Genomic DNA, 54,244 nt, shown 5'->3' with positions numbered 1-54,244 from the left:
AGCGGCAGTCTGCCAGGGCGTTGCGGCCGGCAAGGTCAAGGCCTGTGACTGAAGTTGCCCCCGCACCGGCCCATCCGGTGCAGGAGCGCAAGCGCCTTGGCGACCATCTGCGCGAGATCGAGTTCGATCCGCGCATGATCGGCATGGTCGCGGCGCTCGCGGTGATCTGGCTCGGCTTCAACTGGCTGTCGGACGGCGCCTTCCTGACGCCGCGCAACCTGTGGAACCTGCTGGTCCAGACCGCCTCGATCGCGATCATGGCCTGCGGCATGGTGCTGGTCATCGTCACCCGCAATATCGACCTCTCGGTCGGCTCGATGCTCGGCTTCGTCGGCATGATGGTCGGGCTGGTGCAGGTCCGGCTGCTGCCGGAGCTCTGGGGCCTGGAGCACCCGCTGACCTGGCTCGTCAGCCTGCTGCTCGCGATGACGCTGGGCGGGCTCGTCGGCCTGCTGCAGGGCGCGCTAATCGCCTACCTCGCCATCCCCTCCTTCATCGTCACGCTGGGCGGACTTCTGGTCTGGCGCGGGGCGGCCTGGTGGGTCACCCAAGGCCAGACCATCGCGCCGATGGATTCGCGCTTCCGGCCGCTCGGCGGCGGCGTCGAGGGCGCGATCGGCACCAGCGCCTCCTGGGCGATCGGCATCGGGCTTTGTGCCGCGATCTGCCTGGGCGCGGCGCTGATCCGGCGCCGGCGCAAGCGCTTCGGCTTCGTGCTGCGCCCGCTCTGGGCCGAGATCGCCATCGTCGGGCTCGGCTGCGCCGCCGTGCTGGCGACAGTCATGGTCGCGAACGCCTATGCGCTGCCGGCCGGCGTCGCGCGGCGCCTCGTCGAGGCCAAGGGCGGCACCTGGCCCGAAGGCGGGCTCAGCATCGGCCATGGCCTCGCCGTGCCGGTACTGGTGGCGCTCGCCGTCGGCGTGATCATCACCTTCCTCGCCAATCGCCTGCGCTTCGGCCGGTATGTCTTCGCCATCGGCGGCAACCCGGAGGCGGCGCAGCTCTCGGGCGTCAAGACGCGCAAGGTGCTGATGCTGGTCTTCGGGCTGATGGGCGTGCTCGTCGGCATCTCCGCTTGCATCTCCACGGCCCGTCTCAACGCGGCGACCAACGCCGCCGGCACGCTGGACGAGCTCTATGTCATCGCCGCGGCGGTCATCGGCGGCACCTCGCTCGCCGGCGGCGTCGGCACCATCGCCGGCGCGATGCTGGGGGCGCTGGTGATGCAGTCGCTGCAATCCGGCATGGTGCTGATCGGCGTCGATGCGCCCTTGCAGAACATCGTCGTCGGCATCGTCCTCGTCCTCGCGGTCTGGCTCGACGGGCTCTATCGCAAACGGCTGAGCTGAGGAGGTTCCATGAGCATCGCGGAGCCGGCAGACATCGCTGCAACGCATCCCGGCCAGGACACGCCCCTGATCGAGATGCGCGACATCTCGATCGCCTTCGGCGGCATCAAGGCCGTCGACGGCGCGAGCGTCGACCTGATGCCGGGCGAGGTCGTCGGGCTGCTCGGCCATAACGGCGCCGGCAAGTCGACGCTGATCAAGATCCTGTCGGGCGCCTATAAGGCCGATGCCGGCACGATCCGGGTCAATGGCGAGGAGGTCACGGTCTCGAGCCCGCGCGACGCCAAGCGCCACGGCATCGAGACGATCTACCAGACGCTCGCTCTCGCGGACAATGTCGACGCCGCCGCCAATATTTTCCTCGGCCGCGAATTGCTGACTGGCTGGGGCACGCTCGACGATGCGACAATGGAGGCCGAGACCCGCAAGGTGATGAGCCGGCTCAACCCGCATTTCCGCCGCTTCAAGGAGCCGGTGAAGGCGCTCTCGGGCGGCCAGCGCCAGTCCGTTGCGATCGCCCGCGCGATCTATTTCAACGCCCGCGTGCTGATCATGGACGAGCCCACGGCGGCGCTCGGCCCGGCCGAGACCAAGCAGGTTGCCGAACTGACCCTGCAGCTCAAGAAACAGGGCATCGGCATCTTCCTAATCAGCCACGACCTGCACGACGTCTTCGACCTCGCCGACCGCGTAACCGTGATGAAGAACGGCAAGGTCGTCGGCACCGCTCGCACCGCGGACGTCACGCAGGACGAGGTGCTGGGCATGATCATCTCGGGCAAATGCCCGCCGGCGGCGGTAGCCGGTCCCGGCGCGCTACGCAGTTAGGCCGCGCCGGAGCCGAGAGGAGAGCGGTGCCCTCAGGCCGTCGCGTGCGGCTCGTGCCGATAATCCCACACTGCCCAGGCCGAAATCCCCGCGGTCAGCAGACCGACGACGAGATGGCTCCAGAAGGCGGGGAAATGGGTCGTGAAGCCGAGCATCCAGGGCGAGGCCACAAGCCAGAGCCCGAGTGCGAGGTTCAGCCATTCTTCCCATTCGGCAAAGGCCGAAATCGCCGCAATCGCGATCAACGCAAGCACCGCGCCGACGATCCAGGCGTTGCGCGCCGGCATGACATTGCCGGCATAGCCCATGAACCAGGGTGAGAAGAACAGCAGCGCGGCGAGGATCAGGTTAAGCCAGTCCTGCGTCCGTCCGGTCTTCATATTCGCGGTCATCATGATCCCCTCCATCGGTGACGATCATCCAACCACTACGCCTCACGCACGAGGCGCTTGGTCCCCATTATTTTACACCCGCCCGATAATATTACAAGAACGAACAACGAACATTAACCAGCCAGGCAGAGACGGTTGCGAGACGTCGCTCCTGCCGGCCCCTTGCGAGGCCGGCAGGAGGTGTTTCATTTCGCGTCGAGCAGATCCTTGACCTGAAGCAGGACGAGTTCGTTGTCGTCAGCCTTCTTCGGGTCGCGCGAGGAGGAGAAGGGCAGGTTGTTGTCGTTGCCGACAACGATGATGCCATTGACGCGATCGACCACGTCGACATTCTCGATGGTGAAGAAGGGGAAGGGCAGCACGCCGTCGATGGCGCCCTGCTTCGCCTTGCCGTCGGGATCGGCGATCTTCATGAGGTCGATGAAGCCGATCTTGCGCACGGGCTTGCCGATATTGGCCTCGGTCATCTCGATCTTCACGATGCGCTTGAACTTCGCGAGGTCGTGGAAGCAGTCCGGGCCCTTCTGGCCGGCGGCGCAGGCCTTGTCGGCCGTGCCCTCGCCGTTGTCGCGCTCGATGATCAGCGCCGTCGTGGCGTCGATCATGTTGAAATCGCCGATGGCGTTGCCCTTCAGCTCCAGCGGGTAGAACCAGGAGCGGCCGGTCCATTTCTCGTTGGCGACGTCGAATTCGAGGATCCGCAGCACGGCCTTGCCATCGATCTCCTCGTTGCCCTTGGTCTCGGCGTTCCAGAGCGGGCCTTCGAGCAGCGGATAGAGGAAGCGGCCGTCAGGCGACTGCGCCATGCCCTCGAAGCCCTTTGAGCGGCGCACGTTGAAGGCGACGCTCTGATCGGGCGCGCCGGGCGTCGTGATCGCATAGTGATCGGGCGAGCGGGCCGGCTTGCCGTCGACCAGCGTCTCGAACACCGCCTCGACCTTGCCGGAGGCATCGACGCGGATGAGGTAAGGGCCGAATTCCTCGCCGATCCAGTACTTGCCGCCGATTGGCTGAATCGATTCGGGATCGAAATCCGCGCCGGTCAGGTAGCGCTTATCGGTGCCCTCATGGACGATACGGAAGGGGATCTTCTTGTCGGGATCATGCAGGAAGGTGGTCGAGAGGCGCTCGACCGCGCCCTTGCCGAAATCGGCCTTGAGGCGGTGGAAGAACAGCATCGCGTCCGGCGAATTGACCTTCGAGCCGAAACCGTTGTCGGTCAGCACGAGGAACTCGCCGTTCCCCAGCGAGCGGATGCCGGAAAAGCCCTGCACGGGCTGGCCGGCAAAGGGGGTGGAGAGCCCGGTCGGGCGTCCGCCCGAGGTCCCCATGACGGTGCCGACCGCCTCGACGCGCTTGCCGGGGCTCACGAATTTGCCGGAGACCTTGAGATCGGCCGGCGCATCGGCGGGCGCCGGGATGATGGTGTTCGCCGGCAGCAGGGCATGGCCGACGAGCTTCGATGGGAATTCCGTCTGTGGTGCCTCTGCTCCAGCGAGCATGGTCGAGGACAGCAGCAGGGCGGCGATGATCGGCAGGCGCATGAGATGGCTCCGGAACGAGGCGAAGCCTTCGCTTCGCCCGCCCGGATTGCGCCGCGACGACAGCCCCGCGACCGTTCCGTGACGGTTGCAGAGTTACGCTCAATAGCCCCGTGCGGGATCGACCACGTTGAGCAGCGGCTCGCCCGCTTCCAGCCGCCGGATTTGCGTGGCGACCGCCGTTGCGATCGCTTCCGGCTCCGACATCGCCGAGTTGTGCGGGGTGACCGTCACGCCCGGATGGCTCCAGAGCCGCGATTCCACCGGCAGCGGCTCGACCTCGAAGACATCGAGCGTGGCGCCCTTCAGCGTACCGGTATCGAGCGCGGCGAGGATATCGTCCGCGACCTGCAGGCCGCCGCGCCCGGCATTGATCAGGAACGGCCCGCCCAGGCGCCCGCCCTGCGCGAGGCCCGCGAGCATCTCGGCATTGATGATGCCGCGCGTATCCGGGGTCAGCGGCAGGAGGCTGACGAGGATGTCGGTGCGAGCGAGAAAGGCTTTCATCCCGTCCTCGCCGGAGAAGGTCCGGAGCCCCTCGATAGTCTTCGGCGAGCGGCTCCAGCCGGCGACGTCGAAGCCCATGACGGCGAGCTTGCGCGCCGCATCCTGGCCGAGCTCGCCCAGCCCCATGACGCCGACGCGGACGGAGTGGGCCGCCGGCTGGTTGCGGTCGTCGTCCCAGAGCTTTTCGCGCTGCTGGCGGTCGTAGCGACGCTGCTGGCGCAGATAGCTCAGGCAATGCAGGACGATATACTCGCTCATCCGCGTCGTCAGGTCGGGATCGACGATGCGCGCGATCGGCGCGGCCGGCAGCTTGTCGTCGGCGAAGAGGAAATCGACGCCGGCCCCGAGCGAGAAGATCGCGGCGAGATTGGGCAGGCCGGTCAGGCTGCCGGGCGGGTGCTTCCAGCTCGCGACATAATGGACGGCGCGACGGTCGAAGGGCTCGCCGAGGACGACGATCGGCATATCCGGCAGCAGCGCCTGGAAGCGCGCGCGCCAATCCTCGACATGCCAGCCCGTCATGGCCAGAAGCAGACTCATCCCGATACCCTCTCCGTAACCCGTTCCGCGACCAGCGGGCCGCGCGCCGCACCCTCCCCGATCCGGTATGCCCTACGCAAGCGCTCGCTTGCCGCAGCGTAGCCGGCCTCGTCGCGGGCATGGACGATGCCGAGCGGCTGGCCGGAGCCGACGGCGTCACCGATCCCCGCCAGCGACACGAGCCCGACGGCATGATCGATCGGGTCCTGCGGACGGACGCGGCCACCGCCAAGCGCGACGACGGCGAGCCCGACGGCGCGCGTATCGATAGAAGCAACCTGACCGGCCGTTTCGGGATAGACCGGCTTCACGACCGGGGCAGCGGCGAGATGTTTCTGTGGCGCTTCCAGCAGGTCGGCCGGGCCGCCGAGCGCCACGATCATGCGGGCGAAACGCTCGGCCGCGGCGCCAGAGGCGAAAGCCTGTTCGATCTTCGCGCGGGCAGTGTCGAGATCCGGCGCGAGCTTGCCGAGCAGCAGCATCTCGGCGGCCAGAGCAACCGTGACCTCATGGAAGCGCGGTTCGCGGTGCCGCCCGGTCAGATGGTCGAGCGCATAGGCGACCTCGAGCGCATTGCCAGCGGCCGAGGCCAGCGGCTCGCTCATGTCGGTGAGCAAGGCGGTGGTCGGCATGCCCGCGCCATTGGCGACACCAACCAGCGCCTGCGCCAGGGCCTGTGCCTTGCCGTAATCCGGCAGGAAGGCGCCGGAGCCGAATTTCACGTCCATAGCGAGGCCGTGCAGGCCGGCGGCCAGCTTCTTGGACAGGATCGAGGCGGTGATCAGCGGCAACGACTCGACTGTCGCGGTGACGTCGCGAATGGCGTAGAGGCGCTTGTCGGCCGGGGCGAGATCGGCGGTCTGGCCGATGATGGCGCAACCGGCCTCACGCACAACCTTGCGGAAGAGATCGATGCCGGGTTGGGTGACATAGCCCGGCACCGCGTCGAGCTTGTCGAGCGTTCCGCCGGTATGGCCGAGGCCGCGACCGGAGATCATCGGGACATGGCCGCCGCAGGCCGCGACGGCCGCCGCCAGCGGCAGGCTGACCGTATCGCCGACGCCGCCGGTCGAATGCTTGTCGAGCGCCGGGCCGGGCAGGTCGTCCCAGCGCAGGACCGTGCCGGAATCGCGCATGGCCAGCGTCAGCGCCACGCGCTCGCGCTCGTTCATGCCGTTGAAATAGACCGCCATGGCGAAGGCGGCGGCCTGGCCTTCGCTGACCGAGCCGTCCGGCAAGCCGGCGATCAGCTGGCGGATATCGGCCTCGGACAGTTCCGCACCGTCGCGCTTGGCGGCGATGATCTCCTGGGTCAGGCGCATCAATAGCTCCCACGCGGTGCGCCGTCGGGCGCAGCGCCGTCAATGGCCGCGACGAGCGCGCCGTAGAGGCCGCTGGCGCCGAAGCGGAAAGTCGTCGGCGAGACCCAATCCTCTCCCATGATCGCATCGGCAAGGTCGAGATAGCGCGTGGCATCGGCCAATGTCCGGATGCCGCCCGACGGCTTCAACCCGACGGGACGGCCCATTTCCGCGATGACGCCGAGCATCACGCGCGCCGCCGGGATGCTCGCCGAGTTCGCGGTCTTGCCGGTCGAGGTCTTGATGAAATCGGCGCCGGCCGCGATGGCAAGCTCCGAGGTCGTCCTGACCTTGTCGAGATTGGGGTATTCGCCGGTCTCCAGGATCACCTTCAGGCGCCGCTCGTCGCAGAGCATCTTGACGTTGCGGACCATGGCCACCGCCGCCGTGGTCTGGCCGGCCAGCACCGCCCGCCAAGGCAGGACGAGATCGATCTCGTCCGCGCCGGCTGCAAGCGCCGCTTCCGTCTCGCGCATGGCCGGAGCAATCGGGGTATCCCCATCCGGGAAATTGACCACGGTCGCGATGCGGACCGGGCCGTCGCCGAGCTCCGTCCGGGCCGTCGCGACGAAACGCGGCCACAGGCACACCGCCGCGACCGGCACCGGGCCGGAGACGGCGCGACGGCAGAGATCGCGCGTGCCTTGCTCCGTCGCGTCGTCGGCGAGATCGGTGAGATCGAGGAGGGCAAGCGCGCGCCTGGCGAGATCGGCATCGGACATGGTTCACAACTCCGACAGGAAGGCGCGCAGCAGGCGCCTGAGCGCGCCGGCCGCAAGGCCAGCGACATCGCGCGTCTCGGCATGATGCGGCGTGCCGCCATGCAGGCCGGCGCCCATATTGGTGACGATCGACAGGCCGGCGACGCGCAGGCCGTGGCGCCGCGCCAGGATGACTTCCGGCACGGTCGACATCCCCACGAGATCGGCGCCCAGCAGCTTGGCCATGCGGATTTCGGCCGGCGTCTCGAAGCTCGGCCCGGTGAACCACATATAGACGCCCTCGCCGAGCGGGATCGCCGCTTTCTGGGCCGCGCGCTTGAAGCGGCCGCGCAGATGCGGGTCATAGGCATCGACCATCGGCACGAAGCGACCGTCGCCGGCATCGCCGACGAGGGGGTTGGGGCCGTTCAGGTTGATGTGGTCGGTAATCAGGGCGAGGCTGCCCGGGCGCATGTCGAGCGAGAGCGAGCCCGCCGCATTGGTCAGGATCAGCGGTGGCGAGCCGAAGGCGGTGAGCATGCCGAGGGGCACGCGCATCACCGCAGAATCGCCGCCCTCGTAATAATGGGCGCGGCCCTCGTAGATCAGCAGCTTGCGGCCATGCAACGTGCCATAGCAGAGCTGGCGGGCATGGCCGGAGACCGCGCCACGCGGGAAGCCGGGCAGGTCGGCATAGGGGATGCGGATCGCGTCCTGGATATCCTCGGCGACGGCACCGAGGCCGGTGCCGAGCACGATCGCGCAGTCGATCGTATCGACGCCCCGTTCCGCCAGGATGGACGCCACCTCGTCGAAGGCCGGATCGGCCGCCATCGCACGCTCCCTTCCGGCCGCCGAAGCGGCCCCCAAATCACCGCGGCAAATTGGCCGGTCCGAAGGAGGCTGGCAACAGCTCCTCCAGCGTGAAGCGCGCCCGGATGCCATCGGGGTCGGCGATCGCGATCGGCGTCTCCGGCGCGGCGAATTCGCGGATGCGCTGGCGGCAGGCGCCGCAGGGCGTGACCAGTTCGGCGCCCTCGCCGAAGACGAGCACGGCCCGGATCGCCTTCCCGCCGGCCGCGATCATCGCCGCGATGGCCCCGGCCTCGGCGCAGGAGCCGACGGGATAGGCGGCGTTCTCGACATTGCAGCCGGCATGGATGGCGCCGTCATCGGCCAGCAACGCGGCCCCGACCTTGAAGCGCGAATAGGGCGCGTAGGCGCGCGGCTGGATCGCGGCGGCGGCGGCGAACAGCGCCTCGAAATCGATATCGGCCGGCAAATCAGCGTTCCTTGACATAGGGCAGGCTGGAGGCCCTGGGCGGCGTCGCCTTGCCGATGAAGCCGGCGAGCAGGACGATGGTCATCAGATAGGGCAAGGCCTGGATCGCTTCCACCGGCACGAGGCCGATGCCGGGCAATGTCACGCCCTGAAGCCGGATCGCGACCGCGTCGAGCAGGCCGAAGAGCAGGCAGGCGCCGAGCGCGGGCCAGGGGCGCCAATTGGCGAATATCACAGCGGCGAGCGCGATGAAGCCGCGCCCGGCCGTCATATGCGGCAGGAAGCCGGCCGATTGCGCGACGGCGAGATAGGTGCCGCCGATGCCGCAGAGCACGCCGCAGATCGCGACGGCGCCATAGCGCAGGCCCGCGACCGAGATGCCGGCCGTGTCGACCGCAGCCGGGTTCTCGCCGACCGCGCGGATGCGCAGGCCGAAGCGCGTGCGCTTGAGCACGAGGGCGGTGATCAGCACACAGAGGAAGGCGAGATAGGCCGGGGCGGCATGGCCGGAGACGACCTCGTCGTAGAACAGGCCGAGCCCGGGAACGTTTGCGCGCGCCCAAGCGGCGAAGGGCAAGGTGAGCTCGCCGAAGCGGGCCGGGCCCTCGAGCGAGGGGGTACGCCCACCCTGCCCGTACCAGGCATTGCCGAGGATGACGGTGAGCCCCGCCGCCAGCATGTTGATCGCGACGCCGGAGACGATCTGGTTGCCGCGCCAGGTGATGGCGGCGAAGCCATGGACCAGCGCCAGGGCCAGCGATGCCAGGATGCCGGCGCCAAGCCCGATCCAGGCCGAGCCGGAGACGAAGGCCGCGACCGCCGAGGCGAAGGCCGCGATCAGCATCTTGCCTTCGAGACCGATATCGACGACGCCGGCCCGCTCCGACCACAAGCCCGCCATGGCGGCGCAGATCAGCGGTATCGAGAGCCGGATCGCCGAATCGAGAACGACGGCGATGAGCTGGAGCTGATCCATCACGCCGCCCCTCGCCCCATGCCGAGCGCGCTCGCGACGAACCGGCGGAACAGCCCGTCCAGCGCTCCGGCGAAGAGCACGAGCACGCCGCCTATGACCACGACCATGTCGCGGGTGATGGCCGGCTTGTCGAAGGAGAGTTCGGCCCCGCCTTGGTAGAGCACGCCGAAGAGCAGGGCGGCGAGGCCGACGCCGGCCGGGTGGCCGCGCCCCATCAGGGCGACTGCGATGCCGACGAAGCCGTAGCCGGCGGTGAAATCGAGCACCAGCCGATGCTGGACGCCGAGCGCCTCGTTAACCGCGAGCCCGCCGGCCAGCGCGCCCGAGATCGCCATCGCGATCATGGTGACCGCGGCCGGCGAGATGCCGGCATAGGCGGCGGCGCGCGGATTGGCACCGACGGTGCGGATCGCATAGCCCAGTCGCGTGCGCCAGATCAGCAGCCAGACGGCGACGAGCGCCATCAGAGCAAGCAGGAAGGCAGTGTTGAGCGGGGTCGAGGGCAGGATGATGCCGAAGGGCGCGAGCCATTGATGCATCGGCGTCAGCACGGCCTGCGCCGGGAAATCCGGCGTTTCCGGCTGCATGGAACCGGGCTTGCCGATGATCTCGCGCAGCAGATAGACGATCAGCGTCGCCGCGACGAAGTTCAGCATGATCGTGGTGATGACGACATGGCTGCCGCGCTTCGCCTGGAGCCAGCCGGGAATGAAGGCGTAAGCCGCGCCGCCGGCCGCCGCCGCGAGGATCGCGAAGGGCGCGGCGAGGAAACCGGGCAAGGCAGGGAATGCCAGGCAGGCGATCGCCATGGCGATACCGGCCACCGTCGCCTGCCCCTCGCCGCCGATATTGAACAGGCCGGCATGGAAGGCGACGGCGACCGCGAGCCCGGTGAAGATGAAATTCGTCGCGTAGTAGAGCGTGAATCCGATGCCCTCGGCACTGCCGAGCGCGCCGCGCAGGAGCAGCGCCGTCGCCTCCAGCGGATTCTCGCCGATGCCGACGACCACGAGCCCGGCGACGAGGAGCGCCGCCGCGACCGAGACCAGCGGCACCAGCGCGACATCGGCCCAGCGCGGGAGTTCGACGGGCGCAGCGCTCATGGACACCCCGTCATGCTCGCCCTTGTGGCGAGCATCCACGCCTTGAACACGGCCTTCGACCAGCGAAGACGTGGATGGTCGGGACAAGCCCGACCATGACGGGAAGCAGTTCTGCAACTTCCCCGCATCACGCCGCCTCGTCCGTCACGCCAGCCATCAACAGGCCGAGATCGCGCTCATCGGCGGTCTCAGCTGCCCGTTCGCCGGTGATCCGGCCGCCGCACATCGCGATGATTCGGTCGGAGAGCGCCATCACCTCCTCGAGCTCGACCGAGACGAGCAGGATCGCGACGCCGGAATCGCGTAGCGCCACCAGCCTGCGATGGATGAACTCGATCGCGCCGATATCGACACCGCGCGTCGGCTGGCCGACGAGCAGCACCTTCGGACCGCGCTCGATCTCGCGGGCGAGCACGATCTTCTGCTGGTTGCCGCCGGAGAATTTCGCCGTCTTCAGCGCCGGATCGGGCGGGCGCACGTCGTAAGCCATGAACGCCTCGCGGGCATGGGCCTCGATGCGGGCCGGCGAGAGCAGCGGGCCGGAACCGAAGGCCGGATCATGCTGATAACCGAGGATGGCGTTCTCGGCGGCGGAGAAGGCGGTGACGAGGCCGCTGCGGTGACGGTCCTCTGGGATATGCATCAGGCCGAGATCGCGCAAACGCGCCGGATGGCGATCGGCCGCCGTAAGAATCTGGCCGCCGAGGCGGATCACGCCACGGCTCGGCTGGATCAGGCCGGCCAGCACTTCCAGCAATTCGCTCTGGCCGTTACCGGCGACCCCGGCAATGCCGACGATCTCGCCGGGATGGAGCGTGAGATTGACGTCCTTCAGGGTCTCGGTGCCGCGCCCGTCGCGGCAGGACAGGCCTACCGCCTCCAGCACCGGCGCGCCGCGCTCGCGCGGCTCCTTCTCGACGCGCAGCAACACACGCCGGCCGACCATCGCCTCGGCCAGAGCGGGCGGCGAAGTTTCGACAGTCGCGACATGGGCGACCATCTCGCCACGACGCATCACCGAGACCCGGTCGGTCACGTCCATGATCTCGCGCAGCTTATGGGTGATCAGGATCACCGTCTTGCCCTGTGCCTTCAGCGCCCGGAGCAGGGCGAAGAGCTGGTCGGCCTCGGCCGGGGTCAGCACCGCCGTGGGCTCGTCCAGGATCAGGATCTCGGCGCCGCGATAGAGTGCCTTCAGGATCTCGACACGCTGCTGCAGGCCGACGGAAAGCTCGCCGACGATGGCATCGGGATCGATCGCGAGGCCGTAATCCTGCGAAAGCTTCGCGAGCACAGCGCGTGCCCTGGTGACGCCGCCCTTGAGCAGCGCCCCGCCCTCGGCGCCGAGCACGACGTTCTCAACGACGCTCAAGGTCTCCACCAGCATGAAGTGCTGATGGACCATGCCGATCCCCGCCGCGATCGCGTCGGCCGAGGAGCGGATGCGGCGCAGCTCTCCCGCGATCCTGATCTCGCCGGCATCGGCCTCGTAGAAGCCGTAGAGAATCGACATCAGCGTCGACTTGCCGGCGCCGTTCTCGCCGACGATGCCATGGATCGAGCCGGCCGCGACCGACAAGGACACGTCCCTGTTGGCGGCGACCGGGCCGAAGCGCTTGGAGATACCGACGAGTTCGATGGCCGGTGGCAACGCTATGGCCGTCATGATGTGGGAGCCGCGCCCCAGAACCCCTCTCCCGGATGGAAGAGGGGCAGGGGTGAGGGACTGCCGCTGCTTGTCAGGGCGAGCCGGATGCCGCTGCACCTTCTGCGGATAGGGCGGGCCCTCATCCCTGCCCTTCTCCGACAAGGGAGAAGGGTTCCCCGCGCCTCATCCCGCAACGGTCCAGACGATGCCCGCGCCTCACATCGTGCATTTCTGGTCCGACATGTAGTCGTGGACCTTGACCGTGCCGGCGATGATATCGGCCTTGGCCTTGTCGGCGGCAGCCTTCATCTCCGGGGTGATCAGAGCCTTGTTGGCGTCATCCAGCGCCCAGTCGATGCCATCCTCCTTCAGGCCAAGCACGGAGACGCCCGGCTTCCAGGAACCATCCTGCGCCGCCTTGAAGGAGTTGTAGGCGGCGATGTCGACACGCTTCAGCATCGAGGTCAGCACCTTGCCCGGATGCAGGGCGTTCTGGTTGGAATCGACGCCGATGCCGAGCTTGCCGGCATCGGCCACCGCGCGGAGCACGCCGATGCCGGTGCCGCCGGCGGCGTGGTAGACCACGTCCGCGCCGCGATCGATCTGCGACTTGGCGAGCTCGCCACCCTTCACCGGGTCGTTCCAGGCTGCTGGCGTCGAGCCGGTCATGTTCTGGAAGATCTCGGCACCGGGCTTGCCGGCCTTGACGCCCTGGACATAGCCGCAGGCAAATTTGCGGATCAGCGGGATATCCATGCCGCCGACGAAGCCGACCTTGCCCGATTTCGAGGCCATCGCCGCGAGCAGGCCGACGAGATAGGAGCCCTCATGCTCCTTGAAGACGACCGACTGCACGTTCGGCAGTTCGACCACCATGTCGATGATCGTGAATTTCAGGTTCGGGAACTCGGCCGCGACCTTCTGCAGGGCGGTCGCCTGCGAGAAGCCGACCGCGATGATCGGCGAATGGCCGTCGCGGGCGAAGCGGCGCAGGGCCTGCTCGATCTGGGCGTCGTTGGTCGGCTCGAAATCGCGGAAATCGACATTCGTCTCCTTCTTGAACTTCTCGGCGCCGATGAAGACGCCTTCGTTGAAGGATTTGTCGAATTTTCCGCCCTTGTCATAGACGATGGCCGGCTTGATCGGCTGCGATTGAGCGAAAGCCGCCACAGCCGAAAGCGCAACGCCGGCGAGCGCCGCCGCGAAAGAACCCAAACGCATCGAACCGATCCCCTGTTGCAGCCGGGCGCCGTTGTCCGGCCCTCGATGACGCCACGATGGCATGGCTCGGCGGCGCGGCCAAGCTGGCGATAAGACCATATTCATTACGCGGGCACGGCCCGGCCGCATGACGATTGCCGAAGGCCGGCCACCGGCCTTAGGCTATGATCCATGATGCTGAACGACGACGAGATCGAGCGCTATGCGCGCCATATCGTCCTGCCCGAGATCGGCGGGCCGGGTCAGCAGCGCCTGAAGAACGCGCGCGTGCTGGTCATCGGCGCCGGCGGGCTCGGCGCGCCCCTGATCCAGTATCTGGCGGCCGCCGGCGTCGGCAAGATCGGCATCGTCGACGACGATATCGTCTCGCTCTCGAACCTGCAGCGCCAGACGATCTTCACGACCGAGGATATCGGCGCGCACAAGGCGGTGGTCGCCGCCCGGTTCGTACGCAATCTCAACCCGAATGTCGTGGTGGAGGAGCATGTCACGCGGCTCGATCCGCACAATGCCCGCGCGCTGATCGCCTTCTACGACATCGTTGCCGAAGGCTCCGACAATTTTGCGACGCGCTATGCCGTGACCGATGCCTGCTTCCACGAGCACAAGCCGGTGGTGATGGGCGCGCTCGGCCGTTTCGACGGCTCGCTCACCACGATCCGCGCCCATGAGAGCGGGCCGGACGGGCGGCCGAATCCGACCTGGCGCTGCCTCTTCCCGGAAGCGCCGCCGCCCGGCGCGATCCCGACCTGCGCGGAAGCCGGCGTGCTCGGCGCCCTGCCGGGCGTCATCGGCTCGCTGATGGCGCTGGAGGTGGTGCGCGCCGTCACCGGCTTCGGCGAGCCGCTCGTCGGCAAGCTGCTGCTGGTCGATGCGCTGACGATGCGCTTCGAGACGCTGCGCTATGGCTGGGACGAGGCCAACCCGCTGAACGGCAGCGGCGTCGCGGCCTGATTCTTCGAAACCGCTCCGCCGTCATCCCGGGCGACCGAAGGGAGACCCGGGATCCATCGTAGAGCGGATCGCTCCGCGATGGATCCCGGATCAGCGCCGCTTACGCGGCTTGTCCGGGATGACAGCGTGGGAGTTGAGAAACCTCAGCGCTTCGCTTCGATCACGTCGAAGAGCTGCGCCGCCAAATCCGGCCCTCCGAGCTTCTTGATGGCGCGCACGCCGGTCGGCGCGGTGACGTTGATCTCGGTGAGCTTGCCGTGGATCACGTCGATGCCGACGAGGAGCAGACCGCGCTCGCGCAGGGTCGGGCCGATCGCCTCGCAGATGGCGAGTTCCTGCTTCGACAGGTCGGTGGGGCGGGCCGCGCCGCCGCGCACCATGTTGGCACGAAGATCCCCCACCGCCGGAACGCGATTGACGGCGCCGGCTGCCTTGCCGTCGATCAGGATGATGCGCTTGTCGCCCTCGGTGACCTCCTTGATGAAGCCCTGCACCACCCAGGGCTCGCGGAAGAGGTTGCTGAACAGATCGAAGAGCGAGCCGAAATTCGGGTCGGTCCGGCTGGTCTTGAACACGGTCGCGCCGCCATGGCCGTAGAGCGGCTTCATCACGATCTCGCCATGCTCGTCGCGGAAGGCCTCGATCTCCGCCTTGTCGCGGGTAATCAGCGTCGGCGGCATCAACTCGGGGAAATGAGTGACGAGGATCTTCTCCGGCGCGTTGCGCACCGACGTGGGATCGTTGACCACCAGCGTCTTCGGGTGGATGCGCTCCAGCATATGCGTGGTGGTGACATAGGCCATGTCGAAGGGCGGGTCCTGCCGCAGCAGCACGACATCCAGCGTCGACAGGTCGATCTTCTCCTCGGAGCCGAGGGAGAAGTGGTCGCCCTCGACATCGCGCACCGTGACCGGACGCATCGGCGCAGTGACCTTGCCGTCGCGCATCGAGAGCTTGTCGGGCGTGTAGGTGTAGAGCGAGTGGCCGCGCGCCTGCGCCTCCAGCATCAGCGCGAAGCCGGTATCCCCGGCAATCCGGATGCGCTCGATCGGGTCCATCTGGATGGCGACGTTGAGGCTCATGACAGGCTTCCTGTTGCAGGCAGGCGGTTCTTATCGGACCGCGGACCGGGTTCCTGCAAGTGGGTGGCGTCGACCACGTCGCCTTCTGACGAAATCGTCAGAAGGCGAAAAACGTGATCGATCTTAAAAGCTTGAAGCATTGTTTCAGCAAAAACCGGTACCCACTTTTTGCACAATGCTCTTGCATCACAGGACAAGCGCGAAGGCGGCGGGGACATGACGCGGCCGGCGCCAGGGCGCCAGGAACACCGCATCGGCGCGCAAATAGCAGCCGGCGGCCCAGGGATTGCGCGAGAGCCAATGCCGGATGCGCCGCTCGACCAGGCGCTGCTTTTCCGTGGTGATCGCGGTCATGGCGTCGTCGAGCCGGCCGCGTGCCTTGACCTCGACGAAGGCGATGGTGCGGCCGCGCTTCATCACGAGGTCGATCTCGCCGCCCTTGCCGCCGAAGCGCCGCTCCAGCAGGCGATAGCCCTTCGCCGTCAGCCAGAGGATGGCGAGCCATTCGGCGCGGCGTCCGGTCAGGCCGGAGCGCCGTGCCTTGTGGCTGCGCCCGCCCGGATCGGCGCCAGCCTTGCTCACGGATCGTCGCGGGTGAGTTCGAGCGCGCGGGCATAGACCTTGCGACGGGGCTGGCCGGTCTCGGCCGCGACCTGCGCCACCGCCTCCTTCAGCGAGACCTTGGCCATGGCCGCACGCAACCGCTCGTCGATCGCCTCGTCGCTGGTGACGAGATCGGCCGCGCCGGGCGGGCCGATGATCACGACGATCTCGCCGCGCGCCTCCTCCTCGCTTTCGTAATGAGCGGCGAGCTCGGGAAGCGTGCCGCGCCGAACCGTCTCGTAGAACTTGGTGAGTTCGCGCGCGACGGCGCCCCGCCGCGCACCGAGCACGGCGGCCGCGTCGGCCAGCATCTCGGCGAGGCGGCGCGGCGATTCGAAGAAGACGAGCGTCCCGGGAATCGCGGCGAGTTCGGTCAGGCGCGTGCGGCGTCCGCCCGATTTCGGCGGCAGAAAGCCTTCGAAGAAGAAGCGGTCGGTCGGCAGGCCGGCCAGCACCAAAGCAGCCAGCACGGCGGAGGGGCCGGGGATGCCGGTCACGGGCAGGCCCTCCGCCACCAGTTCGGCGACGAGCTTGTAGCCGGGATCGGAGACGAGCGGAGTACCAGCGTCCGAGATCAGGGCGAGCTTGCCGCCTTCGCGCAATTTCGCCAACACTTTCGGGCGCATCTGCGCGGCATTGTGCTCGTGATAGGGCAGGAGCGGCGTCGATATCCCGTAATGCGCCAGCAGCGTCTTCGAGGTGCGGGTATCCTCGGCCAGGATCGCATCGGCGGCGGCGAGCGTCGCCAGCGCCCGGAACGAGATGTCGCGGAGATTGCCGATCGGCGTCGCCACGATATGCAGGCCCGGCGCCAGAGGCTCGGCCTCGGCCTTCAGGCCGAAGGCGGTGTAGCTCGGAGGGCGGGCGGCGGCATCGGTCGACATGGCGCCACGCTGCCACAGCGGCCGCGCCCGCGCCATGGCAAGGCGCGCGCCGACCGCTGCAACCTATAGTTAACAACTTGAAAATAGGATTCCACACTGGCACGAGAGGTCCGGGGGGCAGAACAGTTCCGCAGGACCCATCGCCGGGCAGCTTTGTGCTGTCCCGGTCACGACTGGAGATCGCCCGTGTTTGTTCATCGGCACCTCGCACCGGCCCTGCGCTTCAAGGCACGGGCCTTCGCGGTCCTGCTCCCGCTTGCACTCTCGGCCTGCGGCGGCGGCACCTCGGGCCTGCCGGGCTTCGATTCGGGCACGCCGGCCGCTGGCGGCGGCGCGGCGCCGACCGGCCAGACCATCGGCACCGGCAAGGTCAAGGTCGGTCTCATCCTGCCATTGACGGCCGAGGGCCAGGGCGCTGTCGTCGGCAACTCGCTGAAGAACGCCGCCGAAATGGCTCTGGCCGAATTCCCCAACGCCGATCTGACCCTGCTGGTCAAGGACGATCGCGGCACGCCGGACGGCGCCCGCGCCGCGGCGCAGGAAGCCTTGTCGGAAGGGGCCGAATTGATCGTCGGCCCGCTCTTCGCCCCCTCCGTCCAGGCAGCGGGGCAGGTCGCGCGCGCCGCCAACAAACCGGTGATCGCCTTCTCCAGCGATTCCAACGTCGCCTCGCGCGGCGTCTACCTGCTCTCCTTCCCGCCCGAGAACGACGTCAACCGCGTGATCGGCTATGCCGCCCAGCAGGGCCGCAAGTCCTTCGCCGCGCTCGTGCCCGACACCGCCTATGGCAAGGTCGTCGAGGCCGCCTTCCAGCAGGCCGCCGCCAGCCGCGGCGTGCGCGTCGCCGCGATCGAGCGTTTCGGCGCCGATCCGGCCGCGATGAAATCCGCGGTCCAGCGCCTGATGCCTTCGCTCGGCCAGGCCGATGCGCTGTTCGTGCCCGCCGCCGCCGACACGATGCCGACGCTCGGCCAACTGCTGCAGGAGGCCGGCTACAACCCGGCCAAGGTCAAGCCGCTCGGCACCGGCGTCTGGAACGATGCAGGCATCGCGCGCGTGCCGGCGATCCAGGGCGGCTGGTTCGCCTCGCCCGACACGGCCGGCTTCAACGCCTTCGCCGGACGCTACCAGCAGCGCTTCAATAGCGCGCCGACCCGCACCGCGACGCTGGCCTATGACGCGGTCTCGCTGGCGGCGGCGCTGGCGCGCACTCAGGGCTCGCAGCGCTTCTCCGAGGCTGTGCTGACCAGCGGCTCGGGCTTCGCCGGGGCGGACGGCGTCTTCCGCTTCCGCCCGGACGGGCAGGTCGAGCGTGGGCTTGCGGTTCTGGAACTGCGCAACGGCCAGATCGTCACGATCAACGCCGCGCCGCGCGATCTCGGGCCGCGCTCGCAGTAAGGACATACAATCCTCTCCGTCATTCCGGGCGATCGAAGGGAGACCCGGAATCCATCATAAGGCTCCATGCCCTTCGATGGATTCCGGATCGGCGCCGCTACGCGGCTTGTCCGGAATGACGCGGTGGTTGGGTTCCCCGGGGCTTTCTCAACCTATGGCAGCGCCGCCGTCTTCGCGTTGCGCCCGGCCGCACGCTCAGCCGCGGCGATCAGTGTGTCCGTCGTCAGAAGCTGCGGCAGGATTTCCGCCTGCGCTTCCCTGCGGGCGGGATAGAACAGGTAGAGCGGCACGCCGGCGCGGCCCTGCTCGGCCAGCGCCTTGGCGATGCGGCTGTCGCGATTGGTCCAGTCCGCCTTGAGATAGACGACGCCGAGCCTGGCGAAAGCGTCCTTCACCTCCTGCCGGGAGAGCGCGACGCGCTCGTTGGCGATACAGGTGATGCACCAGGCGGCGGTGAAATTGACGAAGACCGGCTTGCCCTGCGCCTGCAAGACCGCAACCCGCTCGGGTGACCAGGCCTCGATATCACCCGCCCGCGCCTCGGTCGCCGCGCCGGGAATGGCGTTCTGAACGGTAAACCAGCCGGCGCCGAGAACGACCAGCGCCGCCAGCGCCGAGCCGAAGATGCGCCGCGCGAAAGAGCCGCGCGTCACGCCGACGAGCCAGACCGCGAAACCCGTCGCCAGCACGGCAACCAGCGCGGCGAGCACGCCTTGCGGGCCACTCTGCACCGAGGCAACCCAGATCAGCCAGATCGCCGTCGCGAACATCGGGAAGGCGAAGGCCTGTTTCAGCACCAGCATCCAGCGGCCGGGCTTGGGCAACAGGCGCAGCAGGCCGGGCGCGAAGGAGAGCGCGACCACCGGCAGGGCGAAGCCCAGCGCCAGCGCCATGAAGACGGAGAGAGCGACGGCCGGCGCTTGCGTCACCGCATAACCCATCGCCGCACCCATGAAGGGCGCCGTGCAGGGCGTCGCGACCACGACCGCGAGCACGCCGGTCATGAAGGCACCGAGGCGCCCGCCCCGGTTGGCGAGGCCGTCGCCGAGGCCGGTGACCGAGGTGCCGATCTCGAAGGCGCCGAGCAGGTTGAGGCCGATCAGCACCATCACCACCGCCAGCGCGATGACGAGCGGCGGGGACTGGAGCTGGAAGCCCCAGCCGACGCTGCTGCCGAGGCTGCCCAGCGCGATCACCGCGCCGGCCAGAACCATGAAGGTCAGCAGCACGCCGCTGAGGAAGAGCAGGCCCTGCTCGCGGGTTTCGGAACGGCTGCGATGGGCGAGCTGCGCGAAGCCGAGCGCCTTGATGAACAGCACCGGCAGGACGCAAGGCATCAGGTTGAGGATCAGGCCGCCGGCAAAGGCGAAGGCGAGCGCCGCCCAGATCGTGAGATCGGCGCCCTCGGCCGGCATCGGAATGCGCACCACCGCAGGACGCGCTTCAGGCGCAGCCGCCCCGCCAGCCGCCATCAGGGCAGGATCGGCGTCGGCGAGCAGCGTGATCGCTCGCGATGTACCCCCTTCAGCGAAGGTGAGGACGCCTGAGATTTCGGGGCTGGTCAGCTTGAAGGCGCTGGAGCGGGTGAGCACCAGCGCGGGCTTGTCGCCGCCCGCGAAGGGCTGATCGGCCGCGTGCTCGATCAGCGTATCGGAAACCGGGAAGAAGCGCAGATCGCTCGCGCCGGCAGGCAGGCCCGGCAAGTCGAGCACGAGCTTGCCGGCATCGTCGCGGAGCTTGCCGCGGAAGACGGCCGGCTTCGGCAGCGCCGCGATGGCAGCCTCGATCCGTGCCTCGGCCGCCTGATCGACCGCGCTCGCGGCGGCGATCGGCAAGTCGAGCGAGAAGGAGCCCTCTTCGGGAATGCAGATCTTCTCGCAGACGAGCCAGGTCGCCTCGGCCTTCAGCGCAAAATTCTCGCCGGGCTTGGCATCGGCCGGCACTGTGATCTCGAGCGGCAGCAGGACCGTGCCCTCGAAGCCGAAATTGACGAGGGGCTCGACCCGGATCGCCTTGGGCGCCGGCCACTGGATCTCGCCGACAGTCGCGCCCGCCGGCAGGTCCCATTTGATCTGGGTCGGTTCGCCGGAATCGCCGGGGTTCAGCCAATAGGTATGCCAGTGCGGCGCCAGCTTCTGGACGAGCGCGAGCTTGAAGCGCTCACCGGGCACGACCGCATCGCGGCTCGACAGCAGAGTCGCGGTGACGCGCGGCGAGGTGACGGCGGCGGATTCGGCGGCGAGCGCCAGCCCCGGAGTCGCCAGCCCGAGTGCCAGCATCGCCCCGCTCAGGAGAAGCTTGCCGAAATACCGCCGCATGGTGCCGTCGCAATCCCTGATCATCCGGACCCCATGCCTCAATCGGCCCTCTCGTGCCAATGACAAGGCAGTGAGGCGGGGTCAGCGGCATTCTGGGCGATCCGGTGCCGGGAGGCAGCGTGCCATGATGTCGCCGCCCATTGATGAGGGCGCGATACCCGTCATGGTCGGGTTTGTCCCGACCATCCACGTCTTCGCTGGCCGAAAATGGGGCTCAAGACGTGGATGCTCGCCACAAGGGCGAGCATGACGATTGTGGATCAGATCGCGGCGCCATCCGCGACGATGTCGGCGCCGAGGCCCAGGCGGACCGCGCGCACAATCTCGGCCTCCGCCGCCGCGCCGCGCCTGCGCGGGCGGCTCGCGTCGATACGATGCTCGGCGATGATCTGGCCAGGGGCGCCCGAGAGGACGACGACGCGATCGGCGACATAGGCGGCTTCGTCGATATCATGGGTGACGAAGAGCACGGTCTTGCCGGTGCGCTGCCAGACGCGGATCAGCTCGTCCTGCAAGGTCTCGCGCGTCAGCGCATCCAGCGCCGAGAAGGGCTCGTCCATCAGCAGGATTTCCGGCTCGACGGCGAGCGCGCGCGCCAGCGAAACGCGCTGGCGCTGGCCGCCGGACAACTGATGCGGCCAGCGTTGCGCCAGCGGCGCGAGCCCGACGAGGTCGAGCATCGCCGCAGCCTTGGCGAGGCGCTCGGCGCGAGGGGCGCGGCCTTCGAGGCCGAAACCGACATTGGAGACGACCTTGCGCCAGGGCAGCAGGCGCGAATCCTGGAAGACCAGCGCGACCGGCCGGCGCGTCCGGTCCTTCGCGTCGATGACGACCTCGCCGCCACTCGGCTTCGCCAGGCCCGCGATGACGCGCAGCAGGGTCGACTTGCCGACGCCGGACGGGCCGACGATGGCCAGAAACTCGCCGCGCCCGACCGAGAGGTCGAGCTTGTGAAGCACTTCCGTCTCTTCGCCATCGCGGGTGAAGGTCAGCGACAGCTCGTTGATCTCGATCACGCTTTCCAACGCAGCACCCATGTCTGGAAGGCGACGAAGCCGGTGTCGAGCAGGCCGTAGAGCGCCGCCATCGTCAGCATGTAGACCACGACGATATCGGTCGCGAGCAGGCTCGACGCCTGCATCATGCGCTGGCCGACACCGGCGACGCCGAAGATCTCGGCCGCGACCACCGCCATCCAGGCCTGGCCGAGCGCTGTCCTGATGCCGACGAGGATGCCGGGCAAGGCTGCCGGCAGCAGAATCTTGAACAGACGAGCCCAAGGCGAGCGGAAGCCGAAGGCATCGGCGACCTCGACGAGATCGCGGTCGACGCCGCGGATCGCGCCCTGCGCCGCGAAGAAGACGATCCAGAACACGCCTATCGCGATGATGAAGACCGCCGCGCCCGGCGTGACACCGAACCAGATGATGGCGAAGGGCACCCAGGCGAGGCCGGGAATCGGGCGTAATACCCGGACGACCCAGGCCGTCGCCTCCTCGGCGATCCGGGACATGCCGACAGCCACGCCGAAAGCGATGCCGAGCCCGGCGCCGACGAACAGTCCGACGAAGTAGTGCCAGAGCGAACCCAGTATGGCCGCGAACCAGGCGCCGGAGGAGAGCTCCCGCATGAAGGCTTTCGGCAGGGCGCTCGGCCCTGGCAGGAAAGCCGGATTCACCAATCCGAAATAGGGCATCGCCTCCCAGAGCAGGAGGAAGGCGACGAGGCCCAGCAGGGCGAGGGCCGGAGCCCGCAGCGAATGCAAGGTCAAGTTGCAGAACCTTCGGCCAGCAAACGCACCGTCATCCCGGGCGGAGCGAAGCGCAGACCCGGGATCCATGCCTGAACCTTTTTCGGAAATGCTCCGGCATGGATCCCGGGTCGCCCTGCGGTCGCCCGGGATGACCCGCGTTTCATATCCTCAGCGATGTCCATGAGGACCGCCATCAGCCGCCCGCCTTGACCGCACGCTCGTAGTATTGGGTCTCGAACAGCCCGTCGAAGGGGAGTTCCTTCTCCAGCGATCCGAGCTTGACCTGGTAGGCCTGCATGGCACGGGACGGCTCGATGATCTTGCGCGGATCGATCTCGAAGCGGCTCGCCGGCGAGACCAGTGCCTTCTGGATCAATTCGGGATCGACGATGCCCTTGCCGAGCGCGGCGCCGACATGGGGTGCGGCCTTGCCCGGATCGGCCTTGATCAGTGCCGCCGCCCTGACGAGGCCGGAGACAAGGTTCTGCACGGCCTGCGGGTTCTTGGTGGCGAAGGCGCCGGAGACGGCGACGACCGTGCCGGGCTGGCCCGGGAAGACCTCCTCGCCACCGGCGACGAGCCTGATCTGCGGGTTGCGGGTCTGGAGGATGGTCAGCGCCGGCTCGCGAACGGAGCCGCCATCGACCGCGCCGGCCAGGATCGCCTGCTGGGTTGCGTCGATGCCCATCGGCACGATCTCGACATCGGCCTTGTCGACCTTCGCGACTTCCCAGAGCCAGTATTGCAGCGTCGTGTTGGGCACCGAGCCGGCCGGCTGGGTCGCGAGGCGCGCGGCCTTGCCATTGGCCGCGCGGAAGGCCTTGAAGGCGGCAGCGGCATTCGTGCCCGGCGTGAAGAATTTGGTCAGCGAGGGTGCACTGACCACGACATTCTCGCCGATCGCCGTCGAAGCGACGACGCGAATATCGATGCCGCGCGAGCGGGCGACGGCGAGTGGCGCGACGCCGGCAACATAGACGTCGATCGTGCCGGAGGCCAGCGCCTGGATCATGTTCGGGCCGGATTCGAAGACGGTGACCGCGACGTCGATGCCGCCCTGCTTCAGCCAGCCTTCGCCATTGGCGACGAAGAACGGCGCCGTGCCGACGATCGGGATATAGCCGATACGCGCCGCGACGCTCTGGGCGCGGGCCGGAGCGGCGAAGGGCATGGCCGCCGCAAGGCTCGACCCGGCAATGAGGAACTGGCGGCGATCCATCGTTCAAATCCCTTTCGAAAACAGGGCTGAACGCGCCCCATTGACAGATTGAGAAAAGGATTTTCTATCTGGATGCAATAGATTGGCTTGAAAAAGATAATCAATCTCTTTCTTGCGAAATCTGCGAAACGAATTTCTCCAGATAGCGAGCTTGAGAGAATGGACGCCATCGACCGCAAGATTCTGACCGTGCTGCAGGCGGACGCGAATATCTCGATCGCTGAGCTCGCCGACCGCGTCGGGCTCTCGCAGACGCCGTGCTGGAAGCGCATCCAGAAGCTCGAACAAGCCGGCGTGATCCTGAAGCGCGTCGCCCTGGTGGCGCCGGAGAAGATCGGGCTCGGCCTCACCGTCTTCGTCCAGATCGAGACGGCGGATCATTCCGGCCCGTGGCTGGAGAAATTCGCCCAGATGGTCGCGGCAATGCCGGAGGTGATGGAATTCTACCGGATGGCGGGCGATGTCGATTACATGCTGCGCGTCGTCGTCGCCGACATGGCCGCCTATGACGGCTTCTACAAGAAATTGATCGAGACGATCCCGCTCAAGAACGTCACGTCGCGCTTCGCGATGGAGCGGATCAAGGCGACGACGGCCTACAAGGTGCCCGACCTGCCCCGCAACTGAAGAAGGCGGGGCGACGCGCGGCGCATGACAGCGTGGTGTGGCGGATGCTAGGTAACGGGCCGTTCGCCATTCGCGCTGCCCGAGGAGCCGCCTTGTCCGCTTCCCGCTCCGTTCTCCTGATCATCGGCGGCGGCATCGCCGCCTACAAGATGCTGGAGGTCATCCGCCGCCTGAAGGATCGTGGCATCGCCTCGCGTTGCATCGTGACCAAGGCCGGCGAGCAGTTCGTCACGCCGCTGACCGTCTCGTCGCTCGCGGGCGAGCGCTGCTTCACCGACCTGTTCTCCCTGACGGACGAAGCCGATATCGGCCATATCCAGCTCTCCCGCTCGACCGATCTCGTCGTGGTCGCCCCGGCAACCGCCGACCTGATCGCCAAGATGGCGAACGGGCATGCCGACGACCTCGCCTCGACGGCGCTGCTCGCGACCGACAAGCGCGTGCTGATCGCTCCGGCGATGAATCCGCGCATGTGGCAGCATCCGGCGACGCGGCGGAACATGGCGCAGCTCGAAAAGGACGGCGTGCTCGTCGTCGGCCCCAATGTCGGGGCCATGGCCGAGCGCGGCGAGAGCGGGCCGGGACGCATGGCCGAGCCGCCGGAAATCCTCGCGGCGATCGAGCTGGCGCTTGCCGGCGAAAAGCCCAACGCCCAGCGCGCCATCGGCTTCCTCGGCCGGCTGCCGGGCGGCGAGCACGCGACCGGCGCGCTCGCCGGGCAGCATGTGCTGATCACCTCGGGACCGACGCATGAGCCGATCGACCCCGTGCGCTACATCGCCAACCGCTCCTCCGGCAAGCAGGGCCATGCCATCGCGGCGGCCGCAGCCGCAGCCGGCGCGCGGGTGACGCTGGTCAGCGGGCCGGTGAACCTGCCCGATCCCGCGGGTGTCGAGACCATCCATGTCGAATCCGCCCGCGAGATGCTCGCCGCCGTCGAGACGGCGCTACCGGCCGATATCGCGATCTTCGCCGCCGCCGTGGCCGACTGGCGCGTCGCCGACGCGGCTTCCGACAAGCTGAAGAAGGACGGCAAGGCTTTGCCGCCGCTATCGCTGGTCGAGAACCCCGACATCCTCGCCACGGTCGCGCATCGCAAGAGCGGGCGCCCGCCGCTGATCGTCGGCTTCGCGGCGGAGACGCAGAACGTGATCGATTATGCTCGCGCCAAGCTCGCCAGGAAGGGCTGCGACCTGATCGTCGCCAACGACGTCGGCGGCACCGGCGTGATGGGCGGCGACGCCAATACCGTGCATCTGGTCACGGCGTCCGGCGTCGAGACCTGGCCGACCCTGCCCAAGGGCGAGGTCGCGGCACGGCTGATCGCCCATATCGCGGCACTGACGCCGGCCCGGCAGGCGGAGTGACGATGGTCACTGTCCTGCTGCAGCGCCTGCCGCATGGCGCCGACCTGCCCTTGCCGGCCTATGAGACGGAGGGCGCGGCCGGGCTCGACCTGCGCGCCGCCATCGGCGGACCTGTGACGCTGGCGCCTGGCGAGCGCGCGCTCATCCCAACTGGGCTTGCAATGCAATTGCCTGAAGGCTTCGAGGGGCAGGTGCGGCCGCGTTCGGGGCTGGCGCTCCGCCACGGTGTCACCGTCCTAAACGCACCCGGCACGGTCGACAGCGACTATCGCGGCGAGGTTTCGGTCGTCCTCATCAACCATGGCAGCGAGCCTTTCACGGTTACCCGCGGCGACCGCATCGCCCAACTCGTCATCGCCCCGGTCACTCACGCCCGGCTTTCGGAAGTCGAGACGCTGAGTGAGACCGCGCGCGGCGCCGGGGGCTACGGCTCGACCGGCATCAGTGGCGGCTCCAACGCGGGAGGGCGGCCATGATCCTGCTCTCACGCCGCAGCCTGCTCGCGATCGCCGCCGTGGTCGATATCGCGCTGCATGCCCGGCCGCAGCCGGTTGCGGCCAAGCTGCTGGCGGCACGGCATGCGCTGCCGCCGCGCCATCTCGAAACCCTGTTGCAGACGCTGGTGCGCGTCGGCATCCTCAAGGGCGTGCGCGGCCCGCGCGGCGGCTACGAACTCGCCCGCGAACGGCGCAAGATCACGGCCGGCGATATTGCCCGAGCCGCGATGCAGGAGGCCCTGGAGGAGGGGCTCGGCCCGGAGCCGCAATCGCGGCTGGTCGACGAGGTCGTCGGACCGGAGGTCGCGCGGGCTTCGGCCGCCTTCCTGGCGGCGCTGGACACGGTCACGGTCGAGGAGTTGTGTCGGAGGGCGCAGGCGAAATCCGTCTTCGGAGAAACCGGTATCAGGCCAGATTTCACAATATAGATATGTTATTTATTTCTTTTCATCGACAGTTTCTGTGAATTGAACTAGCGTCACGACCGAACGTTCTCTCGTCCAGAGGAGTCATGTCATGGCCGAAGCACAGAAATCGACGAAGGCGCCCGGACGCGGACGCATCTACAACTCGATCACCGACACGATCGGCGACACGCCGCTGGTCAAGCTCAACCGTCTGCCGGCCGAGCGTGGCGTCAAGGCGACGATCCTGGCCAAGCTCGAGTTCTTCAACCCGATCTCGAGCGTCAAGGACCGCATCGGCGTCAACATGATCGATGCGCTGGAGGCTTCCGGCGCGTTGAAGCCCGGCGGCACGCTGATCGAGCCGACCTCGGGTAATACCGGCATCGCGCTCGCCTTCGTCGCGGCGGCGCGCGGCTATCGCCTGATCCTGGTCATGCCCGAGACGATGTCGCTGGAGCGGCGCAAGATGCTCGCTCTCCTCGGCGCCGAGCTCGTGCTGACGCCCGGCCCCGGCGGCATGCGCGGCGCCGTCGCCAAGGCCGAGGAGCTCAAGAACGAGATTCCGGGCGCGATCATCCCGCAGCAGTTCGAGAACCCGCATAATCCCGAAATCCACCGCAAGACGACGGCCGAGGAGATCTGGAACGACACCGACGGCGCGGTCGATATCGTCATCTCCGGCGTCGGCACGGGCGGCACCATCACCGGCGTCGGCCAGGTGCTGAAGGCCCGCAAGCCGGGCGTGAAGATGGTCGCGGTCGAGCCGGAGGATTCTCCGGTCCTGTCCGGCGGCCAGGCCGGCCCGCACAAGATCCAGGGCATCGGCGCCGGCTTCGTGCCGGGCGTGCTCGATCGCGGCGTGATCGACGAGGTCGTCACCGTCGGCAACCAGACGGCCTTCGAGACGGCGCGCGCGCTCGCCAGGAGCGAGGGCATCCCGGCCGGCATCTCGTCGGGTGCAGCGGTCGCGGCGGCGCTCGAAGTCGGCGCCCGGCCGGAGAATGCCGGCAAGACCATCGTGGTGATCATCCCCTCCTTCGCCGAGCGCTATATCTCCAGCGCCCTGTTCGAGGGTCTGTGACCGCAACGGCCGTCCAGATCGTCCGGCTGGCGGACAGCCTGCCGGACGATTTCGAGGCCCTGCGCCACGAGGCGAGCGCCGAAAGCTACCGCTTCATCGAGGGGCTGCGCGAGGAATGGCTCGCCGGCCATTATGGCGGCAGGGACGAGCGCTTCGTCACCTTCGCCGCCTTCCAGGAGGGCGAGCTCGCCGGCATCGGCGCGCTGACGCCCGATCCGTATGACCCGGCGCCGGATCTCCTGCGGGTCCGCCATGTCTATGTCCGGCCGCTGCATCGCGGCGCCGGTATCGGGCGTGTGCTGGCCGCCGCGCTGATTCAGCAGGGGCTGGATCTGGCGCCACGATTGTCATTGCGCGCCGCCGATCCGCGCGCGACCGCCTTCTGGGAAGCGAACGGTTTCACGCCGGATACGAGCGGCACGCGCCGCTCGCATCTGCTGACGCGCTAAAGCCTGTTTCACTGTCGCAGAAACATGCCGTCATTCCGGACAAGCCGCGAAAGCGGCGCCGATCCGGAATCCATCGAAAGGCGCAGCGCTCTACGATGGATCCCGGGTCAAGCCCGGGATGACGGCGTGGTTCTCCAGAAAGCCAAGGGCCTTCAGCGCACCAGAACCAGCCGGTTGTTCCAGGGATCGGCGACCGTCGGCGCACCATCGGCCTCGTTGCCGCCCGCAGCCAGGATGCGCTGACGCATCGCCGCAAAATCGGCCTCATCGCGCGCGACCAGCTCGAAGCGATCGAGCCCCGCCTCGCCCGGCTGGCGCGGGCCGGCGCCGCGGCTGCCCCAGATATTGCCGGCGATATGATGATGGTAGCCGCCGCTGGCGAGGAAGCTCGCGCCGGGATAGTGCACCATCAGGTCGAAGCCGAGCAGGTCGCGATAGAAGGCTTCAGCCGCCGCCGTATCGCCGACGCGCAGATGGATATGGCCCATGCCCGTGCCCGCGGGCATGCCGGCATAAGCCGCTTCGTCGGCCTCGCTCAGCAGCTTGTCGAGATCGAGCCGCTCGGTCGCCATGGCGATGCCGCCATCGGGCTTGCGCGGCCATTCCCCGCGCTTGCGGTCGCGATAGATCTCGATGCCGTTACCCTCGGGATCGGAGAGATAGAGCGCCTCGCTGACGAGATGGTCGGAGGCGCCTTCGAGCGGGATGCGCGCGACCGCGGCATGCCTCAGCCAGTTGGCGAGATCCTGCCTGGACGGCAGCAGGATGGCGAGATGGAACAGGCCGGCGGCCGAGGTCGGCCGGGCCGCGCCGGCTTCCAACCGGACGAGAACCTGTCCGCCGACACCGAGATCGGCGCTCGCCGCATCCTGCCGGATCAGGCCAAGGCCGATCGCGTCACGGTAATAGGCCGTCAACGCCGGGAGGTCGTGGACCCGCAGCGTCACGGCGCCGATGAAGACCGGCGCCTTGTGGGCTTCGAGGGTGGCGGCGGAGTCGGTCCGTTCAATGGTTGCGACCATGGGAAAATCCTTTCGCGGCGGCCCAGCCGACCGCACCCCTAAAATGGCGCTTCCGCCTGATCTTGTCGCCCACCCGGCCGACAAGGCTGCGATTGCATCCTTGCAATGACCCGTGGCCTCGGAGCCGGCCTCACTCCGCCCTGGCCGGACCGACGCGGTCCGCCATGGTGGCGCCGCGCTGGCCGAGCGGCTTCGGCCGGCCGATCGTGGTGTCATGCGCCGTCTGGTGCTCCAGCTCGGCATTGAGCTCGGCGCCGGCCAGCACGATCATCGCCGAGAGCCAGAGCCAGGTCATGAACACCACGACGGTCGCGAGCGAGCCATAGGCCGCCGTGTAGTTGCCGAGCGTCGAGACATACCAGGAGAAGCAATAGGAGGCCGCGCCCCAGAGCAGGGCCGCGGCGAGGGCGCCGGGCATGACCCAGATGAAGCGCACCCGCTCGCGGCTCGGGCCGATCCAGTAGAGGACTGCGATCGAGAGCGTCGCCACGACGAAGAAGGCCGGCCAGCGCACCAGCCCGATCAAGCGCTCGAGCTCGGAATGGAAGGGAAACAGCGCGGTCACGACCGGGAGGCTCGCGATGGCGATCAAGGCCGCGGTGAGCAGCACGACGCCGCTGACCGTCGTGAACAGCGAGATCGCATTGAGCTTGAGGAAGCTGCGCTTCTCTGCCTCGCGATAGATGATGTTCAGCGCATCGAAGAGCGCCTTCACCGCCGCATTGGCCGACCAGGCCGCGACGAGCAGGCTGACATAGAAGGTCGTGGACAAGACGAAGCCGGATTGTGTCGAGAGCCTGACCGCCTGCTCGTGGATGAGCTCGCGCGCGGCCTGCGGGAACATCGTCGTCACTGTGTCGAGCTGGCCGGCGATGGTCGCAGGATCGGTGAAATAGCGGTAGAGCGTGACCATCAGCGATAAGGCCGGCACGAGCGAGAGCAGGGTAAAGAAGGCGACCGCGCCAGCCAGCGACGAGAGGCGGTTCTCGGCGACATTGCCGGCAAAGCGCAGCAGCACGTCCTTCCAGCCGAGCCAGGTCATCTGCAGCGGCGTCTTCGCCAGCCGGCCGCGCATGGCTTCCTCCCGACGCCGCCCGAGCTTGCCGGACAGCAATCCCGACAGATAGCCGAACGCCACCCCGATCCCGGCAGCGCCCGTGATCCGTTTCAGGAAAGCCATGTCGGACCCGTTTCTCCGCAGCCAATTCGCGCGTGCCAGCATGCGAGCAACCGCATCTGGCCGCAATCGTTCCGATGCGAAGCCGGCAGGGGCGCCGCTTAGCCGATTGTTAACCTTAATGCTTCGTTATGACAGGGCGCGGCCGGGAGCGGCAGGCGCTTGTCTGTCCTTCCGGATGAGTCCGATGACGAAGCTGTTCAGAGCCGGCCTGACGGGCCTCGCGATCCTGCTGTCTGGTGCGGCCTATGCGGCCGACCTGCGCAAGGTCGCCCTGCCGCCGGCTCCCGAGCTGCCGGCGCTCTATTCCTGGACCGGTTTCTACGCCGGCCTGCAAGGCGGCTACTCTTGGGGCAGCAACCGGGTGCGGATCGGCTCGGCCGGCGGCGGCTTCGCGCCGGTCAGCTTCCGGGCTGGCGAGGATACGGCTTTCGGCGGCGCCCATGGCGGCTTCAACTATCAGCTCGGCGGCATCGTGTTGGGCGTCGAGGGCGATGTCGAGGCGCTGAACAGCCGCAGCCGCTTCGACGGAATCGGCCTCTCCGGCCGCATCAGCCAGGACTGGCAGGGCTCGGCCCGCGCCCGCCTCGGCCTCGCCTTCGACCGGCTGATGGTCTACGGCACCGGCGGCGCCTCCTTCACCGAATACGAGCGGCGCGTCTTCGCGCCCGGTGCCGGCTTCGGCGAGCGGCTCACCAGCGCGCGAACCGGCTGGAATGTCGGGGCCGGCGTCAATTTCGCCTTCACCGACCACCTGATCCTCGGCGCCGAATACCGCTACACCGATTTCGGGCGGAATCGCTTCGCCAGTTCCGGCGCCTTCCCGGGCCTGACCGGCTCGCAGGAACTGTCGAGCCACAGCGCCCGCGCCAGCGTCGCCTACAAGTTCTGAGGAACGAACCTTCTCGTCATTGCGAGGAGCGAAGCGACGAAGCAATCCAGGGGGACTGGGTGAGACGTCCAGCCTGGTCCCCCTGGATTGCTTCGCTACGCTCGCAATGACTGGGAGGGACGCGAGACGCTTTCAGAAGCCCGTGCGCTGACGGATGGCGGCGGCCAGAGTGCCGTCGTCGAGATAGTCGAGCTCGCCACCGACCGGCACGCCATGGGCGAGCTTCGTCACCTTCACCGGCAGATGCGCCATGAGATCGGTGATGAAATGCGCCGTGGTCTGGCCGTCGACCGTGGCATTAAGCGCAAGGATGACCTCCTTCACCACCGGATCGGAGGCGCGCGCCACCAGCGCGTCGAGCGAAAGATGCTCGGGGCGCACGCCATCGAGCGCCGAGAGCACGCCGCCCAGAACATGATAGCGGCCTGAAACCGCGCCCGAACGCTCCAGCGCCCAGAGATCGGAGATATCGGCGACGACGACGATCAGAGAATCGTCGCGGCGCGGATCGGTGCAGAGGCCACAGGGGTCGCTGGTATCGACATTGCCGCAACGGGCGCAGACGACGATGCGCTCGCGCGCCACCACCATCGCCTCGGAGAGCGGGCCGAGCAGTTGCTCGCGCTTCTTGACGAGATGCAAGGCGGCACGCCTTGCCGAGCGCGGCCCGAGCCCCGGCAGCTTGGCCAGGAGCTGGATCAGCCTTTCGATCTCGGGACCGGCAATGGCGCGGGACATCGATTTCTCTGAAGTGTGAAACGTCATCCTGGGCGACCGAAGGGAGACCCGGGATCCATGCCTGAACCGTTCCGGAATGGATCCCGGGTCTTCGCTTCGCTACGCCCGGGATGACACGTGAGGATTGGAAATCAAAACAGCTTCATGCCCGGCGGGATCGGCAGGCCCTTGGTGATCTCGGCCATGCGCTCCTGCATGACGCGCTCGCCGCGGGTGCGGGCGTCGTTCGCGGCGGCTACGATCAGGTCCTCGAGGATCTCGCGCTCGTCCGGCACCATCAGGCTCGGATCGATCTTCACGCCCTTGAGCGCGCCCTTGGCCGTCATCGTCACCGTGACCATGCCGCCGCCGGCGCCGCCCTCGACCTCGATATTGTCGAGCTCGGCCTGCATGTCGGCCATCTTCTGCTGCATCTGCTGCGCCTGCTTCATCAGGCCCATCATGTCGCGCATCGGAAATCCTCCTCGAAATCGTCAGAAATCGATGCCGTCGAAATCCGGTTCGGAATCGTCGAACAGGGGCTCGGCATCGGGCAGGTATTCGTCTTCGGTCGGCGCGGAAGCCGCCATCTCGGCGGCAGCGATGGCACGGGGATCGCGGACATCGACGATGCGCGCGCCGGGGAAGCGCTCCAGCACCGCCTTGACCGACGGATGGGCCGCGGCGTCGCTCTCGCGCTGATCCTTGGCGGCGGCGGCCTGCTCCCGCATGGTGGCGCCGCCCTCCTCGTTGACGACGGCTACCATCCAGGTCTGGCCTGTCCATTCCTTGAGGCGGCGGGACAGATCCTGCGCGAGGGTGCGCGAGGCGCCCTCGGCCAGCGAAAACTCGATGCGGCCGGCCTCAAAGCGGACGAGCCGGATATCGCGCTCCAGCGCGATCTTGAGCGTGATGTCGCGGTGCTGGGAGGCCAGCGCGACGACATCCTCCAGCGAGGCGACGATCGCCATCGGCGCAGCCGCCGCACGGGCGACCGGGGCAGGTGCGGGATTGGCGCTGGCGAGGATCGGGCGGGCGGCGAGCGCCGTATTGCCGCCGCCTGAGGGCGGACGAGGCATCCCCATGCCATTGCCACCATTGCCGTTGCCGGCGGGGACGGAGCCCATGCCGTCACGCAGCATCTTGAGCGCCTCGTCCGGCGTCGGCAGGTCGGCGGCGTGGGCGAGGCGGACCAGAACCATCTCGGCCGCCATGACCGGCCGGTCGGCCTGCTTCACCTCGGCAATGCCCTTGAGCAGCATCTGCCAGGTGCGGGCGAGGATGCGCACCGAGAGGCGCTGGGCGAAATCGCCGCCGCGCACGCGCTCGGCCTGGGCGAGGCTGTTGTCCTTCACCGCCTCGGGCACGAGCTTGAGGCGGGTGACGAGATGGGTGAATTCGGCGAGATCGTTCAGCACCACGACCGGATCGGCGCCGGCATCGTATTGCGCCCGCAACTCGCCGAGCGCCGCGGCGATATCGCCCTTCATCACGGCTTCGAAGAGATCGATGACGCGGGCCCGGTCGGCGAGGCCGAGCATCGAGCGGATATCGTCGAGCGTGATCCGGCCGGCCGCATGCGCGATGGCCTGGTCGAGGATCGAAAGGGAATCGCGCACCGAACCTTCGGCGGCGCGGGCGACGGCGGCAAGTGCTTCCTGCTCGGCATCGACGCTTTCGGCCCGGCAGATATTGGCGAGATGATCGACCAGCATGTCGGCTTCGACACGGCGCAGGTCGAAGCGCTGGCAGCGCGACAGCACCGTGATCGGCACCTTGCGAATTTCCGTCGTCGCGAAGATGAACTTCGCATGCGGCGGCGGCTCCTCCAGCGTCTTGAGGAAGGCGTTGAAGGCGCCGGTCGAGAGCATGTGCACCTCGTCGACGATATAGACCTTGTAGCGGGCTGAGACGGGCGCATAGCGCACGGCGTCGTTGATCTGGCGGATGTTGTCGACGCTGTTGTTGGAGGCCGCGTCGATCTCCATCACGTCGATATGGCGGCCTTCGATGATCTCGCGGCAATGGATGCCGAAATCGCGCAGGTCCGTGGTCGGGGCGCCCTGCCCGTCGGGCGTCTGGAAGTTGAGCGCGCGCGCCAGGATGCGGGCGGTCGTGGTCTTGCCGACGCCGCGCACGCCGGTCAGCATCCAGGCCTGCGGGATGCGGCCCGCCGCAAAGGCATTGGTCAGCGTGCGCACCATCGCTTCCTGGCCGATCAGGTCACCGAAATGCGCCGGACGGTATTTTCGTGCGAGCACGCGATAGGGCGCGGGCGCCCCATTGGCGGTGGCTGGCGGCGCAGGCGCCGGATCGAAACCGGCGAATCCCGGTTCGTCAGCAGAGGCGGCGTCGATCTGGTCGGTCATGCGGACTGGTTTCGCCAATCGGGAGGCGAGGGTCAATGGCGCCGCGCCGGTTCCGGGCTTCGGTCCCGGCGCTTTATCGGGCGCATGAGGTGGGAGGCTGGACGAAGACCCGTTCGGTCTCGTTAGGGCTGCTTCCTTCCGGACCTGACCCGGTTGGCGAGTGAGACGTCCCTCGCCAACCTCCCGCCCGCTATATCGTGGATGTCTGCGCGAATCGCAAGCCGGCATCGCAGAGACCGCGAAGCTTCGTCGCGCTCAGACGTGAAACTGCCAGTTTGGCGTTGACTCGGTGTCGTCCATCCGTCATAAGCCCGCGACCTGCGCAGCCGAAAGGCGGCGCCGCCCCTTATCGCATGACAGGCTCGGTTGGCCATGCTTTCCTTGGGAAAGCCGCGGCCGTCGTGCTCATAAAGGCCCCGGAGACGGACCGTGAAGAGAACCTATCAACCCAGCAAGCTGGTTCGCAAGCGCCGCCACGGCTATCGCGCCCGTATGGCGACCAAGGGCGGCCGCAAGGTCATCGCCGCTCGCCGCGCCCACGGCCGCAAGCGCCTGTCGGCCTGACGAGCTCTGGCGCGTCACGACAGCGCGCCGGTTTCGGAAGACAGGCCAATCGCCATGCGCCTCGCCCGTCTGACGCAACGCAAAGAATTTCTGGCGGCGGCCGAACACGGCCGCCGTTTTCGTTCGTCCGCCTTCATGGCGCAGGTGCGCGATGCCGCGCCCGACGAGGCCCGCAAGGGCGGCGAACCCGTTGGCTTACGCCTTGGCCTCACCGCCTCGCGCAAGACCGGCAATGCCGTGAAGCGCAATCGCATCCGCCGGCGCCTGCGCGAAGCGGCCAAGCAGGCGCTCGCCAGCCAGACCGAACGCCCCTGCGACATCGTGATCGTCGCGCGCTCCGAGGTGCTCGGCGCCAGATTCCAGACGCTCGTCGCCGATCTTTCGATTGCCATCGACCGGGCAAAGCCTCAAAAGCCGCATGCTGACCGGCGCCGCCCGCATCCCAAGCGCGGCGCGCCACCGCAAGCCTGACCAAGCCGCGCCCCGCCCCTGCCGGACCAAGCGAGATCCGTTTTCGACCATGATGAAAGAAGACAACCGCAATCTGCTTCTCGCGATCGTCCTGTCGGTGATCATCCTGCTCGGCTGGCAGTTCTTCTATGCCAAGCCGCAGATGGACAAGCAGCAGGAGATCGCCCGCCAGAACCAGCAGGCCCAGGGCCAGCAGGCGCCCGCGGCTTCGGGCTCCACCCCGGCCCCCGCCACGCCCGGCCAGCCCGCCGGCTCCGCCGCGCCGGGCGCTGCCGCGACGCAGGCCATCGGCACCCGCGAGCAGGCGCTGGCGGCGAGCCCCCGCATCAAGATCGACACGCCCAAGATCGCCGGCTCGATCTCGCTGACCGGTGCGCGCATCGACGACGTCTCGCTCAAGGCCTATCGCGAGACCGTCGACCCGAAGAGCCCGATCATCGTGCTGCTCTCGCCGATCGGCGGGCCTGACGCCTATTATTCCGATTTCGGCTGGGTCGCTGCGCCCGGCACGACGGTCACGCTACCGAACGCCACGACGGTCTGGACCGCCGACAACCAGGTGCTGACCTCGGCCAAGCCGGTCACGCTGAGCTGGGACAACGGTCAGGGTCTGACCTTCAAGCGCATCATCAGCGTCGACGACAACGCGATGTTCACGATCCGCGACGAGGTCGAGAACAAGGGCGGCGCTGGCGTGACCCTGTTCCCCTATGGCCAGATCGTCCGCCAGGGCAAGCCTGCGACGCTGGGCTATTACGTGCTGCACGAAGGCCTCGTCGGCTATCTCGGCGAGCAGGGCCTGCAGGAATACACCTACGACAAGCTCGACAAGGAGCCGCTGCTCTCGCCGGGCACGACCGGCAAGACCTGGAAGGATGCCGTCGGCGGCTTCGTGGGGATCACCGACAAGTACTGGGCCGCCGCGGTCGTCCCCGACCAGCAGCGCAAGTACGAGGGCCGCTACTCCTCGGTCCAGACCGGCACCGGCCGCACCTACCAGGCCGATTTCCTCGGCGAGGGCATCGCTGTCGCGCCGGGCGCCACGGTCTCGTCCAATGCCCGGCTCTTCGCCGGCGCCAAGGAAGTCGCGGCGATCAACGGCTATGAGGACAGCCAGAAGATCCAGCGCTTCGACCTGCTGATCGACTGGGGTTGGTTCTATTTCATCACCAAGCCGCTCTTTTTCGTGCTCGACTGGATCTACAAGCACATCGGCAATTTCGGTGTCGCGATCCTGATCGTTACGGTGCTGCTCAAGGGCCTGTTCTTCCCGCTCGCCAACAAGTCCTACGCCTCGATGGCGAAGATGAAGGCGCTGCAGCCGGAAATGACGGCGATCCGCGAGCGCTATGCCGACGACAAGATGAAGCAGCAGCAGGCTCTGATGGAGCTGTACAAGACGCAGAAGATCAACCCGGTGGCCGGCTGCTGGCCGGTGCTGCTGCAGATCCCGGTATTCTTCGCGCTCTACAAGATCCTGTTCATCACCATCGAGATGCGGCACGCGCCGTTCTTCGGCTGGATCCACGATCTCGCGGCGCCGGACCCGACCAACCTGTTCAACCTGTTCGGGCTGATCCCGTTCACCCCGCCGGCCATGCTGCATCTCGGCCTGTGGCCGATCATCATGGGCATCACGATGTTCATCCAGATGAAGATGAACCCCGAGCCGCCGGACCCGGTGCAGAAGATGATGTTCACCTGGATGCCGGTGTTCTTCACCTTCCTGCTCGGCTCGTTCCCGGCCGGCCTGGTGATCTACTGGAGCTGGAACAACCTGCTCTCGGTGACCCAGCAGGGCTACATCATGAAGAAGAACGGGGTGAAGATCGAGTTATTCGACAACCTCAAGGGCATGTTCGGCAAGAAGCCGGCAGCCGCAGGCGGCGCACCCAACCCCGCCAACACCAACAAGAAATGAGAGATCGAAGGGCGGGGGTTTCCCGCCCTTCGCTTTTGAAGGCCGTCCCGATGCCATTGCCCGATCCGAGCACGCGCCACCCGATCCCCGGCTGGAAGGGCACGGCCTTCCTGAAGGCGGTGGTCGACCACCCGCTGATCGAAATCGGCGACTACAGCTACTATGACGACTCGCGCGGGCCGGAGCATTTCGTCGCCCGCTGCGTGCGCTATCATTTCGACTTCATCGGCGACCGGCTCATCATCGGCAAATTCGTCGCCATCGCGCAGGCGGCGCAGTTCATCATGAACGGCGCCAACCACCCGATCGGCGGCTTCTCGACCTTTCCCTTCCAGATGTTCGGCCTCGGCGATCCCGAAAGCCTGAAGCGCCCCGGCCCGAACAATCGCGGCGACATGGTGATCGGCAACGATGTCTGGATCGGGCGCGAGGCGGTGATCATGCCGGGCGTGACGATCGGCGACGGCGCGATCATCGGCACGCGGGCGCAGGTGACGAAGGACGTGCCTGCTTATGCCGTGGTCGCCGGCAATCCCGGCCGGATCGTGAAGATGCGCTTTGCGCCGGAGATCGTGGCCGAGCTGCTGACGATCCGCTGGTGGGACTGGGCGGCAGACAGGATCGCGCGTCATGTCGACGCGATCCAGGGCGCCGATATCGACGCTTTGCGCGCAGCCGTGTAAGACCTACCTCATCCTCAGCCCTCATCCTGAGGAGCAGCCTTCAGGCTGCGTCTCGAAGGATGTTCCAGTGCGCGCTGGAGCATCCTTCGAGACGCCGCTTGCGCGGCTCCTCAGGATGAGGGCTTCTGATTTCGAAAGAACGGAAGCCATGACCACATCGACGACAAAGCCCTATGACGCCGAGGAGATCGAGGCGGCCCGCAAGCTCTTCGAGGGCCCGTGGGACTTCGTCTGGGCCTCAACCAAGATCGACGACCTGCCGCCGATGGTCGGCCAGGAGATCGCCTTCGCCGGGCGTTCCAATGTCGGCAAGTCGAGCCTGATCAACGCGCTGACGCGGCGCAACGCGCTGGCGCGCACCTCGCATACGCCGGGCCGGACGCAGCAGCTCAACTTCTTCCGCCAGGTCGACCATGACGAGCGCCTGACCATCGTCGACATGCCCGGCTACGGCTATGCCGCCGTCGGCAAGGAGAAGGTCGCGGCCTGGACCAGGCTGATCCACGACTATCTGCGCGGCCGCTCCAACCTGATGCGCGTCTATGTGCTGATCGACGCCCGCCACGGCATCAAGGATGTCGACGGCGCCGTGCTGGAGACGCTCGACAAGGCCGCCGTGTCCTATCAGGTCGTGCTGACCAAGGGCGACGCCCTGAAGAAGGCCGACCAGCAGTTCATGACCGAGGCGACCTATGACGAGATCAAGCGCCGCCCGGCCGCTTTCCCCGAAGTGCTGCTGACCTCCAGCGAGACGGGGATGGGCATCCCGGAATTCCGCGCTGCGATCGGCCGCGTGCTGGGCGAGCACGGCTGAGCCAGGATGACCGCGACACGCATCCATCTGGCCTTTGCCGCCCTGATGGGCTTCGCCGGCGTCGCCTTGCTGGCGGCGGCCGCCCATGTCGCGGTCGATCCCGCACACGTCCAGACCGCCGGACAGATGCTGCTGTTCCACGCCTCCGTCATTATCGGTGCCACCGCGGCACGTCGGGGCGGGCATCTTCATGACCTGCTGGCGCGGGTCGCGCTCTCGGCGATCATCGTCGGCGCGTGCCTGTTCGCCGCCGATCTCGCCCGACGCGGCTTTGGCGGCACGGCGCTGTTTCCACGCGCGGCCCCGATCGGCGGCTGGTTCATGCTCGGCGGCTGGCTCGGGCTCGCGGTCGCTGCCGTGACCGCGAAGCGCAGCTGATCACCGCGCGGCGTTCTTCCACCGCCGCGCAAGTTCGGTTAGAAGCGCCCCCGCATCTGTCCTTGCGGCCGCGCGGAGCCTGCCCGAATGACCGACCATCCCCATCTGACGCCGTCGCAATCCGCCGAACTCTTGGTGCAGGCGCTGCCGCATATGCAGCGCTATGACCAGGAGGTCATCGTCATCAAGTATGGCGGCAACGCCATGGGCGACGCCGCCACCGCCGAGGATTTCGCCGAGGATATCGTGCTGCTCGAACAGTCCGGCCTGAAACCGGTGGTCTGCCACGGCGGCGGCCCGCAGATTGCGGCGATGCTGAAGAAGCTCGGCATCCAGTCCGAGTTCAAGCAGGGCCTGCGCGTCACCGACGAGGCGACCGTCGAGGTCGTCGAGATGGTGCTGGCCGGCTCGGTCAACAAGGAGATCGTCGGCTACATCAGCCGCGAGGGCGGGCGCGCCATCGGGCTCTGCGGCAAGGACGGCAACATGGTCACCGCCCGCAAGGTGACGCGCACCATCGTCGATCCCGATTCCAAGATCGAGGAAGTGCTCGATCTCGGCTTCGTCGGCGAGCCCGAGACGGTCAACACCACCGTGCTCGACGCGGTGCTCAAGGCCGAGCTGATCCCGGTTCTGGCGCCGGTCTGCGCCGCAGCCGACGGCCAGACCTACAATGTCAACGCCGACACCTTCGCGGGCGCCATCGCCGGGGCGCTCAACGCCAAGCGCCTGCTGCTGCTCACCGACGTGCCGGGCGTGCTGAACAAGGACAAGCAGCTCATCCCGGAGCTCACGGTCGAGGAATGCCGCCACCTGATCGCCGACGGCACGATCTCCGGCGGCATGATCCCGAAGATCGAGACCTGCATCTACGCGCTGGAAAAGGGCGTCGAGGCGGTCGTCATCCTCGACGGCAAGGTGCCCCATGCGGCGCTGATCGAGCTCTTCACCGATACCGGTGCCGGCACGATCATCCGGCGTTGATCGCCTCCCGTCATTGCGAGGAGCGCAGCGACGAAGCAATCCAGGGGGCGTAGAGCGCGGCCGCCCCTGGATTGCTTCGCTCCGCTCGCAATGACGGCAGAGCGTTGCGCTTTGCCGATTAAGCCCCCGCCAAGCACTTGCGGCGCAGACTCCGGCTCGCCACATCACGGAGTCCTATGAAAAAACTCGCAGACACACCTGCCGCGACCCCGCCCCTGACGGCGGAAGGCTTCGCGCATGTCGACCACTGGATCTTCGATCTCGACAACACGCTGTATTCGCATGAGAGCCGCGTCTGGCCGCAGGTCAACGAGCGCATCACGCTGTTCCTGCAGGAATTGTTCGGGCTCGACGGCCTGTCCTCTCATGCGCTGCGGCAATATTACTATCACCGCTACGGCACGACGCTGAAGGGGCTGATGGAGGAGCACCGGATCGATCCCGATCAGTTCCTCGATTTCGCCCATGACATCGATCTGACGTTTCTGGAACCCAATCCGGAGCTCGGCGCGGCGCTCGCGGCCTTGCCCGGCCGCAAGCTGATCCTGACCAACGGCTCGGTCGGCCATGCCAGGAACGTCGCCGGCAAGCTCGGCATCCTCGACCAGTTCGAGGATATCTTCGACATCGTCCATGCCGGGTTCCTGCCGAAGCCCGAGCGCGCGACCTATGAGAATTTCCTGGCCAAGCACGCGGTCGATCCCGGCCGGGCGGCGATGTTCGAGGATATCGAGAAGAACCTGATCGTGCCGAGCGACCTCGGCATGAAGACCGTGCTGATCGTGCCGCAGACGCCCGACCCCTTCCGCGAGGCCTGGGAACAGGTCGCGATCGAGGCGGGCCATGTCCACCACGTCACCGCCGACCTCACCAGCTTCCTCAAACCGCTCGGGCGTCCCGGCGGACGGCAGGCCTGAGCAGGAGGCGTTTCCTCCCGCTCAGGTTCCCTAAAAAAGGAAATTCCGTTCTTCTTTACGAACTCCCTGGGAGCTGATACTGCTCCTGTCCGTTATAAAGAACGGATCGAGAGTTCCATGTCGTCACCGGACAACGCCGCAGCCAAGCTGCACCCCGAGACCCGCCTCGTCCATGACGGCATCCTGCGCTCGCAGTTCGGCGAGACGTCCGAGGCGCTCTACCTGACGCAGGGCCATGTCTACGACAATGCCGCGCAGGCCGAAGGTCGCTTCCTGAACACCGATCCCGGCTTCCAGTACGGCCGGCTCGGCAACCCGACGACCGCGATGCTGGAGGCCCGCATGGCTTCCTTCGAGGGCGCCGAGGCTTGTCGCGCGACCGCGACCGGCATGGCGGCGGTCACCGCCGCCATGATGGCGCCGGTGCGGGCCGGCGACCATGTCGTCGCGGCGAGCGCGCTGTTCGGTTCCTGTCGCTACATCATCGAGGACCATCTGCCGCGCTACGGCGTCGAGACGACGCTGGTCGAGGGCACCGATCTCGACGCCTGGCGCAAGGCGGTGCGCCCCAATACCAAGCTGTTCTTCCTGGAATCGCCGTCGAACCCGACGCTTGAAGTGCTGGATATCGCGGCCATCGCCAAGATCGCGAAGGAAGCCGGCGCCAAGCTGGTCGTCGACAATGTCTTCGCCACGCCGCTCTACCAGCGCCCGCTCGAGCTCGGCGCCGATCTCGTGGTCTATTCCGCGACCAAGCATATCGACGGCCAGGGCCGCTGCCTCGGCGGGCTGATCCTCGGCTCGAAAGAGGTGATCGAGGCCGATATCCAGAACTACCTGCGCCAGACCGGGCCGATCCTCTCGCCCTTCAACGCCTGGGTGATGCTGAAGGCGCTGGAGACGCTGCCTTTGCGCGTCGCCAAGCAGGCGCAGAACGCCACGGCGGTCGCCGACTGGCTGGCGGCGCAGAGCAAGCCGACCAAGGTGATCTTCCCCGGCCACAAGAACCATCCGCAGGCCGAGATCATCAAGCGCCAGATGAGCGGCCCCTCGACCATGATCGCCTTCGAGGTGCCCGGCGGCAAGGAAGGCGCCTATCGCCTGCTCGACGCCTGCAAGCTGATCCGCATCTCGAACAATCTCGGCGACGCCAAGAGCCTGATCGTCCACCCGGCGACGACGACGCATCAGCGCTTCACGCCGGAGGTGCGCGCGGCGATGGGTGTCAGCGACGGGCTGATCCGCCTCTCGATCGGACTGGAGCACCCTGACGACCTGATCGCCGATCTGGAGCAGGCACTGGCGAAGGTTTGATCACCTCCCTCGCACAGAACCTCCACCGTCATCCCGGGCGAAGCGAAGCGTAGACCCGGGATCCATTCCGGAGCGCTTCCGGTAGGGGTTCAGGCATGGATCCCGGATCGGCGCCGCTTCGCGGCTTGTCCGGGATGACAACGGAGGTTCGCGAGTACGCTCGGCCAGTGGCCATCGCCGCCAGCCCCTGCTAAAGCGGGGCCGTTTCCCGCTAAAGGCTTGAGAGGCCAGCATGCGTTCGGGCGAAGTGAAGCGCCGCACAAACGAGACCGATATCGCGGTCTCGCTCCTGATCGACGGCACCGGCAAGGCCGAGATCGCCACCGGCGTCGGCTTCTTCGACCATATGCTCGACCTCTTCGCCCGCCATTCGCTGATCGATCTCACGGTCAAGGTGAAGGGCGACACCCATATCGACGACCACCATTCGGTCGAGGATGCCGGCATCGCCATGGGCGAGGCCCTGAAGCAGGCTCTCGGCTCGAAGAAGGGCATCCGGCGCTATGCCGACGTTCACCTGCCGATGGACGAGACGCTGACCCGCGTCGCCGTCGACGTCTCCGGCCGGCCGTTCCTGGTCTTCCGCACCGAATTCAAGGCGCAGAAGATCGGCACCTTCGATACCGAGCTGGTGCGCGAGTTCTTCCAGGCCTTCGCGATCAATGCCGGCATCACGCTGCATGTCGAGACGCTCTATGGCGACAACGCCCACCACATCGCCGAAAGCTGCTTCAAGGGGCTGGCGCGGGCGCTGCGGCAGGCGCTCGATGTCGATCCGCGCGAGGGCGACCGCATTCCCTCGACCAAGGGCGCCTTGTAGGAGGTCTCGATGGCATTCTACACCGTCATGACGCCGCCGCCCGAAGGCGACCGGCGCGAGGAAATCGAACAGGCGCGGCTGATCCCCGAGCATTTCGCCTGGGGCGCCTTCCTGCTCTCCGGCCTCTGGCTGCTGGGCAAGCGGCTCTGGCTGGCGACGCTCGTCTTCGCTCTCCTCTGGGGCGTGCTGATCTGGCTGAACAGCCGCTTCGGCCTGCATGCCAGCGCGCTCACGCTGATCTATTGGGCGATCGCCCTGTTCCTCGGCGTCGAGGGCAACAACCTTGTCGTCCGCAAGCTCGCCCGCCAGGGCTGGCGGCTTGCGGATGTCGTCGAGGCCCGCACGCTGGCCGAGGCCGAGCGCCGCTATTTCGAGCGGGCACTCGCCGGCGAGGCCGCGCTGCCGCGCGTCGAAGCGGCTCCGGCTGCGGTCGCTGCGCGGCCGAGCGGCCCGTTGCCGATCATCGGCCTGTTTCCGGAGGCCCGCGGACGATGAGCCAGAATGTCGCGATCATCGATTACGGCTCGGGCAACCTGCACTCGGCCGCGAAAGCCTTCGAGCGGGCGGCGGCGGAAGCCGGCATTCCCTCGACCATCCACGTCACCAGCGACACCGAGATCGTGCGCGCGGCCGACCGGATCGTGCTGCCCGGCGTCGGCGCCTTCGCCGATTGCCGGCGCGGGCTCGATGCCGTCCCCGGCATGGTCGAGACGCTGGAAGAGGTGGTGCGGGGCAAGGGCCGGCCCTTCCTCGGGATCTGCGTCGGCATGCAGCTGCTCGCCTCACGCGGACTGGAATATACGGTCACGCAGGGGCTCGGCTGGATTCCGGGCGACGTCACGCTGATCAAGCCGACGGACGACGCCCTCAAGATCCCGCATATGGGCTGGAACACCCTGCACAAGCAGGACGAGCACCCCCTGCTCGACGGCATCGAGACCGGCCCGCAGGGGCTGCATGCCTATTTCGTCCATTCCTATGCGCTGGCGGCTGCGCGCCCGCAGGATGTACTGGCCCTCACCGACCATGGCGGGCCGGTGACCGCGATGGTTGCCCATGGCAATGTCGCGGGCACGCAGTTCCACCCCGAGAAGAGCCAGAAGCTGGGGCTGAAGCTCATCACGAATTTCCTGAGCTGGGCACCATGATTCTCTTTCCCGCGATCGACCTGAAGGAAGGCCGCTGCGTCCGGCTGAAGCAGGGCGACATGGCGCAGGCCACGGTCTTCAACGACGACCCGGCCGCGCAGGCCGCCGCTTTCGAGCGCCAAGGCTTCCAGTGGCTGCATGTCGTCGATCTCGACGGCGCCTTCGCCGGCAAGCCGATGAACGCGGCCGCGGTCGAGGCGATCCTGAAGCGCGTGGCGTTTCCGGTGCAACTCGGCGGCGGCATCCGCGACATGAAGACGGTCGCCGGCTGGCTCGAGAAGGGCGTCCGACGCGTCATCATCGGCACGGCGGCGGTGCGCGATCCCGGCTTCGTGCGCGAGGCGGCGAAGGAATTTCCGGGGCAGGTCGCGGTCGGCATCGACGCGCGCGACGGCTTCGTGGCCGTTGAAGGCTGGGCCGAGACCTCCTCGCTGGCGGCTGCCGATCTCGGCAAGCGTTTCGAAGATGCCGGCGTCGCCGCGATCATCTACACCGACATCGCCCGCGACGGCATGCTGGAGGGCATCAACTGGGAGGGCACGATCGCGCTGGCGCAGGCCGTGTCGATCCCGGTGATCGCCTCGGGCGGGTTGGCCTCGATGGCCGATATCGAACGCCTCTGCGCAGCCGACGCCGCAATCCTCGAAGGCGCGATCACGGGCCGGGCGCTCTATGACGGGCGCATCGACGCAGGCGAGGCGCTGAAGCGGCTGGCGGCAGCCGGCACGGGAGAGGCGGCATGACCCTCAAGATCCGCATCATCCCCTGCCTCGACGTCAAGGACGGCCGCGTCGTCAAGGGCGTGAAGTTTCTCGATCTCGTCGATGCCGGCGATCCGGTTGAGGCCGCCAAGGCCTATGACGCCGCCGGCGCCGACGAGCTCTGCTTCCTCGACATCACGGCGAGCCAGGAAAATCGCGGCACCCTGCTCGACGTGGTGACGCGCACGGCGGAAGCCTGCTTCATGCCGCTCACCGTCGGCGGCGGGGTGCGCAAGGTCGAGGATATCCGCGCGCTGCTGCTCGCCGGGGCCGACAAGGTCGCGATCAACACCGCCGCCGTCACCAACCGCCAGTTCGTCAAGGAAGCGGCCGAGAAGTTCGGTGACCAGTGCGTGGTCGTCGCGATCGACGCCAAGCAGGTCTCCCCCGGCCGCTGGGAGATATTCACCCATGGCGGGCGCAACGCCACCGGCATCGAGGCCGTCGCCTTCGCGCGCGAGGTCGTCTCGCTCGGCGCCGGCGAATTGCTGGTCACCTCGATGGATCGCGACGGCACCAAGGTCGGCTACGATCTCGGCCTGACGCGGGCGATCGCCGACGCGGTCTCGGTCCCGGTCATCGCCTCCGGCGGCGTCGGCGATCTCGACGATCTCGTCGCCGGCGTCGCGCAAGGCCATGCCTCGGCCGTGCTCGCCGCCTCGATCTTCCATTTCGGCACCTACACGATCGGCCAGGCCAAGGCGCATATGGCGGAAGCCGGCCTCAGGATGAGACTGGACTGAGATGACGGGTTTCACCCTCTCCGATCTCGAAGCCCGCGTGGCCGAGCGCGCCGCCGCCTCGCCCGAGGAATCCTGGACCGCGAAGCTGCTGGCAGCCGGTCCCGAGCGCGCCGCCAAGAAATTCGGCGAGGAGGCGATTGAAGCCGTCATCGCGGCCGTGAAGGGCGATCGCGCCGAACTGATCGCCGAGAGCGCCGATGTGCTCTATCATCTTTTGGTTGTGCTCAAGGCGCGCGATGTTGCATTGCAAGACGTCTTGAGCCAGCTTGAGGCCCGCACGGCCCGCTCCGGGCTGGCGGAAAAGGCGGCCAGACCCCGGTAATCAGCCGGTTGAGTTGCGTGAGGATGGACCCGGCAGGATGACCCTCCCTTGAACCTCGAAGCCTGGATTGCGGGCCGCGTCATGGACCAGCGCCTGATCTCCTACCCACCCGAACGCGATCTCGTCTCGCCCTATCGCCTGTTCTCGCGCGACGAGTGGGCGCATTTGCGCGCCGACCAGCCGCTGACGCTCTCGGTCGACGATCTCACCAAGCTGCAATCGATCAACGACCCGATCTCGCTCGACGAGATCGTGGCGATCTACCTGCCGCTGTCGCGGCTGCTCTCGCTCTATGTCGCGGCGACGCAGGGGCTGTTCAAGGCAACGCAGCGCTTCCTGATGGCCGAGTCCGAGCCCAAGGTGCCCTATGTCATCGGCGTCGCCGGTTCGGTCGCGGTCGGCAAGTCGACCACGGCGCGCGTGCTCAAGGCCCTGCTCTCGCGCTGGCCGAACACGCCGAAGGTCGAGCTCGTCACCACCGACGGTTTCCTCCTGCCCAATGCCGAACTGGAGCGGCGCGGGCTGATGCAGCGCAAGGGCTTCCCGGAGAGCTATGACGGCGCAGCGATCCTGCGCTTCCTCTCGGACGTCAAGGCCGGCAAGCCGCGGGTGACCGCGCCGGTCTATTCTCACCTTGTCTACGATGTCGTGCCCGGCGAGACGGTGACGGTCGAGCGGCCGGACATCCTGATCCTGGAGGGGCTCAACGTCCTGCAGCCGAACCGGATGCCAAAGGACGGCACCGCCATCCCCTTCGTCTCCGATTATTTCGACTTTTCCGTCTATCTCGATGCCGACGAGAACGACCTGCACCGCTGGTACGTCAACCGCTTCATGACGCTGCGCCAGACGGCCTTCCGCGATCCGCGCTCGTTCTTCCGCAAATATGCGGAGATCGGCGAGGAGGAGGCGCTCGCCATCGCCGAGAAGCTCTGGACCGGCATCAACCTGCCGAACCTGCAGGACAACATCCTGCCGACCCGCCAGCGTGCCAGCCTGATCCTGACCAAGGGCGCGAGCCATCGCATCCAGCAGGTCGCGCTGCGCCGGCTGTAATATCTCGATCTTGCCCAAACCATTGTCGTCATTCCGGCCGCAGCGAAGCGCCGGAATCCATCGCGGAGCGGCAAGCTCTCCGATGGATTCCCGACCTGCAAGGCTTCGCCGCTTGCCCGGAACGACGGGGGGGCCGGGCTGATGGAAGCCTTCTGGTCGCTTGCCGGCATGGCGAGCGCGGCTTTCGTCGCCGCGACGCTGCTGCCGGCGCAGTCGGAAGCGGTCTTCGTCGGGCTGCTCGCGGCGAAGAGTGTCGACCCGCTCGCGCTGTTCCTGACCGCGAGCCTGGCGAACACGGCCGGCTCGATCCTCAACTGGTGGCTCGGCCTGATGATCGCGCGCCATGGCGTCGACCGGCTGCCGGCCCGCCTGCGGCCCGACCCGAAGCGCTTCGCCCAGGCGCAGGGTCTGTTCGCCCGCTTCGGCTGGCCATCGCTGCTGCTGGCCTGGCTGCCGATCGTCGGCGATCCGCTGACCTTCGCGGCGGGAACGCTGAACTATCCGTTCTGGCGTTTCACCCTGCTCGTCCTGATCGGCAAGGCCGGGCGCTATGCGGCGCTCTGGGCGGGCTGGGCCAGCTTCGCCTGACCATTTCGGCCTTATCCTACGCCTTCCCGCGGATACTGCCCTTACGTCAGACGCATACCATTTGCGAAACTGGCCGGGCCGGGCTACCAGCGAAGCGTCCGTTCAAGGAGATCAGATTATGAGCATTCAGCGTATCGGCGTCGGCCCGCGCATGTCCAAGGCCGTCGTGCACGGCAGCACCGTCTATCTGGCCGGCCAGGTCGCGGACAAGGCTGCCGGCAAGAGCGTCGGCGAGCAGACCGCCGATATCCTCGGCATCATCGACGGCCTCCTGGCCGAGGCCGGCACCGACAAGACCAAGCTGCTGATGGTCAACATCTGGCTCTCCGACATGTCGACCTTCGCCGAGATGAATGCCGTCTGGGACAAGTGGGTCGTCACTGGGGCCACGCCGGGCCGCGCCACGGTCGAGGCCAAGCTGGCCGCGCCGCAGTTCACGGTCGAAATCGCGGTCATCGCCGCGAAGTAAGCCGATTTCGGTCGCCGCGCGCCTATGCGGGCGCGCGGCGACCCCGACAATCACCCCGACCCCGGAGCAGGAGGCAGCCATCAGTCAATCCGACCAGATCGCTCCGCTCCTGGCGCGTGTCGCCGCACACCGCGGCGTATCGCCGGTTGCCATGGCCGCGATGATGGCGGACTGGTTGCGCCGCGCCGGCTCCAGCTTGCCCGGCGATGCCCTGCTCAACCGCAAGGCCGGCGATTTCCTCGCACTGGTGGCGCGCCTGGCCACAGCGCTGGGCGATGACGAGATCAAGCGCCTGCGCGGCGAGACAGCGACGGCGATCACTGAGGGCCGTTTCGCGGAAGCGGATAAATGCCTCGCCCAAGCCGAATTGCATGCCATCGGCGGCTCGACCGACCTTTCGACACTTCCGCTCGAACGCCGGCTGCTGATCGGTGAAAACCGTGCCGACCGGGCGGCACTCAGCTTCCTGCGCACGACGGCAGAGGCCTATCACGAAGCTGCCGCCCGCTATGGCGAGGCCTCCTCCCTGATCGGCCTCGCCGCGATCGACCGCAGCCGCGAAACGGCGCTCGAACAGGCGAAGGCGCTAGCGCGGATCAGCGAGGATTTCGGCGGCCGCGACGGCTATGACGCTGCCATTCCGGCCTTACGCCGCTTGCTCGAAGGGCTGGACAGCCTGGCCGATACCGTCGCCTTTGCCGGGGTTCAGGAGGCGCTGGCCACCGCGCTCGACAAGCTCGCCGGGCTCACCGGCAACACCAAGCTGCTCGATGAAGCCCTCGCTCATTGCCGCGCAGGTATCGAGGACCTGCGCCATGACGAAGCGCCCGCGCTTTGGCGCGCCCTGAAGCTGCGGCTGGGCCGGCTCGCGGTCAATCTCGGCGTCTCGCGGAAGGACGACAACCTGCTCGAAGAGGCGGTCGCTACCTATGCCACCGCGCTCGCGGTCTGGAAGCGCAGCGACGACGAGGCCCGCTGGCTCGAAGCCGAGCACATGATCTCCCGCGCCCGCGCCACGCTCGGCCGGCGGCGCAGCGACCTCTCCCTGCTCGAGCGCGCCTTCAACGGGCTCAACCGGGTCTCCCAGGCGACCGACCGCAGCCGCACGCCCATGCGCTGGGCCGAATTGCAGGACCAGATGGGCGGTGTCCTCGCCGCCATGGGCGAGCGCTACAGCGAACCCGTGGTGATCGAGGAGGCCATCGCCGCCTTCGCTGCCGCGCTGGAGGAATATCGCGAGGAACGCGTGCCGTTGCTCTGGGCGCAGACGCGGGCCAACCAGGCCGAGGCCATGCTCCAACTCGCGCGTCGCAACAAGGACAAGGCCCTGGCACAGCAGGCGTTGGCACAGTTGATGGCGGCCACCCAGATCGCGCTTAAGGCTGCGAATGGCGGCACCCTCGCGGCCGATCTGCAGAAACGGCTCGGGGCGGCCGGCGCAGTTGCGACCAAGCTGCTCGGCGGCTGATCCCGCCGAGTTTCCACCTCAGCGCGGACGGCGTGCCGCCAGCCGCTCCAGCGCGGCATCCAGCGTCGCATCGCGCTTGGCGAAGCAGAAGCGCACGACGTTCCTGACCGCCCCCTCGGCATAGAAGGCGCTGACCGGAATCGCGGCGACGCCGCTCTCGGTCACCAGCCTGCGACAGAAATCGACATCGTCGCTCTCGCCGAGCGGAGCGATGTCGACATTGAGGAAATAGGTGCCGGCGCTCGGCAACACCGCGAAACCGAGATCGCGCAGACCGGCTGCGAAGCGATCGCGCGAGCGCTGGAAATCGGCGCGCATGCCCTCGAAATAGCCGTCCTCCTTGCCGAGCCCATAGGCGACGGCCGCCTGCAGGTTCGGCGGCGTGGTGAAGGTCAGAAACTGATGCGCCTTGGACAGCACGCGCATGATCGCCGGCGCCGCCATGACGAGCCCGACCTTCCAGCCAGTCAGCGAGAAGATCTTGCCCGCCGAAGAAATCTTGACGGTGCGCTCGCGCATGTCCGGCCGCCCGAGCACCGAGGCATGGCGGTGCCCGTCGAAGACGACATGCTCCCAGACCTCGTCGCAGATCGCGATCGCGTCGTGGCGGACGCAGAAATCGGCGAGCAGGTCGAGATCGGCCTTGCCGAAGATCGTCGCCGTCGGGTTGAGCGGGTTGTTGAACAGCACGACCTTGGTCTTCGGCGAGAAGGCCTTGGCCAGCGCCTCCTCGGTCAGGCCGAAATGCGGCGGCGTCAGCGTCACGAATTTCGGAATGCCGCCGGCTCGCCGCACCAGCGGCAGATAGGCGTCGTACATCGGCTCGAACAGCACGACCTCGTCGCCGGGCGTGATCAGCGCCATCAGCGCGCCGGCGATCGCTTCCGTCGCGCCCGAGGTCACCATCACCTCCGTCATCGGATCGAGATCGAGCTCCTGCCAGTGCTTGAAATGCTTCGCCGTCGCCTCGCGCAGCTCCGGCAAACCCATCATCGGCGGATACTGGTTCCAGCCGTCGATAACCGCCGCCGCGGCCTTCTGACGAACGTCGAGGGGACCCGGATCATCCGGAAAGCCCTGCCCGAGATTCACGGCCCCGGTCTCGCGGGCGAGCTGCGACATCACCTCGAAGACGGTGGTGGGGAGGGCGGAGAGGATCGGATTCATCGCGGTCGGATCGGCTCGGCAAAGGCAGGAACCGTGGCTTTAGCATGCCGGGCCGGCCGGCGCACGCGATGGAAAAGCGATCCAGCGAGCGTGAGAGAAATAGCGAATGATGAATATTGACATTCGTCAGTGTTCAGTGTTTATTCAGTTCAGCCGGCCTTCGACGGACGCCTGTTGCGACTTCGCCCCTTTGGCGCAGCAGGATGCCGCAGAAGGCCGGCAAACCTTTGTCAGGATGATGCAAGCCGTCTCCCGACGCGCGAAGTCCGCGCCAAGCTCCCCCATTCTTGTTGCGTGAAGATTGCGCCCGCCGGTTTCCGCGCCCGTGGAAACCGCGCTAAGCAGGCGCATGGCCCGCTCCCCCGTTCCTGCGATCATGATCCTCGGCACCGGCTCCAATGTCGGGAAGTCGCTGATCGTCGCGGGGCTGTGCCGGCTCTTCGCGAATCGCGGCCTGAAGGTGCGGCCGTTCAAGCCGCAGAACATGTCGAACAATGCCGCGGCGACTGAGGCCGGCGAGATCGGCCGGGCGCAGGCGCTGCAGGCCCGCGCCGCCCGCATCGCGGCGCATCCCGACATGAACCCCGTACTGCTCAAGCCGGAAGGCGAGCAGGGCAGCCAGATCATCCTGCAGGGCCGCGTGGCCGGTCGCCTCGCCTCGCGCGATTTCGCCCGGCGCGGCGATTTCCTGCCGCAGGTGCTCGACAGCTTCTCGCGGCTTGGCGAGGGCGCCGATCTCGTCATCGTCGAAGGCGCGGGCTCGCCGGCCGAGACGAACCTGCGTGCCCGCGACATCGCCAATCTCGGCTTTGCGCGCGCGGCGAACGTCCCGGCCGTGCTGATCGGCGATATCGACCGCGGTGGCGTGATCGCGAGCCTCGTCGGCACCCATGCCGTGCTCGACGCGGAGGACAGGGCGATGATCCGCGCCTTCGCGATCAATCGCTTCCGGGGTGCCGTCGAATTGTTCGCGCCCGGCGTTGCGACCATCGCCGAGACCACTGGTTGGCCCTGCCTCGGCGTCGTGCCGTGGTTTGCGGATGCGACCCGGCTGCCGGCCGAGGACGGGCTCGACATCCGCTCGGGGCGGAAAGCCGGCGCCCGGATCAAAATCGCGGTGCCCGTGCTGCCGGGCATCGCCAATTTCGACGATCTCGACCCGCTCAAGCTGGAGAGAGACGTCGATCTCGCCATGGTCGGGCCGGGACAGCCCCTGCCCGGCGATGCCGACCTCGTCATCCTGCCGGGCTCCAAGACGACCCTGCGCGACCTTGCTGCGCTCCGACGGGAAGGCTGGGATATCGATATCCTCGCCCATCGCCGCAGGGGCGGGCACGTCCTCGGGCTTTGCGGCGGCTACCAGATGCTCGGACGGATCGTGCGCGATCCGCTCGGGCTCGAAGGTCCGCCTGGAGAGGCACCCGGTCTCGGCCTGCTCGATGTCGAGACCACGCTCGACGCCGACAAGACCGTCCGCGAAGTCGATTTCAGCGATGCCGGGAGCAGCGCCAAGGGCCGGGCCTACGAGATTCATCTTGGCCGAACCGAAGGGACCGACACGACCCGCGCCCCTTTCCGGGTTGAGGGCCGCCCGGAAGGCGCCGCGAGCCCGGATGGACGGGTGGCCGGCAGCTACCTGCATGGCGTCTTTGCTTCCGACGCGGTGCGCGGCGCCTGGCTCGCGGCGATCGACGGCCATCGTCGCGCGTCGAGCCTGCTCTATGAGGATGCGGTCGAGGCCACCCTGGATGCGCTCGCCGCGCATCTGGATGAGCATTTCGATACGGAAACCCTGCTCAATCTCGCCCGGACGCGGGTTTCCACGGGCTAGGCCATGGCGGGAACTTCGACCGGCACGGGCGGTTCTCTCTGCAAGCACCGACCGGAGGATTGATGCACATCAAGGCAAAAGTCTTTATTCGCCATTATGTTGACGAATGACGAAATTCGTCATAACGATCAATTCTTCACCGCTTTTGTTTGAACCAACCCAACCGGCGACGCCGTGAGTAACCCCGAACGCGATACCAGGCAGACCATCGTCGACACCGCCGAGCGCTTCTTTCGCGATATCGGGTACCAGAAGACGACCGTGGCGGACATCGCCAAATCCCTGCGGATGAGCCCCGCCAACGTTTATCGCTTCTTCGATTCCAAGAAGTCGATCAACGAGGCCGTGCTGGAGCGCTACAAGCGCGAGCAGGAAGAGGCCATCGCCACCATCGCCGACGAAGACCGGCCCGCCTCCGAGCGCCTGCGCGACATCCTCGCGACATCCTACCGGCTGAACGCCGCGCGCTTCGCCGGCCATGCCCGCATGCAGGAGATGGTCTGCGCCGCGATGGAGGAGAGCTGGGACGCGATCATCGCGCATATCGAGCGCTTCGACATGGTGCTGCGCCGCGTGGTCGCCGACGGCATCGCGCGGGGCGAGTTCCGGCCGATGGAGCCAGCCCATGCCACGGGCTGCATCCGCACCGCGATGATCCGCTTCATGCACCCGCTGCTGATCACGCAATGCGAATGCATTCCCGGCCCGAATCCGGACGAGATGATCGCTTTCATCCTGAGCGCGTTGGAAGCCAAGCCCGCCATCGGCTAGCGCACTCCGCCCGGAAGTGCGCTCGGCAATCCCGGCCCGATGCGTTGACAAGCCGCCGAGGGAGCGGGATACCGCCCGGACATGGCCATCCTGCCCAAACAGAATTTCAAGAAGCTCGCCGTCGTCCTGCATGACCTCGCGGTCACGGCGCTGGCGATATGGCTCGTCTTCGTCGTCCGCTTCGAAGGCGCTCAGCTCGAAGAGCATCTGCGCTACCTGCCGCGCTTCCTGCCCTTCTTCGTGGCCTATGCCGGGCTGGTCTACTGGCTGTTCTCGCTCTACCGCTCGAAATGGCGCTTCGCCTCGCTGCCGGACCTCTCGAACATCGTCAAGGCGGTCTCGGTCCTGACGGTCTCGCTGCTTGCGGTCGACTACGTGCTGGTCGCGCCGAATTTCTACGGCGGCTTCTATTTCGGCAAGATCTCGATCGCGCTGTACTGGCTCGTGCAGGTCGCCCTGCTCGGCGGCCCGCGCCTCGCCTATCGCTATTTCAGATATGCGCGCTCGCGCACGACGGCCGTGCGCGAGGCGAACCTGCCGGCGCTGCTGCTCGGGCGCAGCGTCGAGATCGAGATGGTGATCCGGGCGATGGAAGCCGGCACGATGCGGCGCCTCAGGCCCGCCGGCATCCTCTCGCCCCGCGCCGACGATCTCGGCCAGTCGATCCGCGGCGTGCCGGTGCTCGGGCTGCTCGCGGATATCGAGCGGATCGCTGGCGAGGCAGTGGAGCGCGGCGAAGCCTACCGCCGCATCGTCGCGACGCCCTCGGCCCTCCTGCCCGAAGCGCAG

The 54,244-nt window shown here is 67.4% G+C and carries 58 protein-coding genes and 1 other RNA gene (2 of these 59 only partly in view); 34 read left to right on the top strand and 25 right to left on the bottom strand.

The genetic code is table 11. The annotated features are described in order from the left end of the window. The 3 genes in view from xylF to Q0Q02_RS04250 are tightly spaced (at most 9 nt apart) and all read left to right on the top strand, a layout consistent with a single transcriptional unit that may run on beyond the window. Window positions 1-52, top strand: the 3' portion of a protein-coding gene (gene xylF, locus Q0Q02_RS04260; RefSeq protein WP_293807188.1) for a D-xylose ABC transporter substrate-binding protein. It extends 995 nt beyond the left edge of the window; the window shows 52 of its 1,047 coding nt (coding positions 996-1,047); the start codon falls outside the window, past its left edge; the stop codon is at window positions 50-52. Continuing rightward, on the top strand, window positions 45-1,349 hold the full coding sequence (locus tag Q0Q02_RS04255; RefSeq protein WP_293807186.1) for a sugar ABC transporter permease: 1,305 nt from the start codon (window positions 45-47) through the stop codon (window positions 1,347-1,349). The genes xylF and Q0Q02_RS04255 overlap by 8 nt, the downstream gene beginning before the upstream one ends. 9 nt (window positions 1,350-1,358) lie before the next feature. After that, window positions 1,359-2,177 (top strand): ATP-binding cassette domain-containing protein, encoded by an 819-nt coding sequence (locus Q0Q02_RS04250; RefSeq protein WP_293807184.1) that lies wholly within the window; start codon window positions 1,359-1,361, stop codon window positions 2,175-2,177. A 32-nt stretch (window positions 2,178-2,209) separates the two neighbouring features. On the opposite strand, the gene Q0Q02_RS04245 is transcribed toward Q0Q02_RS04250, so the two are convergent. The 11 genes from Q0Q02_RS04245 to Q0Q02_RS04195 all read right to left on the bottom strand — a co-directional run bounded on the left by Q0Q02_RS04245 (window position 2,210) and on the right by Q0Q02_RS04195 (window position 13,449). Beyond that, the gene (locus tag Q0Q02_RS04245) at window positions 2,210-2,572 is read right to left on the bottom strand and encodes an SPW repeat protein (protein WP_293807182.1); all 363 of its coding nucleotides are present in this window, start codon (window positions 2,570-2,572) and stop codon (window positions 2,210-2,212) included. 182 nt (window positions 2,573-2,754) lie between these two features. Then, complete coding sequence (locus Q0Q02_RS04240) at window positions 2,755-4,113, bottom strand: esterase-like activity of phytase family protein (RefSeq protein ID WP_293807181.1); 1,359 nt, start codon at window positions 4,111-4,113, stop codon at window positions 2,755-2,757. Between the two features lie 99 nt (window positions 4,114-4,212). Further along, window positions 4,213-5,157, bottom strand: a complete 945-nt coding sequence (locus Q0Q02_RS04235; protein WP_293807180.1) for a glyoxylate/hydroxypyruvate reductase A — start codon at window positions 5,155-5,157, stop codon at window positions 4,213-4,215. Next, window positions 5,154-6,479 (bottom strand): thymidine phosphorylase, encoded by a 1,326-nt coding sequence (gene deoA / locus Q0Q02_RS04230; RefSeq protein WP_293807178.1) that lies wholly within the window; start codon window positions 6,477-6,479, stop codon window positions 5,154-5,156. Before deoA ends, Q0Q02_RS04235 begins: the two co-directional genes overlap by 4 nt. Beyond that, a complete protein-coding gene (gene deoC / locus Q0Q02_RS04225) occupies window positions 6,479-7,240 on the bottom strand; it encodes a deoxyribose-phosphate aldolase (protein WP_293807176.1) in 762 nt (253 codons plus the stop codon). Before deoC ends, deoA begins: the two co-directional genes overlap by 1 nt. 3 nt (window positions 7,241-7,243) lie before the next feature. Further along, on the bottom strand, window positions 7,244-8,053 hold the full coding sequence (locus Q0Q02_RS04220) for a purine-nucleoside phosphorylase (protein WP_293807174.1): 810 nt from the start codon (window positions 8,051-8,053) through the stop codon (window positions 7,244-7,246). A gap of 37 nt (window positions 8,054-8,090) precedes the next feature. Next, entirely contained in the window at window positions 8,091-8,501 is a 411-nt protein-coding gene (locus Q0Q02_RS04215) for a cytidine deaminase (RefSeq protein ID WP_293807172.1), read from the bottom strand. Window position 8,502: 1 nt separating this feature from the next. Next, window positions 8,503-9,477, bottom strand: a complete 975-nt coding sequence (locus tag Q0Q02_RS04210) for an ABC transporter permease (protein WP_293807170.1) — start codon at window positions 9,475-9,477, stop codon at window positions 8,503-8,505. Continuing rightward, entirely contained in the window at window positions 9,477-10,580 is a 1,104-nt protein-coding gene (locus Q0Q02_RS04205) for an ABC transporter permease (RefSeq protein WP_293807168.1), read from the bottom strand. Before Q0Q02_RS04205 ends, Q0Q02_RS04210 begins: the two co-directional genes overlap by 1 nt. Window positions 10,581-10,707: 127 nt before the next feature. After that, window positions 10,708-12,237 carry an ABC transporter ATP-binding protein gene (locus tag Q0Q02_RS04200; RefSeq protein ID WP_293807333.1) on the bottom strand — a complete coding sequence of 510 codons (1,530 nt, stop codon included), beginning with the start codon at window positions 12,235-12,237 and terminating at the stop codon, window positions 10,708-10,710. 207 nt (window positions 12,238-12,444) lie between these two features. After that, window positions 12,445-13,449, bottom strand: coding sequence for a BMP family ABC transporter substrate-binding protein (locus Q0Q02_RS04195; protein WP_293807166.1), 1,005 nt, complete (start codon window positions 13,447-13,449; stop codon window positions 12,445-12,447). 171 nt (window positions 13,450-13,620) lie between these two features. Here Q0Q02_RS04195 and Q0Q02_RS04190 point away from each other — a divergent pair, with 171 nt between their 5' ends. Beyond that, on the top strand, window positions 13,621-14,403 hold the full coding sequence (locus Q0Q02_RS04190; RefSeq protein ID WP_293807164.1) for a molybdopterin-synthase adenylyltransferase MoeB: 783 nt from the start codon (window positions 13,621-13,623) through the stop codon (window positions 14,401-14,403). 143 nt (window positions 14,404-14,546) lie between these two features. On the opposite strand, the gene gshB is transcribed toward Q0Q02_RS04190, so the two are convergent. The 3 genes from gshB to rsmI all read right to left on the bottom strand — a co-directional run bounded on the left by gshB (window position 14,547) and on the right by rsmI (window position 16,972). Next, a complete protein-coding gene (gene gshB / locus Q0Q02_RS04185; protein WP_293807162.1) occupies window positions 14,547-15,485 on the bottom strand; it encodes a glutathione synthase in 939 nt (312 codons plus the stop codon). 186 nt (window positions 15,486-15,671) lie between these two features. After that, the gene (locus tag Q0Q02_RS04180) at window positions 15,672-16,067 is read right to left on the bottom strand and encodes a YraN family protein (protein ID WP_293807160.1); all 396 of its coding nucleotides are present in this window, start codon (window positions 16,065-16,067) and stop codon (window positions 15,672-15,674) included. Continuing rightward, the gene (rsmI, locus tag Q0Q02_RS04175) at window positions 16,064-16,972 is read right to left on the bottom strand and encodes a 16S rRNA (cytidine(1402)-2'-O)-methyltransferase (protein ID WP_293807158.1); all 909 of its coding nucleotides are present in this window, start codon (window positions 16,970-16,972) and stop codon (window positions 16,064-16,066) included. Before rsmI ends, Q0Q02_RS04180 begins: the two co-directional genes overlap by 4 nt. 186 nt (window positions 16,973-17,158) lie before the next feature. On the opposite strand from rsmI, the gene Q0Q02_RS04170 reads away from it, so the two are divergent. Continuing rightward, on the top strand, window positions 17,159-18,370 hold the full coding sequence (locus Q0Q02_RS04170) for a penicillin-binding protein activator (RefSeq protein ID WP_293807156.1): 1,212 nt from the start codon (window positions 17,159-17,161) through the stop codon (window positions 18,368-18,370). Window positions 18,371-18,522: 152 nt separating this feature from the next. Here Q0Q02_RS04170 and Q0Q02_RS04165 read toward each other — a convergent pair whose 3' ends face one another. The 4 genes from Q0Q02_RS04165 to Q0Q02_RS04150 form a co-directional block, all read right to left on the bottom strand. Then, complete coding sequence (locus tag Q0Q02_RS04165) at window positions 18,523-20,688, bottom strand: thioredoxin family protein (protein ID WP_293807154.1); 2,166 nt, start codon at window positions 20,686-20,688, stop codon at window positions 18,523-18,525. 260 nt (window positions 20,689-20,948) lie between these two features. Continuing rightward, a complete protein-coding gene (locus tag Q0Q02_RS04160) occupies window positions 20,949-21,725 on the bottom strand; it encodes an ABC transporter ATP-binding protein (protein ID WP_293807152.1) in 777 nt (258 codons plus the stop codon). Then, entirely contained in the window at window positions 21,701-22,453 is a 753-nt protein-coding gene (locus Q0Q02_RS04155) for an ABC transporter permease (RefSeq protein ID WP_293807331.1), read from the bottom strand. Before Q0Q02_RS04155 ends, Q0Q02_RS04160 begins: the two co-directional genes overlap by 25 nt. Window positions 22,454-22,634: 181 nt before the next feature. After that, window positions 22,635-23,660, bottom strand: a complete 1,026-nt coding sequence (locus tag Q0Q02_RS04150; protein ID WP_293807150.1) for an ABC transporter substrate-binding protein — start codon at window positions 23,658-23,660, stop codon at window positions 22,635-22,637. Between the two features lie 159 nt (window positions 23,661-23,819). On the opposite strand from Q0Q02_RS04150, the gene Q0Q02_RS04145 reads away from it, so the two are divergent. The 6 genes from Q0Q02_RS04145 to Q0Q02_RS04120 all read left to right on the top strand — a co-directional run bounded on the left by Q0Q02_RS04145 (window position 23,820) and on the right by Q0Q02_RS04120 (window position 28,088). Further along, on the top strand, window positions 23,820-24,287 hold the full coding sequence (locus Q0Q02_RS04145; RefSeq protein ID WP_052232492.1) for an Lrp/AsnC family transcriptional regulator: 468 nt from the start codon (window positions 23,820-23,822) through the stop codon (window positions 24,285-24,287). Between the two features lie 92 nt (window positions 24,288-24,379). Then, window positions 24,380-25,654, top strand: a complete 1,275-nt coding sequence (locus tag Q0Q02_RS04140; protein ID WP_293807146.1) for a phosphopantothenoylcysteine decarboxylase — start codon at window positions 24,380-24,382, stop codon at window positions 25,652-25,654. A 2-nt stretch (window positions 25,655-25,656) separates the two neighbouring features. After that, on the top strand, window positions 25,657-26,130 hold the full coding sequence (dut, locus tag Q0Q02_RS04135; protein WP_293807144.1) for a dUTP diphosphatase: 474 nt from the start codon (window positions 25,657-25,659) through the stop codon (window positions 26,128-26,130). Then, complete coding sequence (locus Q0Q02_RS04130) at window positions 26,127-26,579, top strand: Rrf2 family transcriptional regulator (RefSeq protein WP_293807142.1); 453 nt, start codon at window positions 26,127-26,129, stop codon at window positions 26,577-26,579. The genes dut and Q0Q02_RS04130 overlap by 4 nt, the downstream gene beginning before the upstream one ends. 88 nt (window positions 26,580-26,667) lie before the next feature. Further along, a complete protein-coding gene (gene cysK / locus Q0Q02_RS04125) occupies window positions 26,668-27,639 on the top strand; it encodes a cysteine synthase A (protein WP_293807140.1) in 972 nt (323 codons plus the stop codon). Continuing rightward, window positions 27,636-28,088, top strand: a complete 453-nt coding sequence (locus tag Q0Q02_RS04120; protein WP_293807138.1) for a GNAT family N-acetyltransferase — start codon at window positions 27,636-27,638, stop codon at window positions 28,086-28,088. Before cysK ends, Q0Q02_RS04120 begins: the two co-directional genes overlap by 4 nt. A 152-nt stretch (window positions 28,089-28,240) precedes the next feature. Here Q0Q02_RS04120 and Q0Q02_RS04115 read toward each other — a convergent pair whose 3' ends face one another. Beyond that, entirely contained in the window at window positions 28,241-29,110 is an 870-nt protein-coding gene (locus Q0Q02_RS04115; protein ID WP_293807136.1) for a VOC family protein, read from the bottom strand. Between the two features lie 130 nt (window positions 29,111-29,240). Further along, the gene (locus Q0Q02_RS04110) at window positions 29,241-30,290 is read right to left on the bottom strand and encodes a YihY/virulence factor BrkB family protein (protein WP_293807134.1); all 1,050 of its coding nucleotides are present in this window, start codon (window positions 30,288-30,290) and stop codon (window positions 29,241-29,243) included. A 184-nt stretch (window positions 30,291-30,474) separates the two neighbouring features. Here Q0Q02_RS04110 and Q0Q02_RS04105 point away from each other — a divergent pair, with 184 nt between their 5' ends. Further along, window positions 30,475-31,179 carry a porin family protein gene (locus tag Q0Q02_RS04105; RefSeq protein WP_293807132.1) on the top strand — a complete coding sequence of 235 codons (705 nt, stop codon included), beginning with the start codon at window positions 30,475-30,477 and terminating at the stop codon, window positions 31,177-31,179. A 132-nt stretch (window positions 31,180-31,311) separates the two neighbouring features. Here Q0Q02_RS04105 and recR read toward each other — a convergent pair whose 3' ends face one another. The 4 genes from recR to ffs all read right to left on the bottom strand — a co-directional run bounded on the left by recR (window position 31,312) and on the right by ffs (window position 34,451). Beyond that, window positions 31,312-31,917: a recombination mediator RecR gene (recR, locus tag Q0Q02_RS04100; protein WP_293807130.1), complete on the bottom strand. Its 606-nt coding sequence runs from the start codon at window positions 31,915-31,917 to the stop codon at window positions 31,312-31,314. Window positions 31,918-32,048: 131 nt separating this feature from the next. Next, window positions 32,049-32,369 (bottom strand): YbaB/EbfC family nucleoid-associated protein, encoded by a 321-nt coding sequence (locus Q0Q02_RS04095; protein WP_047572605.1) that lies wholly within the window; start codon window positions 32,367-32,369, stop codon window positions 32,049-32,051. A 21-nt stretch (window positions 32,370-32,390) separates the two neighbouring features. Continuing rightward, window positions 32,391-34,265 carry a DNA polymerase III subunit gamma/tau gene (locus Q0Q02_RS04090; RefSeq protein WP_293807126.1) on the bottom strand — a complete coding sequence of 625 codons (1,875 nt, stop codon included), beginning with the start codon at window positions 34,263-34,265 and terminating at the stop codon, window positions 32,391-32,393. Window positions 34,266-34,352: 87 nt separating this feature from the next. Then, an RNA gene (ffs, locus tag Q0Q02_RS04085) (signal recognition particle sRNA small type) lies at window positions 34,353-34,451 on the bottom strand. Window positions 34,452-34,694: 243 nt separating this feature from the next. Here ffs and rpmH point away from each other — a divergent pair. The 19 genes from rpmH to Q0Q02_RS03990 all read left to right on the top strand — a co-directional run bounded on the left by rpmH (window position 34,695) and on the right by Q0Q02_RS03990 (window position 49,686). Then, complete coding sequence (gene rpmH, locus Q0Q02_RS04080; RefSeq protein WP_038364779.1) at window positions 34,695-34,829, top strand: 50S ribosomal protein L34; 135 nt, start codon at window positions 34,695-34,697, stop codon at window positions 34,827-34,829. A 54-nt stretch (window positions 34,830-34,883) separates the two neighbouring features. Then, on the top strand, window positions 34,884-35,300 hold the full coding sequence (gene rnpA / locus Q0Q02_RS04075) for a ribonuclease P protein component (protein WP_293807124.1): 417 nt from the start codon (window positions 34,884-34,886) through the stop codon (window positions 35,298-35,300). Window positions 35,301-35,352: 52 nt separating this feature from the next. Next, complete coding sequence (gene yidC / locus Q0Q02_RS04070) at window positions 35,353-37,221, top strand: membrane protein insertase YidC (RefSeq protein ID WP_293807329.1); 1,869 nt, start codon at window positions 35,353-35,355, stop codon at window positions 37,219-37,221. A 50-nt stretch (window positions 37,222-37,271) separates the two neighbouring features. Then, window positions 37,272-37,904: a CatB-related O-acetyltransferase gene (locus Q0Q02_RS04065; RefSeq protein WP_293807122.1), complete on the top strand. Its 633-nt coding sequence runs from the start codon at window positions 37,272-37,274 to the stop codon at window positions 37,902-37,904. 148 nt (window positions 37,905-38,052) lie between these two features. After that, window positions 38,053-38,718 (top strand): ribosome biogenesis GTP-binding protein YihA/YsxC, encoded by a 666-nt coding sequence (gene yihA, locus Q0Q02_RS04060; RefSeq protein WP_293807120.1) that lies wholly within the window; start codon window positions 38,053-38,055, stop codon window positions 38,716-38,718. A 6-nt stretch (window positions 38,719-38,724) separates the two neighbouring features. Further along, window positions 38,725-39,096 (top strand): DUF423 domain-containing protein, encoded by a 372-nt coding sequence (locus Q0Q02_RS04055; protein ID WP_293807118.1) that lies wholly within the window; start codon window positions 38,725-38,727, stop codon window positions 39,094-39,096. A gap of 87 nt (window positions 39,097-39,183) precedes the next feature. Continuing rightward, window positions 39,184-40,080: an acetylglutamate kinase gene (gene argB, locus Q0Q02_RS04050; protein ID WP_293807116.1), complete on the top strand. Its 897-nt coding sequence runs from the start codon at window positions 39,184-39,186 to the stop codon at window positions 40,078-40,080. Window positions 40,081-40,256: 176 nt separating this feature from the next. After that, entirely contained in the window at window positions 40,257-40,997 is a 741-nt protein-coding gene (locus Q0Q02_RS04045; protein ID WP_293807114.1) for a pyrimidine 5'-nucleotidase, read from the top strand. 117 nt (window positions 40,998-41,114) lie between these two features. Beyond that, window positions 41,115-42,311 (top strand): O-succinylhomoserine sulfhydrylase, encoded by a 1,197-nt coding sequence (gene metZ, locus Q0Q02_RS04040; RefSeq protein WP_293807112.1) that lies wholly within the window; start codon window positions 41,115-41,117, stop codon window positions 42,309-42,311. Window positions 42,312-42,543: 232 nt separating this feature from the next. Then, entirely contained in the window at window positions 42,544-43,131 is a 588-nt protein-coding gene (gene hisB / locus Q0Q02_RS04035) for an imidazoleglycerol-phosphate dehydratase HisB (RefSeq protein WP_293807110.1), read from the top strand. Between the two features lie 9 nt (window positions 43,132-43,140). Further along, window positions 43,141-43,626: a DUF2628 domain-containing protein gene (locus tag Q0Q02_RS04030; RefSeq protein ID WP_293807108.1), complete on the top strand. Its 486-nt coding sequence runs from the start codon at window positions 43,141-43,143 to the stop codon at window positions 43,624-43,626. Continuing rightward, entirely contained in the window at window positions 43,623-44,279 is a 657-nt protein-coding gene (hisH, locus tag Q0Q02_RS04025) for an imidazole glycerol phosphate synthase subunit HisH (protein WP_293807106.1), read from the top strand. Before Q0Q02_RS04030 ends, hisH begins: the two co-directional genes overlap by 4 nt. Further along, window positions 44,267-45,022: a 1-(5-phosphoribosyl)-5-[(5-phosphoribosylamino)methylideneamino]imidazole-4-carboxamide isomerase gene (hisA, locus tag Q0Q02_RS04020; RefSeq protein WP_293807327.1), complete on the top strand. Its 756-nt coding sequence runs from the start codon at window positions 44,267-44,269 to the stop codon at window positions 45,020-45,022. Before hisH ends, hisA begins: the two co-directional genes overlap by 13 nt. After that, on the top strand, window positions 45,019-45,783 hold the full coding sequence (gene hisF / locus Q0Q02_RS04015; protein ID WP_293807104.1) for an imidazole glycerol phosphate synthase subunit HisF: 765 nt from the start codon (window positions 45,019-45,021) through the stop codon (window positions 45,781-45,783). Before hisA ends, hisF begins: the two co-directional genes overlap by 4 nt. A 1-nt stretch (window position 45,784) precedes the next feature. Further along, window positions 45,785-46,105, top strand: a complete 321-nt coding sequence (locus Q0Q02_RS04010; RefSeq protein WP_293807102.1) for a phosphoribosyl-ATP diphosphatase — start codon at window positions 45,785-45,787, stop codon at window positions 46,103-46,105. Window positions 46,106-46,186: 81 nt separating this feature from the next. Next, complete coding sequence (gene coaA, locus Q0Q02_RS04005; protein ID WP_293807325.1) at window positions 46,187-47,161, top strand: type I pantothenate kinase; 975 nt, start codon at window positions 46,187-46,189, stop codon at window positions 47,159-47,161. 141 nt (window positions 47,162-47,302) lie between these two features. Beyond that, complete coding sequence (locus Q0Q02_RS04000; RefSeq protein WP_293807101.1) at window positions 47,303-47,749, top strand: VTT domain-containing protein; 447 nt, start codon at window positions 47,303-47,305, stop codon at window positions 47,747-47,749. A 118-nt stretch (window positions 47,750-47,867) separates the two neighbouring features. Next, a complete protein-coding gene (locus tag Q0Q02_RS03995) occupies window positions 47,868-48,218 on the top strand; it encodes a RidA family protein (protein ID WP_293807100.1) in 351 nt (116 codons plus the stop codon). A gap of 151 nt (window positions 48,219-48,369) precedes the next feature. Beyond that, window positions 48,370-49,686 (top strand): hypothetical protein, encoded by a 1,317-nt coding sequence (locus Q0Q02_RS03990; RefSeq protein WP_293807099.1) that lies wholly within the window; start codon window positions 48,370-48,372, stop codon window positions 49,684-49,686. Between the two features lie 18 nt (window positions 49,687-49,704). On the opposite strand, the gene Q0Q02_RS03985 is transcribed toward Q0Q02_RS03990, so the two are convergent. Continuing rightward, window positions 49,705-50,853 (bottom strand): aminotransferase, encoded by a 1,149-nt coding sequence (locus Q0Q02_RS03985; RefSeq protein WP_293807097.1) that lies wholly within the window; start codon window positions 50,851-50,853, stop codon window positions 49,705-49,707. A gap of 349 nt (window positions 50,854-51,202) precedes the next feature. On the opposite strand from Q0Q02_RS03985, the gene Q0Q02_RS03980 reads away from it, so the two are divergent. The 3 genes from Q0Q02_RS03980 to Q0Q02_RS03970 form a co-directional block, all read left to right on the top strand. Next, entirely contained in the window at window positions 51,203-52,684 is a 1,482-nt protein-coding gene (locus Q0Q02_RS03980; RefSeq protein WP_293807095.1) for a cobyric acid synthase, read from the top strand. Window positions 52,685-52,858: 174 nt separating this feature from the next. Continuing rightward, window positions 52,859-53,455 (top strand): TetR/AcrR family transcriptional regulator, encoded by a 597-nt coding sequence (locus Q0Q02_RS03975; RefSeq protein ID WP_293807093.1) that lies wholly within the window; start codon window positions 52,859-52,861, stop codon window positions 53,453-53,455. 81 nt (window positions 53,456-53,536) lie between these two features. Continuing rightward, window positions 53,537-54,244, top strand: partial view of a nucleoside-diphosphate sugar epimerase/dehydratase gene (locus Q0Q02_RS03970; protein ID WP_293807091.1) — the 5' end (the start) only. It continues 1,257 nt past the right edge of the window; only the first 708 of its 1,965 coding nucleotides appear in the window; its start codon is at window positions 53,537-53,539; its stop codon lies off the right edge, out of view.

The organism is uncultured Allobosea sp., from assembly GCF_945956895.1.
Taxonomy (GTDB): domain Bacteria; phylum Pseudomonadota; class Alphaproteobacteria; order Rhizobiales; family Beijerinckiaceae; genus Allobosea.
Note: the sequence above shows the minus strand (reverse complement) of the source record. Positions and strands in the feature narration are given on the sequence as shown.

What these genes read in the sequence shown, in the direction of transcription:
- Q0Q02_RS04250 (WP_293807184.1), top strand. Translation starts at nt 1,359, where the DNA reads ATGAGCATCGCGGAGCCGGCAGACATCGCTGCAACGCATCCCGGCCAG.
- Q0Q02_RS04245 (WP_293807182.1), bottom strand. Translation starts at nt 2,572, where the DNA reads ATGATGACCGCGAATATGAAGACCGGACGGACGCAGGACTGGCTTAAC.
- Q0Q02_RS04240 (WP_293807181.1), bottom strand. Translation starts at nt 4,113, where the DNA reads ATGCGCCTGCCGATCATCGCCGCCCTGCTGCTGTCCTCGACCATGCTC.
- Q0Q02_RS04235 (WP_293807180.1), bottom strand. Translation starts at nt 5,157, where the DNA reads ATGAGTCTGCTTCTGGCCATGACGGGCTGGCATGTCGAGGATTGGCGC.
- deoA (WP_293807178.1), bottom strand. Translation starts at nt 6,479, where the DNA reads ATGCGCCTGACCCAGGAGATCATCGCCGCCAAGCGCGACGGTGCGGAA.
- deoC (WP_293807176.1), bottom strand. Translation starts at nt 7,240, where the DNA reads ATGTCCGATGCCGATCTCGCCAGGCGCGCGCTTGCCCTCCTCGATCTC.
- Q0Q02_RS04220 (WP_293807174.1), bottom strand. Translation starts at nt 8,053, where the DNA reads ATGGCGGCCGATCCGGCCTTCGACGAGGTGGCGTCCATCCTGGCGGAA.
- Q0Q02_RS04210 (WP_293807170.1), bottom strand. Translation starts at nt 9,477, where the DNA reads ATGGATCAGCTCCAGCTCATCGCCGTCGTTCTCGATTCGGCGATCCGG.
- Q0Q02_RS04205 (WP_293807168.1), bottom strand. Translation starts at nt 10,580, where the DNA reads ATGAGCGCTGCGCCCGTCGAACTCCCGCGCTGGGCCGATGTCGCGCTG.
- Q0Q02_RS04195 (WP_293807166.1), bottom strand. Translation starts at nt 13,449, where the DNA reads ATGCGTTTGGGTTCTTTCGCGGCGGCGCTCGCCGGCGTTGCGCTTTCG.
- Q0Q02_RS04190 (WP_293807164.1), top strand. Translation starts at nt 13,621, where the DNA reads ATGATGCTGAACGACGACGAGATCGAGCGCTATGCGCGCCATATCGTC.
- gshB (WP_293807162.1), bottom strand. Translation starts at nt 15,485, where the DNA reads ATGAGCCTCAACGTCGCCATCCAGATGGACCCGATCGAGCGCATCCGG.
- rsmI (WP_293807158.1), bottom strand. Translation starts at nt 16,972, where the DNA reads ATGTCGACCGATGCCGCCGCCCGCCCTCCGAGCTACACCGCCTTCGGC.
- Q0Q02_RS04165 (WP_293807154.1), bottom strand. Translation starts at nt 20,688, where the DNA reads ATGCGGCGGTATTTCGGCAAGCTTCTCCTGAGCGGGGCGATGCTGGCA.
- Q0Q02_RS04160 (WP_293807152.1), bottom strand. Translation starts at nt 21,725, where the DNA reads ATGGGTGCTGCGTTGGAAAGCGTGATCGAGATCAACGAGCTGTCGCTG.
- Q0Q02_RS04150 (WP_293807150.1), bottom strand. Translation starts at nt 23,660, where the DNA reads ATGGATCGCCGCCAGTTCCTCATTGCCGGGTCGAGCCTTGCGGCGGCC.
- Q0Q02_RS04145 (WP_052232492.1), top strand. Translation starts at nt 23,820, where the DNA reads ATGGACGCCATCGACCGCAAGATTCTGACCGTGCTGCAGGCGGACGCG.
- dut (WP_293807144.1), top strand. Translation starts at nt 25,657, where the DNA reads ATGGTCACTGTCCTGCTGCAGCGCCTGCCGCATGGCGCCGACCTGCCC.
- Q0Q02_RS04130 (WP_293807142.1), top strand. Translation starts at nt 26,127, where the DNA reads ATGATCCTGCTCTCACGCCGCAGCCTGCTCGCGATCGCCGCCGTGGTC.
- cysK (WP_293807140.1), top strand. Translation starts at nt 26,668, where the DNA reads ATGGCCGAAGCACAGAAATCGACGAAGGCGCCCGGACGCGGACGCATC.
- Q0Q02_RS04115 (WP_293807136.1), bottom strand. Translation starts at nt 29,110, where the DNA reads ATGGTCGCAACCATTGAACGGACCGACTCCGCCGCCACCCTCGAAGCC.
- Q0Q02_RS04110 (WP_293807134.1), bottom strand. Translation starts at nt 30,290, where the DNA reads ATGGCTTTCCTGAAACGGATCACGGGCGCTGCCGGGATCGGGGTGGCG.
- Q0Q02_RS04105 (WP_293807132.1), top strand. Translation starts at nt 30,475, where the DNA reads ATGACGAAGCTGTTCAGAGCCGGCCTGACGGGCCTCGCGATCCTGCTG.
- recR (WP_293807130.1), bottom strand. Translation starts at nt 31,917, where the DNA reads ATGTCCCGCGCCATTGCCGGTCCCGAGATCGAAAGGCTGATCCAGCTC.
- Q0Q02_RS04095 (WP_047572605.1), bottom strand. Translation starts at nt 32,369, where the DNA reads ATGCGCGACATGATGGGCCTGATGAAGCAGGCGCAGCAGATGCAGCAG.
- Q0Q02_RS04090 (WP_293807126.1), bottom strand. Translation starts at nt 34,265, where the DNA reads ATGACCGACCAGATCGACGCCGCCTCTGCTGACGAACCGGGATTCGCC.
- rnpA (WP_293807124.1), top strand. Translation starts at nt 34,884, where the DNA reads ATGCGCCTCGCCCGTCTGACGCAACGCAAAGAATTTCTGGCGGCGGCC.
- yidC (WP_293807329.1), top strand. Translation starts at nt 35,353, where the DNA reads ATGAAAGAAGACAACCGCAATCTGCTTCTCGCGATCGTCCTGTCGGTG.
- Q0Q02_RS04065 (WP_293807122.1), top strand. Translation starts at nt 37,272, where the DNA reads ATGCCATTGCCCGATCCGAGCACGCGCCACCCGATCCCCGGCTGGAAG.
- yihA (WP_293807120.1), top strand. Translation starts at nt 38,053, where the DNA reads ATGACCACATCGACGACAAAGCCCTATGACGCCGAGGAGATCGAGGCG.
- Q0Q02_RS04055 (WP_293807118.1), top strand. Translation starts at nt 38,725, where the DNA reads ATGACCGCGACACGCATCCATCTGGCCTTTGCCGCCCTGATGGGCTTC.
- argB (WP_293807116.1), top strand. Translation starts at nt 39,184, where the DNA reads ATGACCGACCATCCCCATCTGACGCCGTCGCAATCCGCCGAACTCTTG.
- Q0Q02_RS04045 (WP_293807114.1), top strand. Translation starts at nt 40,257, where the DNA reads ATGAAAAAACTCGCAGACACACCTGCCGCGACCCCGCCCCTGACGGCG.
- metZ (WP_293807112.1), top strand. Translation starts at nt 41,115, where the DNA reads ATGTCGTCACCGGACAACGCCGCAGCCAAGCTGCACCCCGAGACCCGC.
- hisB (WP_293807110.1), top strand. Translation starts at nt 42,544, where the DNA reads ATGCGTTCGGGCGAAGTGAAGCGCCGCACAAACGAGACCGATATCGCG.
- Q0Q02_RS04030 (WP_293807108.1), top strand. Translation starts at nt 43,141, where the DNA reads ATGGCATTCTACACCGTCATGACGCCGCCGCCCGAAGGCGACCGGCGC.
- hisH (WP_293807106.1), top strand. Translation starts at nt 43,623, where the DNA reads ATGAGCCAGAATGTCGCGATCATCGATTACGGCTCGGGCAACCTGCAC.
- hisF (WP_293807104.1), top strand. Translation starts at nt 45,019, where the DNA reads ATGACCCTCAAGATCCGCATCATCCCCTGCCTCGACGTCAAGGACGGC.
- Q0Q02_RS04010 (WP_293807102.1), top strand. Translation starts at nt 45,785, where the DNA reads ATGACGGGTTTCACCCTCTCCGATCTCGAAGCCCGCGTGGCCGAGCGC.
- coaA (WP_293807325.1), top strand. Translation starts at nt 46,187, where the DNA reads ATGGACCAGCGCCTGATCTCCTACCCACCCGAACGCGATCTCGTCTCG.
- Q0Q02_RS04000 (WP_293807101.1), top strand. Translation starts at nt 47,303, where the DNA reads ATGGAAGCCTTCTGGTCGCTTGCCGGCATGGCGAGCGCGGCTTTCGTC.
- Q0Q02_RS03995 (WP_293807100.1), top strand. Translation starts at nt 47,868, where the DNA reads ATGAGCATTCAGCGTATCGGCGTCGGCCCGCGCATGTCCAAGGCCGTC.
- Q0Q02_RS03990 (WP_293807099.1), top strand. Translation starts at nt 48,370, where the DNA reads ATGGCCGCGATGATGGCGGACTGGTTGCGCCGCGCCGGCTCCAGCTTG.
- Q0Q02_RS03985 (WP_293807097.1), bottom strand. Translation starts at nt 50,853, where the DNA reads ATGAATCCGATCCTCTCCGCCCTCCCCACCACCGTCTTCGAGGTGATG.
- Q0Q02_RS03980 (WP_293807095.1), top strand. Translation starts at nt 51,203, where the DNA reads ATGGCCCGCTCCCCCGTTCCTGCGATCATGATCCTCGGCACCGGCTCC.